This window comes from Phyllobacterium myrsinacearum (genome assembly GCF_014138285.1).
GTDB classification, from domain to species: domain Bacteria; phylum Pseudomonadota; class Alphaproteobacteria; order Rhizobiales; family Rhizobiaceae; genus Phyllobacterium; species Phyllobacterium myrsinacearum_A.
The window spans coordinates 459,602-517,272 of record NZ_JACGXN010000003.1 but is presented as its reverse complement, the minus strand read 5'-3'; the positions used below and the strand labels follow the sequence as shown (position 1 = coordinate 517,272).

The following is a 57,671-nucleotide window of genomic DNA, read 5'->3' as shown; positions in this document are numbered from 1 at the left end:
CAAAATTGTACCGACCTTCACCGTTAACCCGACAATCGTTTGGCCGATGTAGGTCAGGCGTAAAAAACACTTTCAGCTTTTCCGCACTTCAGTCAGGTATTGCTTTATTTCTTCACACTGCTGATCGGTCAGCACACGCTTTGGAATGGCGCGGTATTTCCGGGCAGATTCAAAAACGATGATGACCTTGGCGTTTTCAGCCCATTTCAGGAAGGTTTTCCATGGAATGAACCGGTCTTCGTCCTCGAGATGAATGCCCAAGCCTTCCTTTGACCATGTGTATTCAAACGGGACTTGATAGGCCGGAACGTGTTTCAGTATTCTCCGGATGTTATGCGAGCCCAAAGTCCATATGACAAGTAATGGAAAAGCGAGCGGGAGGATCGACAACCCGACGATGCTTGATGTCAGGTAGGGCGCAGTGTCTATTGTCCACTCTGTGATCCAGAAGGAGAGGGCGACCAAAAGGAAAAGCGTAAGGATACAAAGCACTGCAAACCGCTTCAGAAGACCAGGAGCAAGCAAATTCGTCCGCGCGTACAAACGCAGGGCCTGAATCATATCCTGTTCCGATAAAGTGAAATTTGCAGTGTGATTGTCGTTCATATGTTTCTTTTAGCGCTTTTGATTTCCAATTTCGTGCAAACGCAGCCGGCTCTGTTGTCCTATAGATGCGATATTATCAATCATATTCCGAAGTATGGCCCAAGATATAAAGGCAACGGTCGGTCGGTGATCTCTAGTGACCATTTCGTTCGAGCCAATTGATTACCATCGTTGGGAAGCCAATGAGGTTGCCGCCCACCAACTGCATGAAGCCGCCACTGTCGTCCCTTGCAATTGCTGCTTGGCATAGAGCTCGGGCCTCTTCGAAGCGTCCCATGAGGCACTGCATAGTTATGTGGCTGGCGAAATATCCATTTCCCTTGGTGCGCAGAAAGTCGAGATAGGCTTCAGAATCCGCAGTCAGCAACGGTAGATTCATTTGGGCGTCCGCCCAAGCTATGACCTTCGCGGCAATTGTTTCTGCTGACCTGTCACCCTCATCAATCCCTTCTTCGGCTACGGTAGGCGCGCCGCACACCCACGCACCGAAAGCTCTAAAGGATAGTGGCGATTTGGCGTTCTCGGGCGTGCCTGCGATATCCCAAAATACAGGATCAAGCGCCATCGGCTTGATGCGTGCGGCTACTGTGGTCTTGCGCTCCGAACCTGAAATAGTTGCCTGAACCTCGATGAACCAGCCTTTATGATCCTTGAAAAGACTGTCGCGAGCGACGCGCCATTTGGATGAACGTGCCGAGGTTTTCAGTATTGCGGCTGTCGTCTTGGCGAGCACCTTGCGCTCTTTCCGTTCTTCCCGGGTCAGCTTCGCCATTGTCTATCCGAATTATCCCATCACCGATCACTTGAAGTTCTCATTCGGGCCACGTTGAACCCTGATCCAGACAGCATCATGGTTCGACTGCACAAAGAGCAATTGTTTCGTTTATAAAAACGCCAGTAATTATTGAACAACTTCTACTTCGTTTGTGCTTTATCTGCATTGTACCCTGCAATTGTAGCGGGGTGATCAATCAGCTCGGCCAACATCATGGAAAGGCGGTCGTTCTGCGATTGCAGGTAGATCTTTAGGGATGTTCCGCATTCTGCGCGAAAATTCCTGTCAAAACACGGTGGCTCGGGCAGCTTTCCCGGATCAAAAGGCACAGATCCCGTATGCCAATAAAAGGTGACGCTCTTGTCATGGGATGTAAGTTGTTTCCGGTCCACATGTTCCGGCTCCCCGTATTCCTGAATCAGGGCATCTACCGTCGCTTTGAACGTAGGAAGAGCCGAAGCTGAATACAAAAACTCAGGATTTGTCAGCTCTCGCCGGATCCGGGTCAATTTGTTACCACTGGCAGGGCTGGAGAAGGTCATCTTCACATTATCGGCTGGGAGCACACTGCTTGCCCCCGGGATACCGTACGTGATGTCCCATTTGAATGTCGTTCCATCCGGAAGGCCCCCTTCAGTCCATGGGTTTGGCTGGTATCTGGAATCGCCCTTTAGAATGGCAGTTTCTGCAGCGTCTGGGGTTAGCCCCAGCGGTACGCCTACCATGCTGCTCAGTCTGGATTCCCCGGCATCCGCCTCGCTGAAGGTGAGGTTTAAACCAAGGATCAGCAAGGGAGCAGCGAAGATTCTTAAGTCACTCGAAAATTTAGTCATTCTCATTGCAGAATACTTTGTAAATTGCTGGCCGGACAGATTACAAGGATACTAACAGGATGTAGTGGTAAATTTCCATTGCAGTCCGGCGTCAATTTGAAATCTGATGCAGAAGACTTGGTTCATACGCGTTGCAGTGCTTCTCATATTGCTTCTGTTCTAAGCACCTGCAAAAGTACAATCCGTTATTGAGATCGCAGGAAAATCGATCCCGGTCGATTTTGAAACAGTGGATATATCCGGATCATCGGATCTGTCGAACATAGAACCGTTGGCTCGGCTCACGAAGGTAGGGGAATCTACTACGTTTCGATAGAAATCAACAGGTGTCATCTTCTTGGCCCGCCCATTGCTCGGGAGGGTATTTGGTTAAGCAACTAGCGACGATAGTGGGAATTTGGAAACGTCAGCCTCCACCCATTGCTGACCTTGTGACGTGTCGCAAAACCGGATTTTTTGCGACGCTGGGAAGATCAAACACGAAACTGTCACTTTAAATCTGTGCCGGGAACGATTGGGGCAATGGCATGAGCAAGATTCTTATCCTCGCATTTTTGTCACTGCTTGCCTTATTCGCAGTCAATGCGGCAGCACAGGAGAAAGCAATGAAACGTGTCGAAACGCCGGAGTTCTCCGTCGAGGTCAGTCCGATGTTCGAGACAGTGCGGATATTTGGCGGTTCCATCGGGCTCAAGCGAGAGCCTGAGACAACATTTTCGCCGCAAATAAGTGTGTTTGCAACCGATGCGGAAAAGGGCCAGTCGCCCGAGGATTGGCTGACCAATGTGTTGAAAGACAGTGGTCCTATCGTTGAGCGCAAGCCGGTCACCTTCGCCGGAATGACCGGTGAAATAACCAAAATCAAAGATCGTCTCAAGGATTACGAAACGGGTGAAGAAAACGACTGGTATAGATTGCGGGTATTGCTGGTCAGTTCCGATGGCTCCTCCTGGTATCATGGGATGGCCATGGCCAGCGCAGATGACTTGCTGACAATCGAGGCGGACTTCACGCGATTGCTGAATTCTATCAGTATCAAACTGGGCGGCGACGCCGCCAAAAAGAGCCGCGAAAGCGACGAAGCAAATATGGACGCTCTCATTCAGCAGCTGCGCGCGAAAATGGAGCAAGAGAGCGCAGGGCGTGAGGAGCGGGAAAGAGCGGCGAAGGCGGCCCAAGTGAAAGCGCCCGTCGAGGATATCGAGACGCGCTTCGACAAGGCGATCGCATCGGCCGGCTTGACCGGCAAGCGTGATGTTCTGCGCAAGATAGCCGTGCCCACGCTGTCCTTGACGGAAATAAGTGAAGCCGGGGCTGGGCAAACAGGCGTCAGCCGTGTCGGCGGCGGGCCGGATCTGCCCGAAGGCATAGACTGGCCGCGTGACGATAGCGGCTTCTATCTCAATTTCCTGGCGCAGATCGATCTTGCCAAATTGCCCGCAGTCTATGAGGACTTGCCCAACGACGGACTGCTCTCCTTCTTCACTGGCACCGACTACACCGATTGGAAGGTAATTCATACGCAGGCTGGCGCGAAACTGGTGACACGCGAACTGCCGGCAGATGCGGAGGATACAACGATTTCCGCGATGCGGATGGTAGTATGGGACAGCCAAAAGAAGCGGTTTGTCGCCGATGGAACGAGCGAGGACGGGCTGTCGGTCGAAACGGACGACAAAGGCCGCATGACCTTCAAGCGCGAAGGCAAGCCGATAACTGTGTTTGCCTCAGAATATGAAATCAGCCAATCGCAACAGCTGTTGCGCTTCGAACCGTCGCTCAGCGTGCCCTATGGTCTTGCTGGCAACAATCGCCCGCAAGCTTACATTGACGCAGGGCTCGAAGATCCTTCCGACTTCTGGCAGGCGGTGGACAAAGGCTTCGTCGTTGGCGACGGACCACAGCACCAGATGTTCGGCGTCACTGGTATCCGCAATTTGGCAAGTATCCAGAAACTGGCCGCAGATTACGCCATCAAGAAGGGTTGGGCGGATATTGCGAAAGCCGAAGACTGGTTCATTTTGATCAAGCTGGCGTCGGGCGGCGAAGCCAATTTCAGTTTCTCTGACCATGGCGACTACATCTTCATGGTCAACCGCAAGGATGCCGCGACGGGCGATTTCTCGCGTGTGTATGCTTTCGTGGAGTCTGGCTGACCAATGCCCAACTTACATTGAGGAGCGGGGATATTTGCAACAGACCGTCCTCCTCCTTTCGAGTTTAGGATGCAGTTAGGTATTGTCACATAAACGTGGCGTCAGTATTTCTGGGCTAGAAGGCGTGGCATGATCCAGCTTGCCGTCAGTTACAAACGTCACCGTTTCCCACCGCAGATCATCGCCCATGTGGTCTGGATGTATTACAGGTTTCCATTGAGCTTGCGCCTCGTTGAGGAAATGCTACTGGAGCGCGGGATCACGGTCTCTTATGAAACGATCCGGCGCTGGGCAATAAAGTTCGGGCCAAACTATGCCCGGCGCCTTCATCGCAAGCAGCCAAGCCGGACTGACGTCTGGTACCTCGACGAGATGGTGATCACCATCGCAGGCAGGAAGTGCTGGTTGTGGCGGGCTGTTGATCAGGAAGGTTATGTGCTCGACGAGATTGTCCAGAACCGTCGTAACACCAAGGCTGCCAAGAGATTGCTGATGCGTCTTCTGATGAAGCAGGGCATGGTGCGAGGCGTATTATCACCGACAAGCTCCGCTCCTATGCAGCAGGGAAGCGGCAGATCATGCCAACCCTCGAACACCGTTTCCACAAAGGATTGAACAACCGGGCGGAGAATTCACACCTGCCGCTACGAAAACGTGAGCGGATAAAGCAGGGCTTCCGATCTCAAGGAGGCCTGCAACGCTTCGTCGCGATCTTCTCAGCTCTCAGAAATCTCTTCGTCCCACCTCGGTCCAGCCGCTCAGCAAATGCCATCCGCCACCATCGTCTCAATGCGATGGCGCAGTGGAACATTGCGACGATTGCGACTGCCTGAAACAGGCCATAGAGGTAAACGCAACTTCACCAGCGTTTATGTGACAATACCCACCGAGGGGATGCTGACTAATTCAATCAGTTCATTGACGAAGCGTTCCTGCTCGGCGTCCAGGTATCTGTTCCAAGCCATATCTGCTCCATCAACATCGGGTGGCATTTCGCAATAGCATTGAGGTGACAATGCCACGATAACAACTTATCCATTTGGTTCTGTTCAGAAAACGCGACCATTCAGAGATCCATCCCCGGCGATATAATTATTCGAAAGGTGGCTGTCGGCGAGGTTCGCTGTCCATCGCTTGTCACGTTAAGAATGTTTGCCTGTTGAAGGCGTACATGTCCTTAAATGTGCAATATTCAGGCGCACCCAAATATATGATCGGGCTCTTCTGCGCTATGTCGTTTACCCATCGCTTCCATTCGATTTCAAATGCTTTTGCTTCTTCGGTATCAAAGCGCCGTATTTGGTAACCCAGCGTGGTATGGAAACCATATGTTTCCTGACCCGGCGCAGATATTCCCAGATGTTTGGATAACCGGGCACGCACTGTTCGGATTTTGGCGTTCTCTGCATCATCAAGTGGTACCAGCTTAAGTGTCGCCGCAGACTTGAACGTGGTTAATTGAGTGGGATCAATCTTCATGCGGAAGGGCAGTTCGCAATCGAGTTTGAATGTTCTTAACTTATCAAGGACGATCTGGTCGCAGACTTCCATAGCGGCATCCAACGGCACTCCTTCTGGCCATAATCCTGGGGTGCGATCCTTCTGGTTGGCACCTTCAAAAACCGTCATATGATAACTGGACGGTGGCAGAAGGGTGATCTTGCGCATAAAATCGAAAGTCTGGGCTTCCCGATATACGTCAAGAAGTGAACCGAAATATCCTGCATGCTCTCCCTGTTGCGGCACATGGCAGATAATGGTGTTCCCCGCAAAAGACTTTACGCTGCCATCCGCGTTGAATTTGTTTCCCACAGCAGAGGTGTACTCCGGCTTTGTCGTCGTGTCGGCACTCGCGTAGTCTGACAGTAGAACGCCGGTCGATGAAACCGCTATGGTCTTCAGAAAATCCCGTCGCTGAATAATCATTCTTGTTCCTGTTTGATATTGCTGTGGGTCAGTTCGTACCGGAAATTGACACGCTCTATTTCAGCAGTTTGATGAGCACGGGATCCTCCGTATTCTGCATTGGCGTTTTACCTGCCGTGTTGATTTGCTTCCGGTCAGCCCCATGCTCAAGCAATGTTTTAACGACTGCAACATCCTTGTTATAGACGACCGCAAGGTGGAGAGGCGTGTCACCTGTGATCGTGCTGCGCTCATTCACCCTGGCACCATTGGCGAGGAGCAACTCGATCATTTCTCGTGTGCCTGACGTAGCGGCCAGATGTATGGGATAGTAACCTTCTTCATCAACGCTGTTGATGTTGGCACCGCAAGCCAGCATGGCTTTTGTCTTGTCCACGTCATGTTGCGTGATGGTGTTGGCGAAGATCGTCGACTTAAAGCCTTTCACGTAATTGTCGTTTGGACTCAATCGTACGCAAGGATCGGTATTTAATTGGTTGAGCTGGTATTTTGCTCCAGCGTGTCCCTGTTTGGCTGCCTTGCCATACCATCTTGCAGCTTCCGTCTTGTCCTGTTTGACGACCTCTCCATCTCGATAAATGTCACCAAGTAATAGCTGGGCCTCCAGCTCGCCATTCTCGCCAGCTTTACGGTACCAGTAAATCGCCTTCGCATTGTCCTGTGCAACACCCTCGCCATTGCTATACATGACGCCAATACTGAACTGCGAATAGGCGTCGCCGCTTTTGGCCAATGGCTTCCAATATTTCAGGGCAGTTCGATAGTCCCGTTTTACATATGCGTCATAGCCCGGATCAGCCCACGCGCTGATTGAAAAGCTGCACATCGCCAAGCAGGTGAATAAGGTGAGGAAATGTCGCATGGTGGTTCGATTTTTTGTCACACTCATGATTGAATCGGAGCCTCTATTCATCCCGGTCAAATTGTATGCCGAAGCTCTAAATTCCAACCCAACTCGGTTTACAATCAAATGGTTCCCGCGGGCACATTGACCGTGCCCCCGATGTCATACTCTTGAGCAATTTCCCGCCAGACAGCCGATGGCGGGGAACGGAAGAGATAAGCGATTGCCAATGGAATTCATCTCGCCGCACAAACAATTCGCAATCATTATTTCAACTGGAGCGAAACGATCCATTTGCGCAACACCGACAGCGGGATAGGGCTTTTGACCGTTGTTCAATTGCCGACCTGTTTTATTCAACTGCTCAGTACATTTCCGGAACATACATTTCAGGCGGGACCGGAACACGACTGTAGTCGGCACTGCGTTCGCGTTCCGGCAGTTCGATCACTGGTTTGGGAACATCCGAATATGGAATTTGCCTTAACAGATGCGCAATGCAATTGAGGCGCGCCTTCCGCTTGTCTACTGCTTCCACCACCCACCACGGTGTTTCGTCTGTGTGCGTACGAGCGAGCATTTCCTCTTTTGCCTTCGTGTAATCTTCCCAATGTATTCGGCTTTCAAGATCCATCGGCGAGAGTTTCCATTGCTTCAGCGGATCGTGAATACGCATGTTGAAACGAAACTCTTGCTCTTCGTCCGTGATCGAGAACCAGTATTTGATGAGAATGATACCGGATCGCACAAGCATGCGCTCAAATTCAGGAACGGAACGGAAGAAGTCCTCAAGCTCTTCAGGTGAGCAGAAACCCATGACCCGTTCGACACCGGCCCGGTTGTACCAGCTGCGGTCAAACAGTACGATTTCACCTGCGGTGGGCAAGTGCTGAACGTAGCGTTGGAAATACCACTGATGGCGCTCGCGTTCCGATGGAGCGGGCAGAGCGACCACGCGGCAAACGCGGGGGTTGAGCCGCTGTGTCACGCGTTTGATGACACCGCCTTTGCCGGCGGAATCCCGTCCTTCGAAGATGACAATCACTTTGAGTTTTTGATGTTGCACCCAATCCTGCAGCTTCACGAGTTCATGCTGAAGTCTGAAAAGCTCCCGGAAGTAGATTTTACGATCAAGGACCTGTGTGGTTGATCCCTCCACGCCTTCCACGACCAGTTGGTCAAGCCGGTCTTCTTCCATCTGCAGTTCCAGTTCCTCATCAAAGCTGTCGGCTATTTCTGCTTTGATCCGGTCCAGTTGATCCTGATTGTTTTCGGACATTTTCTAATACCCTCTGTGATTATGATGAGAGAACCAAATGTTCACGACATGGCGATGACCATGAAATTGTTCGTGCTCCCATGCTTGAGACTATATAGCGCAAACGAGGTCGCTGTTGTGAAAGGGTATGGTTCCACGCGTTTGGAATTGCGATAAACAGGATATTGCAACATTCATGCGGGCGATTGACGAAGTTCAAGCTAAAATTACCCTACACAACCAGCAAAATCGCCCCTGCATTCGGAGGAATGCAGGGGCAGGTGTAAAGCGCGGTCAAACGCTTTTAAAACGGTAACGCGCCAGTGATCACGGACCGGATCTTAGAAGTTGCGTTGCAGCCGCAAGCGGCCCTCGACCGGGTCGCCACGACTGTCATCGTAGCTTGTATAGGTAACTTCGGGAATAATGTCGAAGCCGGGGACCAGCTTGTAGCGAACATTCAGAGCAGCTGAAACGTTGCCGTATTCTTCATAGGCAACCTGACCATTCAAAGTGGCCTTGTCCGACAGTTTTGCGGAAAGACCCGCCCAAATGGCGTAGTCACCTTCCCAGTTGGCGTAGTAATTATTCACGCCTGCGGATTTGTCCCAGTCGGACTGGTAGCCGCCCATGAGGAACGCCGAAACGGTGTCGGTGAATTTTACGTCGATTCTTACCTTGCCGGCCCAGACCTCATCAAGAGCGTCGTAGCCGACAATGCCGGACAGCGAACCCCAGCCTTGTTCAAACTTGAGGCCCCCGAGAATATGGGGCGTGTAATCGTCAATGAGGTAGCTCTTCGTGCGGCCCTGATCGTTGTAGCCGAAATCACTGGTGCTGCCTTGCTCAAGGCCGAGCATTGCCGAAAATCCATTGCCGCCTTTGAACGTGTAACTGATCTGGTTCGTAGCGGTGTCCTTGTCGGGTCCATAGGCAATGACATTGTCATTGATGTAATACCCGCATCGGAAAGCTCATCTTCAAGATCGTCAAAATGGCCGCCATCGAGTACGGCAAACAACGGCCTTGGCAAAGTATCAAGTCCTGCCCGAAACCTTTGCGTCACGGTCTCGCCATCGGGCAGATCGAGCACCGGCGTTTCCATTACAACCTCATACGCGCGCAAATGGGGTTAACGATTGGGATGCATTTTTCAGGCACGACGCGCCTTTACCGGGTCCACCGCTTTTGAAATTGATCCTATTGCCCTCAATGTCGATTTTGAGCGCGTAAAACTTGATGCCCTTTTTGGTGATACTGATATAGCCGCCCGGTGCCGACAGCCTGATCTCGTCATCGGCATAGATTTCCCAAACCTTTGCTTCACCATGGAATTTGTTGCCTGTGACAAGATTATAGAGTTCGCCAACCTCTGTCTTGATCGTCTTGCCGACCACGGTGTTCTGTTCTTTGCCGATGTGGGTAAAATGCGTCTGTCCGACGTTGGTGACCTTGCTGACGCGAACAATTTGATATTCTGGCCTGTGCCATTTAGTCCACGGGAAGATGACGATATCTTCGTCAACAATCATAGTTTGCGACAGAGCCAGTTCAGGGACCGTCCAATTAAAGCGCTCATTAGGCTGCCGGGTTCTGTTGCCACGCGGCTCTTAAAAATAGTCATTGCAGTTATGGCTATTCCCTTTACTCGAGGCAGAACGCTTGTACCGATAACTTCTAATATTGGGAGCGTGATTGGCCTCTTCGAAGGCAGTGCCGGCCGAAAATCCGCACATTCCCAGCAGACTACTGGCACATGAGAGTTCACGGCAATCTGGACGATGGTCATACGCAAAGTCGGGGCATCGTTGCAGCCTTGAGACCGTTGATGGTAGGGTCAGTTCAATAAATTCTGACCCTAAGTTGCATGTTCGCCACTTCAAAGCATGCGGGAGAGAACGTCTGTTTCGCCTCTTTTGTCCTGCAGCCTGTGTTTTACGGCGCCTGCCACATGCAGGAAAATACAGGCCAGCATGAGATAGGCTGCATATTTATGAAGTGCCTGGAACAGGACGAATGCAGTGTCGTTTTTCGGTAAAATCTCCGGAATATGCGAGACAAAGAAAAAAGGTACGCCGTCACTTTGTGCGAAGCTGCTGGATAGGGAATATCCCAATAATGGCACAAGTAAAGTCAACGTCATCAAAAGCCGGTGAACCGCTTGCGAGAGCCATTTTTCCCAGCGTGTCAACATGTCAGGAGGGCGCGGCAAGGCGGCGGCGTAGCGCCAGCGCAGAGCCAAGTGTACGAGTGCTAACAGCCAGACCAGTACACCAAATTGCTTGTGATTGGGATACAAAAACGAAGCTATGTTCATGTCGCTTTCTGAAAGCCTTGTCATGTACCACCCCGTAGCTATCAAACACAGAACCAGAAAAGCGCGTAACCAGTGAAGTATCCTGATTGACGGCGGATATTTTTCTGCCGCGGCGCGTCGGCGCGTCATATCATTCATAGCGGCGTCCTTTCTGCGAAAGACAAGTAGCATGCAGGTGATAGTCCTTTTGACTGAACTTTATCGTTCGCTCGGTGGTTATTCTCAGTGGCGCTAAAGTGCAATTTCAATCGTTGTCGGACCCTGCAGAACAAGCACACGGCAAAATCCATCAGGGTTTGTCACACAAAGCTAACTTTTCGCGTGTGGAGATACTGCAAAGGTTGCATGGAGACCGTATCGAGCAACGTTTGGGAAATTTCGAATCAAAGGCCATAAAATACTTTGATTGGCGCAGCTGTTTATGGCTGCTCGTCCAAGACCCCCTCTCCTTAGTATTTGCACACAATCTCTACATATCCGCGACCGGTTACAGTCAAACGATGAGCAGACATTGCGCTTGCAGCGTGAAGTCTCATGAATCCGTCCAGGGTTGGCGAAACTTGCACGGTCTCCAGTTCTCTCGCTCCCGAGCGTTTTCCAATGCTACGGTTTCTGTGTCGTGATTGTGCTGTGTAGATGCTTGAAACCGGGCAAACGTATGCAAAGATCTGAGGCGATAATCTGATTATCCCTTCATCAAAATTGATGGTCGCATGGGCGAGGCGAAACAGCCGCCAACGCACGAGCTTAGTGGATATGGCAAATGACGATGAACGAATTTGAAGTTGATGATCTCTCGTATGATCATCTGGCAGCTAAACATGTTTCACTTCGCCGAGTACTTGGCTTATTCAAAGCCTATGCCGGGCGGTTGGCTTTGGTGTTGGTGCTCATCCTGCTGTCATCAGTGGCAGGCATTGCGGCACCCTTCCTGCTTCGTTCCATCATCGATAATGCGCTTCCCACAGGCAATCTCAACCTATTGATGCTATTGGCCGGTGGCCTGATCGTCCTTGCTTGCTTTGGTACGGTGTTGGGCGTCCTGCAGGTGCTTATTACGTCAAAGGTCGGCCAATCGATCATGCATGACCTGCGCGTGAAGGTTTATGTCCATCTCCAACGCCTATCGTTGAGTTTCTTTGCCACTACCGGAACGGGCGAGGTTCAATCCCGCATTGCGAGTGATATTGGCGGACTGCAAGCGCTCGTTACCCACACAGCGAGTCAGCTTGCACGCAATATTAGCGTCGTTCTGATGACCATGATCGCAATGTTGGCACTCGAATGGCGATTGGCACTGTTTTCCTTTATCGTCTTGCCAATCGCAATCTGGATCAGCCATCGCGTTGGAGAACTGCGCGAGAAACTGACGTATGAGCAACAGTCACGAATTGCCGATATGGCCTCGACAGTACAAGAGTCTATGTCTATTTCGGGCATTATTCTTACGCGAACCATGGGACGTACTGATCACTTGAAGCGCCGGTTTATTCGCACGTCAGAAGGCGTGGCGGAGCTTGAAGTGCGCACTCACACCGTCGGCCAATGGCAGTGGGGCATTATTGATGTTTTGCTTCAAGCGCTGCCAGCTCTTACGCTCCTGTGCGGTGGCTTCCTGATGAGTGAGGGGGTGACTGCGGTGACCATTGGTACACTTGTTGCGATGATCGCCTTACAGGAACAGTTACTTTGGCCCTTGGAAGAAGTTCTTGAATCCGCTGTTCACATTAAAACGACACGCGCCTTGTTTGCTCGCATTTTCGAATATCTGGATCGAACGGTTGAGCTTCAGGAGATTTCCGATCCGGTTGTTCTCGATCACACAAAAATTCGAGGGGACGTCCGGTTGGGCAAGGTTTTCTTCTCCTATGACAATACGCTGGCACCCGCGATCAATGGTATCTCGATTGATATCCCTGCTGGATCCCACACAGCTATTGTAGGGGCCACGGGCTCGGGAAAGACAACACTCGGCTATTTGCTGGCCAGGCTATACGATGTGGATTCGGGATCAGTTTCCTACGACAATATTGATGTTCGGGAACTGAGCTTTCAATCATTGACGGAAATTCTCGGTGTGGTTACACAGGAGCCATACCTATTCAATGCCACAATCGCGGATAATCTGCGCTTCGCAAGCCTAACAGCTACAGATGAAGAGTTGATTGCGGCAGCCAAAGTTGCGCAAATACACGAAATGATCATCACGCTGCCGGATGGCTATCAAACAATGGTAGGTGAACGCGGATATCGCTTTTCCGGTGGTGAGAAACAACGCCTTGCGCTAGCGCGAACTATCCTGCGCAAGCCCCGTGTACTGCTACTGGATGAGGCGACGAGTGCGCTTGATCCTGCCACCGAGCGTGCGATGTCCCATGCGCTCACAACGTTAGCAAAACAATGCACAACCATCACGATTGCACATCGGCTTTCGACGGTTCGGCATGCGGATCAGATCGTTGTGATGGACAAGGGCCATGTAGTCGAGCGTGGCACACATGAAGAATTGCTCGCTCTAAAGGGTGTGTATGCCAATTTGGCGCGATCTATTCAATGAAACACGCAGAGATCGGTCAGCAAGTATGTAGCCAAGGACACGCGGATTTCAGATGATTGGATGAGTTATCTGCATTAGGACCCCAAATATGGCCTGCTGACTGCTCAGCTCAATCTCCACATGATGATCATGCTGCCTCGAAATTCAGATCATAGGAAAGCATCGAAGCTGGAACCAAAGTGGTTCCCTTAATTAAATGAGCACGTTCAAGGTTCGGTGTCTGAAGGCGGTGAATGATCTGATGTCACCTGAAAATGAACGATGATTTGTCGATCCTCCGGCATCAAACCTAAAATGCAGTCTTCGATAAAACTATTCGGCAATCATTAACGGGGAAGCGATTGGATATGCGAGTCCTTACACAATTCGTCAGGGATTGTAACGATCTCGAAATTACAGTCTTGACCCTAATCTTGTCGGTGAGTGTCGTGGCCATCGCTTATGCGATCGGGCGGCAATATGATAAAAATTGATAATGAAGACCCTCAGCGGTCTCAGATCACGGGTCATTGGTCTACGATACAATTGATGATCGCAAGAACCCGCACAATGGTGTCTATGCGAAATTCCATCAGGAATATGCCGGTGTTGGCGGCGATGCCAACTTCCTGAAGACCACTTTCAAAGGCAGCTACTACAAGACGCTGTTCCAGGAAATGGACATTGTCGGTCTCGTGGGTGTCCATGTCGGCCACATAGAGGGATTTGGTAACGGATTAAGGGTGTTTGATCTGTTCAAAAACAATCAAGATACGATCCGCCGCTTCAAATATGCCGGTATTGGTCCGCGCGATGGCACAGTTAAAGACGCTAACGGCAGCTTCCTCGGAGGCACAACTCATTTCAATGTAATTGTTGAAACACAATTCCCGCTGCCGGTATTCCTGAGAGCCTGGGTATTCGCGGCGCACTGTTTGCCGATGCCGCGACGCTTTATGGCAACGAACTCAAGGATGGAGACGGTAGGCGGTGCGTATCCGACGATGGCATGGAATGACGTGCGTCAGTTGGCGTGAGTATCATGTGAGCATCGCCGTTCGGTCCGCTTCGCTTCGACTACGCTTTCCCGGTCAAGAAAGTTGAAGGCGATCAGGTGCAGAACTTCAACTTCGGCATGTCGAGTAAATTTTGATCCTTGGTTGTTTGACGGATCATTGGTGCCTTTCCTGAGAAGGGAAAGGCACCAAATTTTGCGTTGTTTTATTCTATGCATAAACTCCACGGAAAATGGACGGTTCAATCAGAAGATAGTTCCCATGGTAACGGGAGCTGTGCTTATGTCCCTGGTTCAAAACCAACCTGTCTATGCGAATTCGGGCGGGGGCTGGTGGATAATTTGCCAAGCCCGCGTATTGTTGCGGCGATATTTAGCCACCGGTTTCGTGATCCTTGTTCTTTATGGGCCTTGCATTGCGGGCTTATCAATCTTATGCATCCATACATTGACGGCGGAGCAAAATCGGTGCGTCCGGATAGCGTCAACCGTTTCAGCGGGTGATTTTTGCACCACAACGCACGAGCCCGTGGCGCTTAGATAGCGATCTAATGATGCCGCGAGAATGTCACGGAAACGCGTTAAACTCAATTATTCCGCTTCGGTTGAGAAGGACGCGCATCATCGCGACAGCGCCGATTGCGGTTGAAATCTGTCAGCGTATAAGTGTGGCATAGATACATTGGCGCCAACCGGAGTCCTGCGCTCGTGACGCTTGGTCCCTTAGCTCAAACAGGAACCTGTGACAGGGCTATTGTGAACGCACGTAGCCGAACGTGAGGATACCCGTCTTCAAAAAACAGCTAAAATTCAAGTTCAATCTAATGGTTCTCAACCAACCGCCTGCATCGGGATAGGCAGCCATATCTCAATAGATGTGCCACCGTTTTCACGATCAACAACATTGGCATCTCCACCGTGGCCCCGCGCGATTGCCTGCACGACAGACAGTCCCAGTCCAGTACCCCCGCTGGCGCGGGCACGCGAGTCATCCGCCCGCCAGAAACGCTCGAAGACACGCTTTTCGGCTCCCGCTGGCAAACCTGGTCCATTGTCCGAGCATCGAAGAAGGACGCGATCCTTGGTTTTTCGGGTTTGAATCGTCACTGTGCTTTTGGGGGCGTAACGGCGCACATTGTCCAGAATCGCAAACAGCACCTGACGAATTCTCGCCCTGTCGGCAAACGTTACCGCGTGGCCCAAGTCGCGTTTGATGGTAATACCTGCATCGGCGAGAGACTGCTCTACCGTGGTTGCGACGGCTTCGGCCTCCTCGGCGAGATCGATTTCATCCAGTTTCAGTTCTAAACGGCCGGCATTGGACAGGCCCAAAACTCGTAAGTCTTCAACAATGAGCGCGAGATCTTCGACGTGGGAGAGCAGACTGCCATAGAGTTCAGAGGTTGGTTTGAACAGGCCATCAGAGAGGCCTTGAAGGCGACCTCGCAAAATTGTGAGTGGCGTACGCAATTCATGGGCAATCGCAGAATTCGAATATTGGAGTTCAGCTTCTGCGCTCTCCAGACGCATGGCCATGGCGTTAAAGTCGATGATCAAGCTGGCGGCTTCACCGAAGGGTGTCTGTATGATCTCGGCACGAGCGGAAAAGTCACCATTGGCAATGGAACTAACGGCTCTCGCTATGGATTTGAGCGGGCGGAGAATGTTCTGCGCAAGTCGCCAACCCACCATGGCCGCAGCCGATAGGCCGGTAGCAAGGATCAGACCAAGGGCGACGAAGTCGCTGGGGGTCCATTTGTCTGTCTCGGGAGCGTTCGGAAAAATCCAATCAAGCAGGTACCAATATAGAATCATGCCAAAGAACATCACGGCAAATGCCAGGAGTGTCAGGGCACTTAACGCGATGACCATTTGTGTATTCAAACTTTTAGCCATGGTGGTCAGCCAGTTTGTAGCCCACGCCTCGAACGCCCGATAACAACTGGTCAGCTCCGGCGAGGGCAAGTTTGCGACGCAGATTGCTTATATGGCTGTCGACGGTTCGCTCCAGTGCCTCGCCTTCCGGCAGGCAAGCATCCACAAGCTCGGAACGTTCGAAGACGCGATTGGGCGACCGGGCCATGTAACTGAGCAGCCTGAATTCGGTTCGCGTCAGATCCAGGACGACCTGGCCGCCCGGTTGATCGATCGAGGCCAGATATGCAGTTGGATCTACGGTCAAAACACCTATACGCATTGGTTGTTGAGCGTTTCGACCACTCGTTCTGCGCAGTACCGCCTTGGCTCGCGCAACCACTTCCATAGGATTATACGGTTTTACAACATAATCATCTGCACCCATCCGAAGCGCCTGAAGTTTATCGAGGTCTTCAGCCAAAGCGGTAGCCATAATCACCGGTGTGTCCCCGCGCCGGCGTATGGCAGCTAAGATTTCGTACCCGTCCTGACCGGGAAGTTTAACGTCGAGAACAATCAGATCGGGCTTTAGACGCTGGTGATGGGTCAGGCCAATCGTTCCGTCGCTGGCCGAGATCGTCCTGAACCCTTCCCGGTCGAAGTAGACCTCAAGAATCTCTGCAATTTCTGGTTCATCCTCAATTATGAGGACCAGTGCGTTCTCCATTATTTTTCTCCTGAATGGGCTAGGCGGTATAGAAAGTCCCACAGGGGGAAACGTCAAGGATGAAAGAGGCGCTCCACATAAGCTCCACACAACCTGCGCAGTGCCTGAAATACCAAACGTGAGTCTGGTTACAAATAATCAGGTTCAAAGTTGGCTGCGTATCATGAAATTACCAAAACTATTTTGGCGGAGAGCTGTTGGTATTGTTCTCATCGCGGGAGCTGCCTATGTCATTGCCGCGATGACGGGAATGCTTGGCGGGAAACCACAAATTTCTGTTTTAACGGCGCCGATCACAGTGGGTTCGATCGAGGAAACAGTTCTTGCCAATGGCGTTCTCGAACCCGCCCGTATGGTGAATGTTGGTGCGCAGGTCAGTGGTAAAATCAACGCGTTGCATGTTGAACTTGGGCAGAAGGTTAAGAACGGGGATCTGATTGCCGAGATCGATCCATTGCCACAAAAGAATGCGCTTCGTATCGCAGAAGCGACGTTCGCGAAAGTTACCGCGCAGCATAAGGCGCGCACTATTCAATTGCGACAGGCCGAAGCAGTCTATCTCCGGCAAGTTAAGCTCGTAAGGCAAAATGCTGTTGCCGAGTTGAAGTCGGAGGCTGCTGAATCGGAATATAAAGCCTTGGAAGCTGACGTTGCAGCGCTCGCGGCACAGATCGACCAGGCTGGCATCGAGGTGGAGAACGCGCAAGTCAATCTTGGCTATACGCGTATTGCAGCTCCAATCGACGGTGTGGTTATTGCCGTGGTGACGAAGCAGGGACAGACACTTAATTCCACTCAGAGCGTACCAACCATTGTTGTCTTGGCTCAACTTGATGTTATGCGGTTGAAGGTTCAGATATCGGAAGCGGATATCGGAAGGGTTAAAACCGGCCAAAGGGCATGGTTCAAGATATTGGGAGATCAGCAAACCCGATTAGAGGCAGTGCTAGGGCAGATTGAACCAGCGCCCGTGTCGATGTCGACCGAAGCTGGTCTGCAGGCTTCGGCGAATGCCCAGGCAAATACTGCGATCTATTATAATGGTCTGTTTGATGTGCCGAATCCTGCAGGCCGTCTGCGTCCTCTCATGACGGCTCAAGTCGATATCGTGCTTGGGGAGAAAGTCGATGTTCCCTTGATCCCTTGGTCAGCACTATCGGAGCAGGAGGTTGACGGTCGTTATCGTGTACGCGTTAAGACCGCCGACGGAAAATTATTATGGCGCATTGTAACTGTTGGGATATCCAACAAGGTGCAAGTTCAGCTGGTAAGTGGACTCTCGGCGGGTGACGAGGTGGTTATACGGGCCGATGGCCCGTTGTCGGACCCGATGGCGGGAGCATCCATATGACTGCACTTATTGAACTGAAGAACGTTACTCGTTTTCACCGATTGGGTGATGAAACCATCGTAGCCCTGAACTCGGTTGATTTGACGATCAACTCCGGTGAGATGGTGGCCATCATTGGTGCGAGCGGCTCTGGCAAATCAACGCTCATGAATATTCTTGGCTGTCTCGATCAACCGAATTCAGGAAGCTACCGTGTAGACGGACAGGAGACGGCAAAACTCTCTCTTGATAAGCTGGCAAGTCTCCGACGCGAGCATTTTGGTTTTATCTTTCAACGCTATCATCTTATGGCAGATCTGAGCGCGGCAGGAAACGTCGAGATACCGGCAATCTATGCCGGGATCGATCCGGCTGTTCGCCGTGAACGATCCCACGCGCTTCTGGGCAAACTTGGGCTCGGCGATCGCATTCAGAATCGTCCCAGCCAACTTTCCGGCGGGCAACAGCAACGCGTGTCAATCGCCCGCGCGCTCATGAACGGAGGGCACGTCATCCTCGCCGATGAGCCGACCGGAGCACTCGACAGCAAGAGCGGCGAAACGGTTTTGCGGATCCTGCGGGAGCTTCATCGCGATGGGCATACCGTGATTATTGTCACTCATGATGCAAAGATTGCGGAACATGCGGACCGAATAATAGAGATATTTGATGGGCGTATTATCGCCGATAAACGCAACGCAGGAGCGGACACTTCCACAACAGACATTAAAAAATCGGGCGCCAGCACAAATGCGGCCCCTAGCCTTTGGTACAGAGTTAAGGAAGCCGTAGCCATGGCGTACCGTGCACTCACGGCACATCCTATCCGAACTCTGCTCACAATGCTGGGTATAATTATCGGGGTTGCCGCTGTCGTCGTAGTCGTTGGATTGGGGGAAGGGTCCAAGCAAAAAGTTCTAAATCAGGTCAATGATCTTGGAGCGAGCACAATCGGTGTCTATCCTGGCAGTGACTGGGGTGATGAGCGCGCAAGTCGTATTCGTACACTTTTACCGGAAGATGCCGATGCTCTGAGTGCCCAACCTTATGTGGATAGTGTATCCCCTGTGATTTCAACGTCTACCACAGTGCGCATGGATAACGTCTTGCTAAACACAGAGGTCAATGGTGTTGGGGAAAGCTATTTCCAGGTCAACAATCTGAAGCTGGGCCGCGGGCGGTTCTTTGACAATCGCGATATTGAGAGCAGATTGCAAGTTGCACTCATCGATGACAACACCAAACGCCGTCTTTTCCGTGAAGGTGTGGATCCAATCGGGAAAGTCATCATGGTGCAAAAACTTCCCCTAGTGATAACAGGTGTTCTCGCACCGCGCCGGAGTAGTGACGGTAGTCGTAGTTTACAGATTTATATTCCCTACACCGCTATGCTGAGCCGGTTAAGTGGTCAAGCGTCCAGTCTCACTGGCCTCACAATTCGGGTATCAGATCGCATCGATACACGTTTTGCGGAAGGGGCCATTGTCAACTTATTGACGCGCCGCCACGGTCTGAAAGATTTTTTCATTTTCAACAGCGATCAGCTTCGCAAGACATTCGAAAATACTTCTCGGTCTATGTCGATGCTTATCACGTCAGTAGCTGCAATCGCTCTTGTCGTAGGTGGTATTGGAGTAATGAATATAATGCTCGTAACAGTCACAGAACGCATAAAGGAAATCGGCTTGCGTATGGCTGTTGGCGCACGGCGTATGGATATAATGTTGCAGTTTCAGCTTGAGGCGGTTGTGATCTGTATTGTGGGTGCAGTTTTTGGCTTATGTCTCGCGCTGGCAATAGGCGCCGCGATGGGCTCTGCGGAAGGAGACTACCCAATGATCTTCACAAGCGCTTCGATAATCGTCGCCACTGCCTCAGCTATCGCCGTTGGGTTGGTGTTTGGCTATCTGCCCGCTCGCAGTGCTGCACAACTAACACCTGTGGATGCACTTACACGTGAGTAGAGAGATGCGCGTGCGTGGGCAATTTCGTACTCGCATCAGCACCGGCAGGAGCCTGCCCGTTGCGGATGCTGCTCGGGATTGCAAGTCCAAGCCTGCCGCATAGATCGCTTGTACGTTCCGTTCGCTTTCTTGTGAGGTCTTCTGTGCCTCAACGCGAGCTGTCCAGTTTATTTGAAGCCAGTTGCGATTGTTCTTTTCAGTTGAGCTCGTAGGATCAAGCCAATCGTTAAAGCAGGTTGTCCTACTTGCCGACAAATCGACCAATGGCGAGCTGTATAATCTTACGGTCTGGGCTTGAAGCGAATTACTACGCGCTGTCCAATGAGGAAGGGTGACTTGGACTGGATATTGATAATGCACTCGGCTGTACGGATATCGACACGATCACCAGGCGTGTCACGGGATTTGGGTTGTTCAAGAACCTGTTGGATACTTTTGACCCGGCCCGGAACTGAAATGATGTCATCATTTTCTGAAATAATGTCGACATACATGTCGGGTTCGACCAATTTGACAAATTGCTCCTGAATCTCGGCACGAACGATAATCGGAGCCTCGGGCAAAAGTGTGAAAAGCTCGCTGGCACCTTGGGTGGACACAACCTCACCAATCCACGCGGACAGGCGGATGATACGCGCCGCAACGGGTGCACGTACAAGCCGCATTTCAACTTCGAGCCGGCTGTTGTCCACACGGCTTTCTGCTGCCGCCAATATGGCTTCGGCAATTACCACTTCGGATTTCAGACCAGCCAACTGGGCTTCGGCTTCGTCCAGGGCCTGGGCGGAAATAGCATTTCCTGCCGCTGCCCGGCGAAATCTTGCTACCTGCCGTGTCTGCGCGTTCAGCTTTGCTTGCAATGCATCGAGCTGCCCTTTGGTCTGGCGCAGTTCTGCTTCGGAGGTACGGACGGCGATGAGCTCGCGGCGATTGTCTAGAGTTGCAAGAATATCGCCGCGTTCAATCCGCTGTCCTTCCTTCACCCGCACCTGCTCAATCATCCCGTCACGCGGTGTTGACAACCGCAGCAAGCCACCTTCCACATCCACAATGCCGCGCGCGGCGGCAATAATATTGGGCTTGGCTGACGTGATTTCCGCCTGATGGGTCTCCGTCGCGTTTGACGTGCTCCAAAGCAGCAGACCGGCACCGGCGAGGGCTGTCAGAACGACGGTATACTGCACGGTAGATCGGCTAAACATAGTCATGGTTTGTATTTCCTGTGGCGTTTGTACCGGCGTTGGGACGCCAGTCACGAAGAATGCGGCCATCTTCCATCTGCAGGACGCGATCCGCGTGAGCAATAAGGCGAGGGTCGTGCGAGACGCAAAGAACCGTTGCCCGCGTGCGTCTCGCGATCGCATGCAGTATCTCAATGACGATTTGACCGTTCACACTGTCGAGCGCGCTCGTCGGCTCGTCGGCAAAAAGTATGGCGGGGTTTTTGACAATGGCACGGGCAATGGCAACGCGCTGCTTTTCGCCACCGGACAGTTCGGCGGGGTGCAGGTGACGCCGGGTACTGAGCCCAACCTGATCCAGCGCCCGTTCTACCCTCTCAGCGGTCTCATCAGCGGCAACCCCGAGATAATCCAATGGTACAGCGACCTGCTCCACGGCGGATAATGCAGGAAACAGATTGAAGCCTTGGAAGACGAACCCGCAGTGATGCAGACGAAACGAGTCCCGTTCGGCATCGCTCGCGGCGACCAAATCGGTTTCAAGGGTTCTGATCGTGCCTGCGTCCGGAATCGTCAGGCCACTTAAGGTAGCAAGTAGTGTGCTCTTACCGCATCCGGAAGGCCCTATAATCAGCGTCAGTTCACCGGGAAAAATATCGATGGACACATTATGCAGGGCAATCGTGCGAATTTGCTTGATAACAAATGCCTTACTGATACCGCTTGCGGAAATTGTTGGCTGCATGTCGATCACCGGAGTAAAGTTGCAGGATCAGCGTGCTGAAGACGCCGCAAGGCGAAGAGGCCGGCAGCAAACGCCACGGCAAGCACGACTGTGGATGCTGCCAGGATTATGCTTGTCCGCAATTCAAAGGGTACGCTGTAGATGCGGGCTATTAGCGCGGCGGCCGTGCTGAAAACGGCACCCACAAGCAGGCCGAGAACCCCGACCCAGGCAGCCTGTTCGATCACAATAGCGCGCAGTCCCTTGAACGATACGCCAAGTGCGCGCAACGTTGCATACTGCGGGATGGATCCGGCCACGGCGGCCATCAGTGTCTGGCTGGTGACAAGCGCGCCGACGAGCATGGCGATGATCGTCGCAAAGATAAAGGCGATACCCGCGCCGGATTCCAGTAGCCAATACTTTATCGACATTCCAGCGAGTTCCGGAGCGGACCAGACGTGAAAGCGCGGGATTCCGCCCGGGTTGTTCAAACGCTCGCGAATGGCATCTTCTGGTCCGAATTTTGTCACGGTATAAAGGTAATAGGTCACATTATCCGTTGCCCCAAGAGCGTTGTCCAAGGATCGGGCAGTGTCGATAGATGTAATAATGTTCACACCGCCAAGACCCCTCAACCCTTCAATCATGCCAACAATACGAATGCGGCGTCCGTTGATCTCAGCCGTATCACCGACATCGACAGCTAGCTTGTGCCTGTCGGTCGCATCCATCAGGGCTGTTCCAGATTGCTGGAGCAGATCCCGCATTGATGCGGGAACGACCAAGGAGAGACCGACGCTGCGGGGGCGGGCGTCGATGCCAACAATATTGATGCTTGTGCCGCCTCTGCGGGCGCCGCGCCAGTCGCCGGAGCCCAGCAAGAAGCGTTCGACATGGGAAATATTTGATTCCATGTAGAGACTGGTTGCGATGCCGGCGCTGATTGGCCGCCCGAGGTCCACACTTTGCGTACCAGGAAAACCCACCCAGTATTGTGCACTGGACTGGGTAACGTAAAGCGCATTGGAGCCGATGATGCCGAGAAGCAAAGCGCCCTGAACGATCATGAGAACACCGGAAAATCCCACGGCAACAATCGCGGGAAGAAACCGGCGCCATTCATGGATGAGCGTTTTGCGTGCTATCGAAACTGACACCCAGCTACCCCTTCTGTTGAGGAGCGGCGCCGCCGTCAGGTGTGCTGGTGGTCAGCGGCGAAGCTCCACCAATGGCCTTATAGAATATGATCAGAGCGAGGGCTTCGGCCTCCCGTGCGTCGGCCAGTTGCTTGCGCAGCGCCAAGACCCGCAGCTCTGAGCCAATCGACTTGGATCGATCGTTCAGACCCTCCCGTTCGAGAACCGTGGTTTCCAAGCGTATTTTTTGTACGGACGCCAAAGCCACATTCAACTGCTTCACAGTGGCATGAACCGACGACCACGCCCGCAGCGCAGACGATGCTTCTTCGTAGGCAACTATGACGCTCTGACGGTAAGCCGCGACGGCTTCATCGAACAGAGCCTGCCGTGCTGCAACAACGGCGCGTCGCCGTCCCTGATCAAAAACCGGAATTTGAATCGAGGGGCCGCCCATAATTCCGAAGAGCGAGCCATTGGACGGACCACCAACGCCGACAATGCCGCTCAACCGCAGTTTTGGGTAAAGGTCAGCCTGAGCAATTCCGATATCGGCGGCCGCGCTCACGGTTGCAAGTTCTGCCCGCCGGACATCCGGCCGCGCGCGCAAAAGGTCTGCCGGACGGCCTGTGATATGACTTAGCCTGGCGGCGGGTTGGGGTTTTGCGTGCCGCAGCGAGACATCGATCTGGGTTGTCCCTAAAAGAGTGGCGATCTGCTGCAGTGTAATGTCGATCTGGGTCTGAAATCTGGCTTGCTCTGTCTTTGCCTCGCCGAGGTTCATCCGGGACTCTTCTATTTGCGACGTGGTGGCGAGGCCAGAACGAAATTTGACCGCGGCAAGCTGTCCATCACGCTGAATCAGTGTGAGTGAGGAGCGCGCGATGGCCTCACGTTCCTGCAGCGAACGCAGATGCATGTAAGCACTTGCAATCTCTGCGGTTACAGCAATGCGCGCTGCTTCGACATCTTCAGCGGCCATATCGGCTGACGCCTTGGCTGCCCGCTGCGTATTCTCGGTCAATCCGAACATGCCCATTTCCCAGCCCACTTCAAGGTTGAGCTGTATCGGACGGCGCAGCAACTCCTGCGATTTGACGGAATCTGTTCCGGCGTTGGCGGCGCCTGAGATGTCGGCCGTGGGCATGAAAAGCGTTCTTGATGTCCGTGCCATCATGCGTGCCGCGATAAGCTGCTGTTTTGCCTGAAGAATGGTAAGGTTCTGTCCAAGCGAACGCACGATGAGGCCGCTCAGGACGGGATCGCCGAAGACCTGCCACCAATCGCGCATATCTCGCTGCCCGGCTGCAGGCATCCTTGCGGCAGACGAGTAGCTCGCCGGCAGGCTGGGCGCGGAAAGCGCCAGGCCCGCCACGTCATTCTGGCACGCGGCAAGCGTTGCCGCACCGGCGAGGGCGCAGATGGTCTTCATGCGCACACGGCGAAGGAGCAATGAGGCAAGGGGCAATGTCAAATCTCACGCATTCGACCTTGGACCCCGCACCCGATAATTGAGGCACATCCATGGTCGTGGAAGCCGCGGGAACATTCACTTTTCCCAATCGCGCTAGTTACTTTATTTGCGGGCATTGCTTCTCACATCCAACTCTACGGACATTATTTGATGCGCATTGCGGGAACATGATGGATGGGCTGCTTACAGCTATTCTGGATTTTAGATATCCAGTTATGCGAGCGCTGTCTTATTCACAAACGCGAAGCCGCTGGCGATGATATTCGCTATAATAATCGCTCCACACTCTGCGCCAAGTCGTGTAGCAGTTTGGCTCCTCACGAACGGTCAAGTGGCGTGACGACCCGGCATTTGCAATCATCGCACCGGCAGCTATCCCGCCGAAAATCCCAAGTGCGGCAGCTGTGCCTGTATCAAACTGCGAACCACGATCATCGCTATAACTCTCATAAACACTACCATCACTGTCTTGGAAGTATTCGTATTCTCCAGCGTAAGATTGAGTGGCTGCTGCAATCATTGGCAACGCAACAAGCGATGTGAACAGCATACGAACAGACATTTGGGTTTCCTTCTCTTTCTTGGAAGAATACCTTTGGGCTGACGATATCTATATTGAATTGAGATAGCGTGGAGGTTGTGTTGAGACTGCCTTGTGGATGAAGGCAAAGCAGTTCGTTGTGGTGCACGTGTCGCGAAAGAAGTCGCCGCCTTATCGCGATATAACCCGAAGTTTAAACATCAGAACTGCGCAAACGTCCGGTATGCAATCGAATCCAAAAAGGTAGTGATCATTGTTACGGAGTGCGCAACGCGATCACAGGATAATTCGATTCTGTGCACTGATCGCCTTATGCCTTCTGATCGGGCATGAGCTTTTTCACACTCCCCAGATCAGTAAACGCACAGACTTGCCGATATGGCACGCGCGCGATGACGTTTGCACGGGGAGTGTGACGACGCTGATTGCGAAAACTCTGATGAGCACTTGGCGATTTTTTTCCGTAATCGGATTTCGCGAAAACTGGCTCTTATCGGCATTTACAAAAGAAGATTTGCGCAGCCGTTCGCGGCACGTACAATCGATCGTTTTTTCGTTACTTCCAAATTTGAATATACAGCACAGGTACCGTTGCGTGGCTTTCATTCCAGCTTCGACGTGAGCCTCGAACATCGTGTGCAAACCGGGTGCCGGCCGAAATCCCCAACCACACAATCGAGCGCTGCTGCCCGGGGCGATACTTATCAAGTGGGGCCGTTGATTTGCGTGGGTTGAGTGTGGGGGCGGAAACCCGGATGCGATCGTCACCGCTATCCTGTTCACCCGAAAGCAGATCAAGTGCTTCGGACGCTATTTAATCGAATGGCATCCTCAGCGTCGTAAACGGTGTAGGCAAATGGCTGACAATTGGAATGTCATTGTATCCCACCCGTGAAACATCACCGGGCACAGTCAGACCGAGCTTCTTTTCGCACGCGATCAACAAAGATGTCTGGTACGAGTGGAATTACAGGCAACAAAAGCCGATTGCTGAATAGGAAGAACACCCCTACCTCACCACGCCAGACAGCCCGGCAATCAATCAGAATTGACATGCCTGTTTTCCAAAATGGCGAGGAACATGTGCACGTCTATCAGCCAACTTTGCTGTTCCGGCTTGTAGGTCGGATGAATCTTCCGTGGCAGCACGAGCTGCAGTTTCTTTGTTTGCATTTCATCAGTCTGGTTTTCCGAAATGCCAGGTTCCAGTGTCAACAAATGCTTGTTCTCGATCCGCGCGGCTTCCGACAAGACCTGTCTCCAGCGATCCTTGAGCGTCGACTTCGATCCGAGCATGAAGAGGCGCTCGGCCGGATACGCCGGATCGCGATATTCGATCTGTCCCGGAAACAGGAAGTCCGGTTTGTTGCGGTTTTCTGTCTCGACACCGCGGGCATAGCGAATGCCATGCGCGATGAAGATTGTCTCGAGATGATTTTCAAGGGCGGATCCGGCGCGGGACTTTCGCCGGTTCTGCACGCTCAACGAAAAGCTGAGGAAGCCGTCAACATCAGCATTGTCAACGGAGCCGAAACCATTGCTGATCCTCTCGGCAACAATGCGTCGCTCGAGCCGGCGGAACAGCTGCTCCTCGCGGTCAATCCAGGCAACAAGCGCAGCGTCCGGATCGTCTTTGGCAGAAACCTCGGGGAGGGATGATCGTGCGAGCTCGGAAAAGATCCGGGTTGTCGGAAATACCAGCCCGAATTTCTCGATCAGGGTATCGAGTGTATTGGCTTCCGGCTCGGCTGGCTCGATGCCGAGTTCATCAAGAATATAGCGGGCTGTAAAATCCAGCTCCGTATCATGCGATCCCTCGATCTGTTGGAACGTGAACTGAAATTCGGGCTGATCCTCCAGACCGAAGAGCCAAAGGAGTTGGTTCTGGATTGTACTGTCGGCAGGGGTGATGATGACCATGGCAGACCCGTCACGGCAGACTGCTAGAAAGAAAACATCGCCCTGTTTCATCAGTTCGGTGATTTCGTTTTCATAATAGTAGAGACGGTACTCGGTGCGGGTCGGGTGCCTGCGTCGTGCGTCGTACCAGGTGAGACTGCCCTCGACGGTAATAGCCTCCTGCTCCTGTCCCAGCCAGATGAAGCGGGCAGGGATGTTCTTGCGATCATCGTCGCCGAAGAGACGGCGCAACTCTATTGTCCCGTTGAATTCATGCTGATGCGACTGGGCAGGGGTGGTTTCGACGGCACTGAGCCGCTTGACGACGATGCCTTCAAAGTAGTCAGACAGCTGTCCCCGGCGCATTTATTCTTTCCCCCTGATTTCAAGATGCGGCAGGTCCGACGTCAGCCACGCCGCGCAGCTTTCCAGTACGTCGGCAAGCGGGCGCCGCGTTCTGCCCTTGAGCGCACACTCCCAGACGACTGCCTGCCTCCATCCGGCGCCCGCAAGCGCCGCCGTTGCGAGTTCATCTCTCCTGCGATTGCCTTCGATCTTCGGCAGCCAGAACTCCGGCCTCGTCGACGGGACTTTGAACAGATGGCAGTCATGACCATGCCAGAAACAGCCATTGGCAAAGATAACGGCGCGATGGCGCGGAAACACGAGGTCCGGGGAGCCCGGCAGCTTGCGGTCATGCAGCCGGAAACGAAATCCGGCTGCATGCAATCCCTGCCGCAAAAGCATTTCCGGGCGTGTGTTCTTTCCCCTGATGCCCGCCATCATCCGGCTTCTGACGTCGGGGGTGACAGTGTCAGGCATTGACAGCAGCGGGCACGCGTTCCGGTCTTGTCACGACCGGAACATCATAGGCAACTTCGGGCAATGCCTCTGCGCGCCGGATGGCCGTTTCAATATGTCGCTGCATTGCCTGCGCGATGAATTCAACGACGGGTACCACGACAGCATTGCCGAACTGGCGATAGGCCTGCGTATCGGAAACGCTGATGCGGAAGCGCCGGTCACCACGGTCAAATCCCATGAGCCGGGCACATTCAAGCGGTGTCAGGCGGCGGGGGCGCTTGCCTGGCTGGTCGATCAGGACTTCGGAACCGTCCTTGTAATACCTCGCCGAAAGGGTGCGGGCCACATCGTCCGGACCAAACAGGCTGAAGCCGAAGCCGTTGCCCTTTGCCTGATGCTTGGCCTTGTACTGCTGCAGGTATTCCCACAGGCGAGGGGTGAGCGTGTATTTCGGATCGACCTCGTCATGTGGCTGCAGGATGCTGCTGAGTTTCGGACCTGACTTTGCATCCGGTATTTTCAGATTTGCAAAATCAAAGGTCGTTGGATCGCGGAAGCCGACGATGAATATCCGCTCGCGCTTTTGCGGAACCCATGGCTCCGAGCTGATGACCCGGTACTGCACTTTGTAGCCGAGCTCGTTTTCAAGCACGTTGATGATGGTGGCGAACGTGCGTCCCTTGTCGTGGCGCTGCAGGTTCTTGACATTCTCCAGCACAAAGGCTGCCGGGCGGTGATGGGCAATGATCTGCGCCGTATCGAAAAACAGGGTCCCTTGCGTATCGCAGAGAAAACCATGGGGGCGGCCAAGCGCATTCTTCTTTGAAACCCCGGCGATAGAGAACGGCTGGCAGGGAAATCCGGCGAGAAGCACATCATGTTCCGGTATCCTGTCCGGGTGCTCGGAAAATTCGCGAATATCTCCGCCGATTGGATGATTGTCACGGAAGTTCAGCCCGTAGGTCTTCTGGCTGTTCGGATCCCACTCAGACGTAAAGGCACAATGTCCGCCGATACTCTCGAACCCGAGCCGCAGTCCGCCGATGCCGGCAAAGAGATCGATGAACCGAAATCTTGCACTGTTTGCATGCGGAGCACGCTCTTCTGCCTTGTCCCTGAGCGTGCGAAGTGCAAGCTTGCTGGGCTGGCACTCGCCGCTTTCGTATCGGTAGATCATTCGCGGAGAGACTTCGAGCAGTTCTGCTGCTTCATCCAGTGTCAGAGCTGCCTGTTCCCGGATTCTTGCAAATTCCGGGCGATCTTCGTTTCGCATCTCAACTCCGAATCATCACTGTGTCATTTTATGACACGCTGACACAAAGCTTCCCGCCTTACAATCTGTTCCTTGTATGTTCCGGCGCGATCCGGTCATCTCAATCACCTCGAATGCATGTCACAAGATCGTCTGAAGGAACTCGCAGGCAAGAATCATTATATCTGAGTCCAAGGGGGGATTTCGGCCGATATCTTTCCGTCGGCGCAAGCCAATTTTCTATGAAATCCAGCGGACCCACATTACCCATCACCGCTTACAATTGGCGACATCATGGCGCGTGGCATCTTCGGGCGTGTGTCGATGCGATCATTAAGCGCCATCATTGGCGCTGGCCGCTCTTTCCAGTCTATCCAGATGTTCGGCACAAATGGTCTTGACCAGATCATGCAGGATCGAGGCACGTGCGGCGAGCCAGGAGAGCGCTTCCTCGCTGATATCGTACTGATGGGAATAGCGTGCCTTCACATAGGCCTCGTTGAGAGTGTTGTACCAGGCAGTGAAGCGTTGCTGGTCGCGTGGCCATGCTTCCACCAGACGATGGTCCTTGTCTTCCGCCAGACCGCGCAGGAATTTCAGATTGTGGGATGGTGGACTGTAATTGGTCAGCGTGAGAAGCAGAGCAGAATACATGTGCTCAACGGCTTGATGAAGCATGAAGGCTGTACCGTTTGTGTCGTGCTTCTGCAATCTGAAGATCGCGGACTCAACAAACGTATCGACCATTCTAAAACGGGCAACTGAGTGCTTTTCTGCTATCTCAAAGGCTTGCTGTGGCGACATTGGTTTTGGCTCGGCAAGCGGCCGGTTGTCCATTTCGTAAAGGACGATGCCCTGACGCCGGATATCGGCGAAGAAATACTGGCCGTTGCTCAGGAAATTGTTGACCTCGCGTGCACCGTGAACAATGAGGCCAACGGGTGTCCTGACGCCCTTGTCCCACATCAGCCGGTCGGTGGCCTTGTCCCAGAGTTCCGGTGCGGTGAGCTCCCGGGTGTTGACGATGACGAGAATGTCATAGTCGGAGCGATAGCCCTTTGTGGTATGCGGCTCATCCACCCATGTGCCGCGCGCATAGGAGCCGAACAGGATGATCTTGAATATCCGCCCGCGCTTTTTAACCTCCGCCGATACACCGGCCATATCGGCAAATGCCTCGTGGATGATCTCCAGTACCCGGGCAAGTTCGCGTTGTTTTTGCGGCGGCAGATGGTCGAGGCTGGAATTCATCGGTCTTGTCTCTGTCGTCTTTCATTGCGCATTGAAGAGTCCCTTAAACTCACGATCAGCATAATAGGCAAGTTTTGCCGCAATGACAGGGCGTTGTCCGGCAAGAAACAGCAGCTCAACGTGTGCAGGCAGATTGTTCAACCCTCAATTTTGCGGCAAAGGCTATGCGACGGAAGCTGTTACGACCGTGATGAATTTAGGTTGCACCGATTTTGGATTCCACCCGGATATTGCCCGGCTCGATGCGGCTGACAAAGGCTCTGTCGGGGTTGTCGAGCAACCGGGGTTGCGCCGCGAGGCACACCTTATTCAAAATGACCGCTTCAATGATGTGTGGGGCGATGAGTATGTCTATGTCGCCCTGGCGAGCGAATGGCCGGGAATGTTTGGTCGGATGGTTCGCGCATAGCGGTATCCTGCTATGGCAAGTAAACACTACCGACAGCCCACCGGCGGCATGCAGACTTTCCAACAGCCATGCAAATGGTATGACTGCAAAATAGTGGGGCGAGTCGCGCCTGGACTCACGACGGAAAACTCAGGCATCCGTCCTATAACGGTCTGCGGGAATTTCAGGACAATGCAGCCGTCTATAAGATGCCGTGAACCGAACATCTGCTTTGAGGAGTGAATACAGAAATGGCAACGTTCCTGCGCGTGTTCTGGAGTATCCTCTGGCGTTTGTTTGTTGTCCTCGTGGCAAATGGCGCGCTTACATACCTGATCGGTGTGCTGGACCATATGTGGCTGGAGGGTACGGCCAGTTCAGCCAGGGTCCGCCGTGGGCTGTCGTTCCTGCCGGCAGCAATTATCTTTATGGTGCTGGCAGAGCAGACGAGAGGCACCCGAAACATCCTGTTTGAACAGCGTTCGCATATGACAAGCGTACAATGGCGTCAGATCTATTTTGCTCTTTCAGGATGTGCCTTCCTCGTCGTGCTGCTCTGCTCGGTTTCAATGATGATTTTCAGCATCGATATATGGCTTGCTGTTCAAAGACTGCTGCCACTTCCTGTGTTTTTTCTCTTTTGCATCGTGTTGGCTGCAAGGCAGGCCAACGCCGGATTGAACATTTCGAAAATAACAGGAGCGTGATCATTACGCTGCGGACCAGCCAATTCACGATGCCCACGAGAATGACCTGATATGAGGGAGACACCCCTTGAGTTCCATAAATCCCGCTAGCTGATTTTCGGCTTAGAAGGTGGATGTGGTGTATGCGAGTAAGAGCTTATGTTGCTAAAGACGACAACGGAATCCTGCAAATCCAGTCAGACTGATTCAACGATCTCGCGTCGCCTGATCATAATCGCTCCGATGAGAGCTGTGACAACAAATACGACGGCGGCCGTTCCGAAGGCCCAGGCATAGCCTTGCACCACGTCGTTCTGCGTTGCTGCCACCGACATCAGTGCAGAGAGGCCGATCGTCGGTCCAAGCTCCATTGTTGTGTTCATGACGCCGCCAGCAAGCCCGCCTTGATGCTCGGGAACGTTCATCGTCGCCAGGACAGCCGAGCCGGAGAACACCTGGGCAATACCGATCGCAAGGAGAATTTGGCCCGGCAGCAGGATGGACACATAGGCTGCATCACGGCCCATCAGGGCTAGCAAGGCAAGTCCGGCCGCCGAGATCAGAAAACCGATGATTGTCACAGGTGTCGCGCCGATACGCCCTACAAGACCGGCCGCAATCTGATTGCTCGCGATCAGGCACACGACGAAGGGCAGGAAGGACACCGCTGTCATGAGCGAAGACCAGCCAACGACGCGCTGCAGGTAAAGAGACAGCACAAATTCGATCAGGACGGAGCCAGCGGCCGCGAGCAGCATTCCGGTCAAACCGACCAGCCGGCGAGAGTCCGTGATGAACCTGGGCGGAAGCAGCGGATCGCGTGCCTTGCGTTCGACCAGGAAGAACACAATCAGCAAGAGGATGCCGGCGGCAAGGGGCCAGCGGACCATGTCGGAAGACCATGGATGCTCCTCACTCGCGATCAGGCCGACGCTGCTCGCAACAATACCGGCGGTGGCAAGGAGGGCGCCTCCGAGATCGAGGCCGGGTCGATGTGCGTGCTGATCGAAATGGTCGCTTGGTATGATCCTGCACGCGGCGACCAGCCCGACAACGGAAACGATCACCGGTATGACAAACATCCAGCGCCACGAGATCCAGGTCGTAATGATGCCCGATGCGACGAAACCGACCACCGCCCCAAGCACGGAGACACCACCCCACGTTGCCATGGCGCGACCGAAGGCTGCTGGATCGGGAAACAGAATCCGAAGGATCGCCATGGCGGCTGGTGCCGTCATGGCACCGCCGATGCCCTGTGCGAATCTCATGCCGACCAGCACCCTGAAATCCGGCGCTGCCGCCGCGATCAATGACGCGCCGCCAAAGAGGATGAGACCAAGAACGAACATGCGCCGTCCGCCATAGCGGTCCGCGAGGCGCCCGCCGAACAAAAGCAGGCCGCTGAACGGCAGGCCATAAGCGACTTGCAGCAACAGGACATCGGCTGAACCGAGGGCAAACTCACCCGCGATTTTTGGCAGTGGAATCATGATGAGCGCTATCGTGAAGATCAGCGTCGCCTGAACGAACGCCAGGATCTTAAAGGCAGGCGATGGCCTGGCCAAAGCGCTCGCGCCGTCTGCTGGGAGTGTCGAGGTCATTCCAGGGTCTCCGTGATATTTTCGAGGCGCATGGCTCCTGCACGCGTTCGAGGTGAGCGCATGGGATGACGGCGGACTTTCGTCCGGTGAGCCTTACCGAGTGGTGATGGTGGGGTTAACTCGCGGCGACGACGGTTCAACCGCTTTCGTAGTTCATGGCGTCACCGATCTGCGCACAGTGTTGCCGCCAGCATTCTTCTGCCTCCCCGCGCAGGCGCTGAACGGTTTGTGCTTCCGCTCGCTGCTCCCCCCAGGCCGTGCCCGGTGCCTCGCCCTCCGTCGGCATCTGCGTAATCCGCCGCCCCTGTCTGAATACTGTAAGAGAGTTGGAGGGCAGGCGTTGCCAACCCTTCTGATCTGTCAGGGGATAAGATGCGATCAGCGTGGCCGCAAACGGTGCTTCGCCGGCCCATTCGGTGCGCTCCAAGGTATGTAGCACTGTATGAGCGTGGACGAACACATGCTCGCCATCGCTCATGATGAAGTTGAACAGGCCGAGATTGTTGACGACTGATATCTGACGTACGAGACACGCGACCAGACGGTCTATGTCGATCGGAGCATCGCCTTTCGGTAGACCCGGGCGCACTCCTTCCAGAAGACTACAGAAGGCCCGTTCCGAAGGACTTTCGCCGATGGGGCGAAAGAACCCCAACTCCAGATCGGTATGCTCGAGCAAGGCGCCGTCATGCGCTAGCACCCAGGACCGCCCGCCCAGCTCACGCTCGAACGGTTGGATATCGGCGACGGTCACGCTTCTTCGCACGCCCTCTGCCCTGTTGAGGTGCGAGATGGCAACCCGGGTATGAAAGGCGTTTCCTCGAAACGGAGAGTGAAGGGCGGTTTGCGCAAAGGGGCGCGTTTCCTTGAAGATTCGGGCCGCTTTACCGTCGAAGACGGCAACCCCCCATCCGTCGAGATATCCATGAACGTCTTGGCCACGGGGCTTCAAGAGAGCGAAGTCAATTTCGGGATCGATTTCCTCGCTCGCGCTGAATCCAAACAATCCGCTCATGAGCAGCCCTCCATACCGACACGGTCATTAAGTCCAACTATCATTCAATCATTATCTTGAATAATAGTATGTTGGCGGGAATTGGTCAAGACCGCATCAATCGATGCGGTCGGCCGAGGAGCGCGATGGGACAAACCGCTCGGGAATCAACCGGTCTGGCCTGTTTGGTTCAAGCGTCTTCGACGCGCACCTGGATCGCCGCTGACGCGACGCGACCCAGTCAAACCGATGGGATTGAGTTTAGGCGGCGGCCTGTTCGACCTGAAGATCGGCGGCTTTCCAGTCCGGGAAGCCGGACGCGAGCCGGCGCACGCGAAAGCCCCTGGCTTCCAACATCTCGGCCGCCGTGGTGGAAAGGACGCAATACGGCCCTCGGCAATAGGCAACAATCTCGTGGCTGGAAGGCAGCTCCGTCAGCCGCTGTTCCAATTCATCCGCCGGGATGTTCAGCGCGCCCGGCAGATGGCCGAGGGCATATTCCTCCGAGGATCGGACGTCGAGCAGCGTCACGCTGCCTGCCGCCAGACGTTCAAGCAAATCTTCGCGTGAGATGGAATCAAGCCGGCCGTTGGAATTAATCGGATCGGAGACAAGGTCACGGATCTCCGCGCGGGTATGCTCGGCATAGGCGCGTAGGGATGCCAGAACCGTTTCGATCGGACCGTTTCCAAGCCGATAGAGTACGCGCTTGCCCTCGCGGCGGGTTTCGACGAAGCCAGCCCGCCGCAGGAGTTGCAGGTGTTGCGACGTGTTGGCGATCGTGAGGCCGGTGAGATCGGCGAGCCGCTCTACCGGCCGCTCCCCTTGTGCGATGTGTTCCAGGAGCATCAGTCGATGCGCATGGCCGAGCGTGCGGGCGATCTCGGCCAGTTCGGAGAAGAGCAGTGTGTGAGCGTCGTTTTTCATCATTGACAGAATACTATAATCAGATAATCATTCAAGCAACTTATTGATTGATCTGCGTGTTGCAAGCAGTAAAAGGTGGCACGTTGCGACGGAGATGACCGGTGGACAATGAGGTGTTGAAAGGCGTCATCGCAACTGTGTTGCTTGGGGTTGGCGCGACCTTCGTCATGGATGTGTGGGCGCTCCTGCAAAACCAATGGCTTGGCATCCCGTCCCTGGAGTATCGGCTGGTGGGTCGCTGGATCGGCCATTTCCCAAAGGGGCGGCTCATCCATGACAGTATCGGCGGGGCGGAACCGGTGCCTGGTGAGGTGGCGGTGGGTTGGGCCGTGCATTACGCAATTGGCATCGTGTTCGCCGGAATTCTGGTCTGGGCTTGGGGCTTAGGATGGTTATACCGGCCCTCGATCGCCCCGGCGTTGATCGTCGGTATCGGCAGCATTGTTGCACCGTTCTTCATCATGCAGCCAGGTCTTGGCGCGGGCGTCGCTGCCTCGCGGACACCCAAGCCATGGCTCTCCAGGTTTCGCAGCTTCGTCGCCCATACGTCCTTTGCGATCGGGCTTTATCTTTCGGGGCTGGTGCTTTCGCTGTTCATGAACCTGGCTCAATTCTAGGGGCAGCGGCATGGCGAACCCGCCTCCCATGATAGAGCTTTGCCATCTGCGCTACTTCATTGCCGCATCCGAATACGGCGGTTTCCGCAAAGCTGGCGCGTCTGTCTTTAACCGCCACAATTGCGCCGTCTGCCTGACGCTCGCTACCTGATGCAGAAGTATCTCTTCCGACCCATTTTACCAACATTGGGACAAAAGATCTGAATGCCTTGTCGGATTAGGTCGGGCTCGATCGTCTTTGAGAGGATAATCAGCGAAAGCGAACCACACCTGTATTCCACTATGGAGAAGAAGACGTGCTAATTATTGCTGGACATTTCAAAGTTCCGTCTCCTCAGCGACAGACTTTCGTCGATGCACATGCAGATCTGGTTAAACGGGCACGTGCCTATCCAGGCTGCCTCGACCTGTCCATCAGCGAAGATCCTCTCGACCCGTCGCGTGTCAACATGGTTGAACTCTGGGAATCCGAGGCCGTGTTGGAGGCTTGGAGGAAGATCTCAAACCCGCCAAAGACAGGTATCAAACTCGAGGACGAAAACGTGCAAAAGCATCTTATCAGTCGCTCAGGGCCTCCCTTTTGAGGTGAGAAAGTCGAGCCCACGAGCTCGAGATCAGCCGCCTCAGAATCGCGAGACGGCTTGCCATCACTCCCGGAGTGGGCTTGCGGCTCCGGTTCCAGGCGATAATGCAAGGCATACATGACATCGGGCATTCCAGATCAGTTGGCCTGGCCGAGCAGACTGTATCTTCCGATGACATTATTGGTGGGATGAAGGGAATGCTATTCGCGGTGAAGGCTTTTTGGGATCCGCCTCAGCCAAAGCGTCGCGGAACTCCTGCAGACTGTGCAAAAACTCTGAGTGTTGAATTTCCTTAGGACATGATATCGAAATCATGCGCGTGCCGCGACACTGTTCTATCGTCAGCGCAATGGGCTTCCGTGAGGAAACAATTTCTTCCAGACTCGATGGCGCGTTTCCGCGCAGTCTGTCTGGATTTCGCACAGTCAGGACGCCCGTCGACTTCTGAACGTCGAGACATGCTTTCTGCTTGCGCACCGGGGACTACAAAAACGCCTCGCTCCCTTTTTTGAAGTGTCGATGAACAAGTCCCGACAGGGATCAGCCTCGCAGGCGCGAAGACGGTCAAAGCCTAGACGCTCCACCACTTGCCCCAGAGCAATCGCTACAACAGATCGCACGTTTTCCGCGACTTTATGCGAAACGACCGGGAACAACAGAAGTGAGAGTTTATCATCAGCCTCAAGAACGCGTAACTCCGGTGTCACGCCACTCAGCAGGAGGTTAAGATGTTTCAGCGCTTCGGCATCTGACGGTGCAAGAAATACAGCCCTTACCTGCTCTCTGACAGCATGAACTTCCGCCAGGTCATCATCTGCTATCGAACGCTCGACAGGCATAGCAGCGCTTTCAAGAAACCGCCTCAGATCGCCAGTGGTTGCCATCCGCTCCGGTTCGGACAGGGCGACATCGTAGGTGTTGGCCAGCAACTCCGGCAAGCCTTTATAGGTATGGGGTTTTGCGTAATCCCTTTTATCCATTTTGGACGTTACTTTTCCGTTCGCGTGTGTAATCTTTATTCAGTGGTATAGAGATTACATCGGAAAGGCAACTTATGACCACTCACAAGCCGGTCCTAAAGGATCGACAATCACAGGCAGCGGTGGCCATGTCGATTGTGCAGACCGTCCTGGCCGATCTAAAACAAGTTTCGCGGGAAGTGCGGATTCTGCTCGTGGGGCAATTTCTCATGAATGCCTCGAACTTCACCGCCTTTCCGTTGATGGCTGTCTATATGGCAGAGCATTTGGGGTTCTCTGCAGCGCAGATCGGCACTGTCTTGACGTTACACCTCGCCAGCGGCCGCGTCCTGCCGATTGTCACAGGACCTCTGTCCGATCGTTACGGATTCCGGTCGTTCATGGTCGCAGGACTGGCATTGAGGGCGGTGGGCTTCTTCGGATTCGGCTTTTCCACCGGCCCCATCGCGATTACTATCGCCACACTTACGATAGGGTTGGGAACAGCATTTTATGAATCGGCCGTCTATGGCGTTTTCGGACGCCAACCTCAGCAGATCGTGGCACGTGTCTTTGTGCTCAACAACCTGTCTCTTAATCTCGGAGTGATCATCGGCCCAATGTTCGGAGCGGCGCTGCTCGTATTCAACCCGGTCTATCCGTTTCAGGCAAGCGCGGTGCTATTCGCGGTCCTGGCTCTATGGAGTATTCGATTAGGTTATCTGGACTGCCTCTATGTCAGCCGTTCTTCTCTAACAGGGAGTTGGCGGTCGGTTACAACCAACACCGTTTTCCTGTTCTTCCTTGCAGCCACTTTTGCATGGTGGTTCCTGTTTTCGCAGCTTTTTATTCTGTTCCCCCTTCTAGCTAGCAAACTCGCAGGCTCGGACCTTGGGGCCAGCGCGGTCTTTACGACGAATGGCATTGCCGGATTGCTTTTCGTGGGGCTTTCGCTAATCGCTTTCAAATGGGTTTCCGAACGATGCATGCTCTTGGCGTGCTATGTTGCGCTGATCGCGATTTATGGAATGGCGGGATGGCGCGACGGTCTTGGGTGGCTCTTGTTCATCGTGGCAGCCTATACCTTGGTCGAAACCCTCATTCTGCCTGCGATTGAATCGATCACGGCGGAACTCGCCGAGGATGGGAAGCAGGCCACCTCTTTCGGCGCGCTAGGCCTCGCCTGGGGAGCGGGCGGCAGTCTCGGAAACTACGCCGGAAGTTGGCTTGCCATGGAAAATGTTGAGCCTTTCTTTATATGGGGCACCCTTGCAGGAGTGGCGGGGTTGGGCTTCCTCCTTACGCTTACGTTCGTCAGTATGTCGCGGAAATCTTACAGACCACCTGAAAACTCCGCCGAGGATTCCGAATTTTAAAACGGCATGGCAGAATTGGCCATGGCACATTTATCGGGGATTGATTGCTCCCGGATGCTACTGCTACCTGAGGCGGTGGACCTTATGCCGGGCCGGACAATCCGGTTCGTTTCATCGAGGCCTTCGTGGATGGGCTCGATTTGCAAGTGGAAAATCTTGGGGGTGAGTTCACATCCCGAAGGACAGCAGGGCTTGATTGCAACAGGTTCTTCTGGCAAATGACCCGCGCTTGTGGGAAAGCAAGCATGGGACCCGGTAAACGTCTACCTTTGATAGCAGTCGCTGCCGGGTCTTACTTGACAAGGCTTATAGGCTGCGCGACTTTTGGTTCGTTGTAAGTCCAGAGAGCTCACAGCAATGAGGCTCGGCGTTCCCCAATACCCTGCGCCGGGCCTCATTTCTTACTGCATCCTATTTCTTGGTGATCGCGTTCAGCTCCGACGCCTTGATTGCGGCAATAATCATTCCACTGGTTGTCGAGGGTAAGGAGCGATTTGCAGCATCAATCATCTCATTGGTAGGATGCATCAACACTTCGCGGATCGTTTCAATGGCGGTACAAGCATCATCTTCGTAGTTCTTGCGTACGAACAACGGCAAATTATCCCAGTCAGCAGCCTTCCCATGGCGTCGCTTGAATAGTTCTTTTGCCACTTTATTCACCAACGCCGAATATTCTTCTCCCTGCTGTTCAAACATATTACCCCTCTATTTTTTATAATTTTTCCTCATAGAAGAGGATTCTTCCGGAAAGTGCTACATCTGTTTATACAAGATGATATTTGTTCCGGACCGAGTAGTTCAGTTCATCGATGAAACAATCTTGCCGCTCACTCGACTGAGTTTGCCTGTGTGACACCGTGGGCTGCACCGGCAAAGCAGGATTCGAGCGGTTGAGCTCTTTATCAAGCTCGGCAAACGTGTCAATGCCACCATTCATCAGCTGGGTTACCCAACCAAGAATGCCTCGAAGAGCTGGCACCGCGAATACGAGCAGCGCCTGGATTTGCCTGTGGGGTATGAGAAAAGCGTCCATCCGCAAGACGGATGGCGCCATATGATTGCAACGCGTAAGAAGCAACGAGGGAAAGCCTTCTTGATTCGCAGGAGTTTACATCGCGCCCAAGCTCTCAGTCAGCCATAACAACATGGGCAAAGCAGGATGAGATTTCTTTGTTTGCACCAAGTCGGCGAGCCCATTTTATCAAAACTGGTTTGTCGCCGTCATCGGCGATGCCACCCCATACATCAACAAAGACCGATGCCCCGGACGAGTTATCAAAGAAGAAGTATCCAGGATCGGCGATGGGCGTCGACGCATAGATCACCGTCCACGTACCGGATTGGAGAAAAGCATCAACTTCGACTTTTGCAGGTTTCACTTTTCCCTGAAGGCTCTTGGCAATGAGTGCGGCATAATCGTTTTTTCTTTGCTTGGTAAGCGTTTGATCAACACCGGCACAAGAATCTGCAGCCGCAGCGGACTCGCTGAACGACAGACTTCCGGCCATTATTCCGGCGGCGACGACGCAGAATATTGATTTCATAGACAGTCCCTTATTGAATGCCAGATTCGTGACGAAAACCGTATTCCATTTTTGTTTCGACGACAAAGTCTAACCGCCTTTATTTGCATTGTCGGCTTCCGTTTTGGTTCGCCTTGAGGGTTAAAACAGCACTGCGTAATGTCTCAGTGTGAAAATGATCAACGAGGCCAAGGCAAGCATTGCAAGCACGGTATGCCAACGTTGGCTCCTGGTGATAAATGCGACGATGCAGATCGAGACAATCAAAGCCGTTTGAAGCTTGTATTCGATACCAAGTTTGGTCAGGTGGTCTCCGCCCTTCAAAAGGGTGTCGATAAGGTCAGTAAGGTACAGCACAATCAGCAGACCAAAGAACCAAAGCCTGCGGGACAGGAAATAGTCCCTGTATCCTGTATATTCCTCCATACTGTCTGGATAAAGCAGGGTGCATAACAAGAAATATAGGCTCGAGTAGAATATGACGAACAGATATTCTTTGAAGGTCCATACGGAAATCTCTCGCAGATCGAACTCGAACCACCAAAATCTCGCTACCGAGAACAGCATAAAGCCGACCCAGAGGAGATGTGCGTAATAAACCGACAGTTTTTTCGGGTGTTGAATGAACCGTGCCGTTCCTGTCAGCAGTCTTGATACGCATAGACCCAGAACAATCCCCATGATTGTTCTGATATGGGCGAAGGCCTCCGGTGACGGCGCAGTAGACAATAAATGTTCGTTCATGAGGAAGCCTTGGTGATCCGATTCTGCTGGTATTAGACAGGCACCAACGAGGAGCACCTTCGCGTATATCAGCAGCGATATGCTTCGTTTCCCTTAATGGGGCAAGAACAAGAGCTGTTCCCCCAGACACGCTCTCATGACCGTCATGGTGGTAAGATCGCATAAAACTGCAGCACCGATTTTACATCGATGTCGTAAAACCTCAACCTGACAGGTGTGCCGCGATCCGCTCGACGCCTCCTATGGCACCAGTCCGAGCCAACCCATGAGATGTCTTGGCGTCTGGAAGCGAGTGAGGTCGCCAATCTCGGTGACGAGCGTAGCCGCTATCACCAGGCCGATGCCACGTAGTGCTTGTAGAGCCTTAACGAGCGGCGCTGGCGACCAGCCTTCCATCGCTTCCTGAAGCATGTGGTCCAGGCGATCACACCTGGCCTGTGCCTTCTCAATGCGCCGGACGCCTTCACCGACGACGAACTGCTGATGAGGGGAGCCAAAAGCTTGCTCGCCCAACCATCGCCAATGCAGCCGTGTCCAGTTCGTCTTTCCGGGAAACTTGCGCCCATGCCGTAGCAGAAACCCAAGCAGCATCTGCCTGGCCGCCACCAGATCGCCTTTCGCCTGACGCCGTGCTCTGACCAGATCGCGCATCGCCTCATGGCTCTCATCCGGGACCCAGATGGCCGTCAGCTCTCCCGCACGCAGCGACCGAGCAAGCGCAACGGCGTCTCGCCGATCATTCTTGATCCGGTCGCCGCGTTTCTTCGGCATCATCGATGGAGCGATGACATCGCACGATGCACCGGGTTGTCGAAGTTGCCGGTAGATTTCGTACCCGCATCCGCCGGCTTCATAGCAGAAATGCAGTTCGACACCCGAGCCGGAAAGCCGATCGAAAAGGCGTCGGATGGCTTCGCGTGCGTTGGGGATCGTTCCATAGAACCTAACTTCGCCGTCGCGGGTTGCGTCGGCAATTGCCACCGCAACAGTTTCCTTGTGAACGTCAAGGCCAATGAATTTCGTCTGCGTCATGGTCACTCTCCTGGTTGGTGGCATGGACAGCTCCTATGCTACCAACCTCCCTCCACAACCGGGAGGGAATGACGGTTATTGGGTCTAAGCTAATATCTCAATATATACAGTATGTTGACCACTCTCGTTTAAAAATCTTGGGTGCCATTCAAGGCTTTAAAATGTCGTCAGCAATTGTGAAAATGAGCTTTCTGACGTTCAAAAACCATCAAATATCGTTTTCAGGCGCAACGCGTTTGCATTTGTTCCGCGCTATCGTGTCCAGGGGAACAGTTCTTGTTCTCCCCCATATTGATTGCCCCAGATGCGCTACAGATCTTAGTCGCGGGCTGAAGGAACAACAACCCAAGGCGGAATTTCCTGAAATCGCTTCCTCGGGCCCGATGGTGCGAATGGAACAAGTTGTCCGATCCGGAATTTAACTGAAAATGGGGAAATTCCATGACAGTGCAACAAACATTGGCTTTTGTGGTCATCGCTCTGATGATGGCGGCTTTTCTGTGGGGAAAGTTGCGTTACGATATTGTTGCAATGTGTTCGCTCCTTGTCGCGGTCTTGGTCGGTATCGTTCCGTATAACAAGGCTTTTAATGGGTTTAGTGATGAGATTGTCATTATTGTGGGAAGTGCCCTCGTTGTCAGTGCTGGCGTCGCGCGTACGGGTTTAATGGAAGCTGCCGTACAGCGCTTTTTCCCTTCCTTAACGTCCGTCAGGGCGCAACTTGTGGTGCTTGTTGTGGTCGTTACTGTCCTCTCCGCATTCGTCAAGAATATCGGAGCCCTGGCAATTATGATGCCGATCGCATTTCAGTTTGCGCGCAAATCGAACGTATCTCCTTCTGTTTTTCTGATGCCCATGGCGTTTGGAGCTCTGCTCGGCGGGTTGATGACGCAGATTGGTACATCGCCCAACATTGTTGTGTCGCGCGTGCGGGAGGAGATGGTTGGTCAGAGTTTCAGCATGTTCGACTTTACGCCTGTTGGGGCAACCCTTGCGGCAGTGGGTATACTCTATCTCGTGCTGTTTTATTGGCTGGTTCCCGTACGCACGCGAGAGGACCTGTCGGCTGATGAAGCGATCGAGATACGCAACTACGTGTCGGAGGCCATTGTTCCAGACGGTGCCTCGGCGATTGGCAAGACTGTAGTTGAAATTATGAAGGCTGCCGACAAGGGTGCCCGCATCACATCGATCGTCCGGGGCGAACGTCGGATTACACCGCTCCCGGATTCAATTGTTGTCGAGGGTGATGTCCTTATTCTGGAAGGTGATCCGAAGGCACTCGATGCAATCGTCAGCACTAGCAAACTGGTTCTGTCAAAAGACCGGATTCCTTCGGAAGGTCAAAGCTCGGCCGAGACGGAAGCCATCGAGGCAGTCATAACCGATACATCTCCATTGATCGGGCTATCAGCAGCCGAAATGTCGCTTTTTCACCGGTACGACGTCAATCTGTTGGCTGTCAGCCGGCAGGGCGAGCGCATTCAGGATCGACTGGGAGAGATCAGGTTTCAGCTTGGCGACGTGATCGTGTTGCAGGGAAAAGACAATCTTCTTCCAAATCTTGTGCGGGAACTGGGTTGTCTGCCTCTTGCCAAACGGACCATTCTGCTTGGGAGTGTGCGCCGCGGGCTTGTCCCGCTTTTCATATTGTTGATCGCAATTGGTACCACTGCTTTTGGACTTCTTCCAGTTTCGATCGCTTTCTTTGCTGCGGCAGTTGCAATGGTTCTTTTCAAAGCTATCCCGATCCGCGATCTATACTCCGCCATCGATGGCCCAATCCTCGTCATGCTGGCTGCGCTAATACCGGTGAGTGACGCATTGCGAACCACGGGTGGTACAGATGTCATCGCCCATCTCTTGACGGCCTACGCTCACCAGCTTCCATCGTACGCGGCACTTGGCGTTATTCTCCTTGCTGCTATGGCGGTCACGCCCTTTCTCAACAATGCTGCCACTGTGCTGGTTATGGCGCCTATCGCTTCCAGTTTTGCCGTGGGGCTTGGATACCGGCCCGAGGCCTTTCTGATGGCGGTGGCTATCGGTGCCGGTTGCGATTTTCTGACGCCGATCGGACATCAATGCAATACGCTAGTAATGGGACCTGGCGGTTATCGCTTTAGTGATTATCCCCGGCTGGGCTTTCCACTGTCATTGATTGTCGCACTGACAGCAGTGCCCACATTAATGTGGGTGTGGCCGCTCCGGTAACAGCTCACTGTTTGTCTTCAGCAAAAAGCAGCCTGTCGGCCAAACTTGGCACCGGCGCAACGAGCACGGAAGAAGAACCGGAGATGTATGACACAAAATATCGCGAAACGATCCGCCGCTGCATAAATTCAAGCAGGATCGGCGCCCATCACCAAGCCTTCTATATCGTGCTTTTGAGTGATCGGAACGAGGGTTTCAACTACTCGGCAAACCAGATGCTTCCTGGCGATGGCCGGCAGTTTATCATACCAATCCTGTGTAACCATCATGTCGTGCAGTTCGGCGTGACCTGCTCCGGGCGCATCCACACCTAAGACCATGACCGGCCGCGCAATAGGGGACCTGTGTTCTGTTCCTCGATGCATTGTCAGTGCAGACCGGCAGGAAATGTCGCCACGGCAGGGATATTTTCGCGCGGCGCGATCCTGAAACCTTTGCCAAAGGGACTTATCCGGAAACATTTCATGCTTCCAGGCCCGGCCGTCGTCAAATTGTGTGCCGGGGGCGATTTCGAAAGGCCCCATATCCTCAGTGACGTCGACGCCTGTCAGATTAAATGCAAGGGAAGTAATTTTGCGATTGTCATACGTATCTGCAGGTGACGGAAAATCCCGATGCCACGGCTGGTACTTGGCCCCCTGGAATGGAACATCCAGGCCGATCTCCACAATCTGAAAGTCAGGACCAAGCACATCAGTGCAGATTCCCACGACCCAGGGATGGGTAATCAGATCAACGAATCCCCGAAAGGCTTGCGGATGAAGTTCGACATACCAACGCCGTGGACCGCGACCGACCGCACCGCCCGGCCTTTGAATAGCCTCCCAGAATGCTGTCATCATGTCCTCACGCATGGCATCAGCCCATTGCGCTGTAAATGCGCCTTTCAGGCCAACAATGCCGTCGATGTTCAATGTGTCGACGTTCGCCGCGATATCAAAAGTCTGCGTCATTTGTTCCTCCTCCTTGTGATGCGGCAAATCTACTGGTAACAATAAATATTAGTCAAGCTAATAATTATTAGGTCAAGGTGAATCGGTGACAGAAAAGCGGCAGACTTCCCGGGTGACGATGGCCGACGTGGCGAAAGCAGCGGGCTGCTCGCAGGCAACTGTTTCCCTCGTGCTTAACGAGGTCATGGAAATCAAAATATCGCAGGAGTTGAGGGCACGCGTTCTGGCGTCAGCTCGTAAACTTGGCTATGGCCAGGCAGGCCCGATAAAGCGGTCTGCGCTCGAGGGTATCCGAGGATCATCGATTGGGTTCATCGTGAACCAGCTTACTACGACCCCGGAAGCGATCAATGCCATAGAAGGAGCAAGGCAAGCCTCCTGGGAACATAACGTGACACTTCTCATTGCGCAAACGCTTGATCGGCCCGATCACGAGGAGATGGCAGTTGAGAGGCTTTTGCGAGCAGGTGTGGACGGCGTCATTTACATGTCTATTTTCACGCGCCGCGTTGATATGAACCCGATATTCAAGAGGCTTTCTGTACCACTCGTGCTGCTCAATTGTTACACGACAGACGGCGAGTTTCCTGCTGTGGTACCGGATGAAGTCGAAGGAGGGCGGCGGGCAACAGCCACCTTGCTTGAGCTTGGACATCAGCGTGTCGCGACGGTCACTGGCGAAATGTACATGGACGCAGCCCAGGCGCGCCTGGTGGGTTACAACAAAGCCCATGCTGAGGCGAAAATCGAAACCAATCCTGACTACGTCACTGGTGGAAACTGGACGCCCTCTTCGGGATATGATGCTACCCGGAAACTTATGTCACTCAAGTATCCTCCAACAGCGATATTCTGTCAGAACGACAAGATGGCTTTAGGCTGCCTTAACGCACTTTTTGACTTGGGGTTAAGAGTGCCGGAGGACGTTTCCATTATCGGATACGACGACGATGAGATTTGCCGTCACATTCGGCCGCAGCTATCGAGCGTCGACCTGCCGCATCGCACAATGGGCGCGTGGGCGGTGGCAGAACTGTTTCGCCATAAGCAACGGGTCCCTCATTATGAAGTGACCAAAATCGATTGCGCGTTCATTGCCCGCTCATCGTCCACGCTTCCCCCGCCCCTGTTCACCACAGATAACCTCTAATCCGCTATGCATCGCCAGCATGCGACTGCAATCGTGACGTGGTGAACAGGATTAGTTGCCTATATTGTCTGGATCAGAATCCAGCGTAGCCGCCCACCCGGTGCGACCGAGCCTTGATTTCGAACGATTTATCCGTAACCTCGGCCGAGCCCGACCGCTTTCCAACTGTCGATAGCGCACAGCCGGCTGTCAGATTTCCACCCCGTCTTGGAAATTGCAGTAACCTAAGCAGACCGGCGACTGTAACGGCCGAAATGCGGGCGCACACCGGCCGAGGTCGGCACTGTCGTTAGGCCGAGACAGTCAAGTGCAAGTGCGCCTTTGTTGTCTATTCGACCTCGCGAAATGGGGCTGTGACGGCACCGGCGAGTTCGCCGGGATGGCACGCATTAAAGACCCCCTCCATCCGCCAGCATGTAATCCGCCACGCTGTAGCAATGGCTCGCCTGATAGGCGTTCCGCCCCCGGTTCATGTGCGTCAGGTTGAACGTACGAATGGCGCGCACCATGCGGTTGCTCGTGAGGAATTTGCGGATCGAGACAGAACCGTGCACATTGATGCCGAAAATGTCTGCACCACGCGGGAAGAAATAACTGACGTGCTCTGGCATCGCGACGCTTTGCTCGAGCAAGGGTTCATCCACCCGGCCCGGCGTGGCCGAACGATCCGTCGTGAAATCCGAAAGATGCACGATGAATCTGGCACGGATATCTTCGTCGTGGGCATAGAGCGTGAAAAGCTCCATCCAGCTCGCATTGACGCGGACGAGCGGCTTGTCTGAGGTCGACGGCAGACAGGAAACCGACCAGTAATAGCGCTCGGTCTTGCGCGGGATCGGAATGCAGTTTGGACCGTACAGCCCGAGAATCTCCAGTACCTCTCCTGCTTGCGGGCGACCAAGCAGCTTCTCAAATCGAGCCATATATTTGAAGCGCTGTTCAAGGGACTCCAGGCGATCGCCCGTGTCCGGCAAGTCGATCTTGCCCTCTATCCAATCGCGCTGCTGCTCAATATCAAGGAATTGCCGCAGGCCGGTGGTTCCAGGCCGAGAGGTTGCTATCATATCAGAAGCCCTGCGAAATTCGTGTGTTCATCATCGACCGACTCTTGTGCTCTCGCTCAGAAGTTTGCGAGTCTGAGCATCGGGCCCAATACGCCTCCGAATGATACCGCGCAGATGGTGAATTTGGAACGTCTGCGCGACCACGAGGTGAAAGTCGCATATTTGTTCGCCGTTTTGACAACGGCTCAAGTCTGGTGTTGCCAGTGCTGTCGAGCGGGCGCTTCCTTCGATCTACCTGACGGTCGCAACGGAGCGTGAAGCAGTCGTCGTCGTTTGACCACTTTCATTTCTGTTCTCACCAAATCGTATAACCATTCGGAACTAGAGTGAATATTTAGCTAGTCTGCAATGCACACTCTGTTCGAGACATACTATCGGAGAGACAAGTTTCCGTTGTGATCAAGCATGTTTTTCGACCCACATGCGATCGGCTTTGACGAGCGCATTGGCGGTGACGAGAAGCTTGCGCATAACCGCGACTATGGCGATTTTGGCGGGCTTGCCCGATGCAATGAGGTGCTGATACTTTTCCCTGAGGTCGGGGTTAAAGCGGGCCTCAACGAGAGCGGGCATGTAGAGTGCGCGTCTAACATTGGCCCTTCCGCCCTGAATGAAACTTCTGCCTTTCCACTGTCCTGATTGGCGGGCGACGGGAGCGAGACCCGCCAGGGATGCGGCCTGTTTATTATCAAGTGATCCGAGCTCTGGCATAGTGGCGACCAACTGGTTGGCAGTGCGTGGGCCGAGACCAGCTATGCTGGAGATAATCTCATGCCGGCGGGCAAGTTGCGGATCGGCCGCAATGCTTGCTGCAAGTTCGACATCGAGAGCGGTTATATGCTGATCTATCTGATTAAGGCGTTGCTTGTGCTGACGCTTTAGAAGCGGAATCGTCAGGTTTTTCTCCTGGTTTTTGAGCGCGGTTCTGTCACGCATCAGACCATCGCGAGCGCTGATCAGTTCGGCCAACCTTGCCTGTTCAAGGTTTATAGCCGGCTGCATGGTGCTAGCCATGCGGGCCAACATCACTGCATCGATCCGGTCGGTCTTGGCCAGGGTTCCAGCTGCTTGGGCGAAGCGCCGCGCACGAGCTGGATTGAGCTTGACGCAAGGCAGATCAGCCAGAGCTTGCTCGAGTTCCCGGTGGTAAGCACCAGTCGCCTCATATGCCACGCGCTCGACGGACCATTGTCCCAGCCATGCAATTAAGGCTTTATGGCCGCTGGCAGTATTGGCAAACTGCCGGTTTCTGCCTGCAGGATAGGCATGAGCATCGAGTGTTGCTTTTGAGATATCGATGCCGATGGTTTGTGATAGGGTGTCGCTCATCTTTTCCGCTATCCTATTCTTGTCATCCGGGCCCCGAAGCCCCGGTTTCCGTTCAGGCCTGATGGAAAAGAAAGGGGTGATCACACTAATCGACGGTCCTCAACGACCGAGACAACTTCGATCCATCCCCTTCCGTCCGATCCGGGATGGCCATCCCGGATCGGACATCTCTTACTGGACCAAACGGACTGGAAAGTCATAAGACAAGGCTAGACTCATTTACCTTTTTCGCGTGAAATGTTCACATGGCAAAAGTACCGCGTCGGTCATCTGCCAAGCCTCTTCTCAGGGACATTAAGCGTCCACTATGATTTGGAACAGTTCTTGTCGCCGCCCCATGAATTTACAGACTTAATTCCGGTCGTACATCATGCGGTCGCAACAATATCTCGGCTTTTTGGCTTCTCCGAACGCTCTTACTGCGTGGCCGTTACTACTTGCCCTAGTTCAGCCAATTCTCGACCCGCAGCGTCCGGATGCGCGTGAACTCTCCCGTATTGGCCGTCACCAGAACAGCTCCTTGTGCATAGGCATGAGCCGCTATGAAAAGGTCATTAGGGCCGATCGGCTTTCCAGCGGCTTCCAGCTCAGCACGGATGCTTCCGTATTGAGCGTCAGCGGGCACGTCAAACGCGAGTACCTGCAGGCTGCCAATGATTGCCTCGATCTGAGCAAGCAGTCTCGGTGATCCCTTCTTGGCACAACCGTAACGTAGTTCTGCGGCGGTGATGATACTTATGCAGATTGCGTCTGGCCCAACTTCCGCAATGCGCCTGGTGACAGCACCGTGCGGGTTACGGGCCAACTCGGAAACGATGTTGGTGTCAAGCATGTAGAGGTTCTTCAAAGGACGATATCCCTAAGCGGCAACAGGGTATCGTCAATATCTGGAAACTGATCTTCCGGCGCGAGCGGCTCCAGCTTTGCGAGAACTTCCAGCAGGTTCTCCCGGTGTACCGGCTCAAGGATGAGCCGATCGCCTTCCCTGCGAATCATCACCCGGTCACCGGGAAGCTCGAAGTCGGCAGGGATACGCACGGCTTGGCTCTTGTTGTTGCGAAAAAGCTTGGCTTCACGTGGAGGCTCTTGCTCAAAGTGTTGTGGCATCCCGATCTCCTTTGCATATACATTAACATATACACTGAGGGTGGACCTATTTCAAGGTGCCCTTATAGGGTCTCATTCATGCACTATGCGGGCGCCAAGCCTGCGCCCGTTGGTAGAACCCCTATCGCGTGCAGCACTCGTAAGTAGCGGGTAGCTTTTTCCAATGCACTGGCGCGCTCCTTATACGCAGGTTGGAAAACATGCGAGGTGAGTTCAGCGTGAACGCACTCGCCTCACAAACTTGACCATCAGAAATTGCTCCGTATCACTCTGTATCCCGAGCGCTAAGATACTCAATGTAACGCAATCCATTGGATAGTTATTTCACTACAAGCTTTCGTGGGTATTGTAGACATCTGCGCTACAATCGAAATCGGTGAAAATCGGCCCTTATGGGCATTTTCAAACGAAGCTTTTCAAAGCATCTGCGGCACGTACAACCAATCTATTTTTCATGACTTCCGAAGTTATACAAAGGTGGTACGCCCCTGTTTAGACAGTACGTTTCTTTAGGGGTTCATAGCTCTCCCGCTAGAAACTGAGCTTGGCCGTGTCCAAAACTCCAATCAACGTCTTGGTTAGCAATCTCGGCGCTAACACTCTGTTAACCACAGAAATTGGGGAAGAACCGTTTGGGCCGACGCGTGCGTAAGATTGACAATCTAAAACTGCAAAATCGTACAAGTTTCTTGAAAATTTGCTGCTATCAGCTCCGCTTTTTCCCTGTCAATTTTCGCGTCCGGATTGAGCAGGTGAGAGGAGAAACACCTGCCATATCCTTGGAAATAAGGATTTTGGGAGGAATACCAATGCTAGTTAAGTCTTATTATGCTGCGCTTTTGGGCGGCGCCACTCTGCTCATTTTTGCAAATTCTGCCAATGCGCAAATCTGCTCCAGCACTGTACGGGTTCTGGCACAGCCACGCGACAGTCTCACCCTGCTTGAAAGTTACAAGGATGAATTCAAGAAGCTTTCGGGCGCATCATTCGAATTTGATTATCTGAATGAGAACGACCGCCGTGCCAAATCCCGGGCGGAAGCAGCGACGACGGGCAAGTACAATGTCTATTACATTGACGAAGCCAATGTCGCACTCTTTGCGGAATCAAAATGGATCGTGCCGCTGCTCGATTACTATCCCTCAGATGTCAACTTTGACGATTTCGATGCGGGGCGCAAAAAGGTTGCCAGCTACAATGGTGTTGCATATTTCGCACCGGTCCAAGGTGGCGGTGATCTGCTCTACTATCGCAAGGACGTTCTGCAAGCAGCCGGAATGACACCGCCCAAGACATTGGAGGAATACGAAGCGGCGCTTGCCAAGCTGAATGATCCGGCCAAGGGGTTTTATGGCACCGCCTTGCGCGGCGGTCGCGGGTCGGGCGCTAATGTCTGGCGCTGGATGACCTATTTCAAGGCGTTCGGCGGACAATGGTTTGTCGATGGCAAACCCGCATTCAACTCTGATGCCGCCATGAAGGCCACGGAGACCTATCTGCGGCTCTTCAAATATTCAGCGCCCGGCACGCAGACAGGGAGTTGGACGGAAGTCACTGAAGCATTCAACTCCGGCAACGTGGCTATGATCATAGAGTCGAGCCCGCTGGCGGGACAGACGGAAGATCCGAAGCAATCGTCCGTTGCGGGCAAGGTGGGCTATACTGTTCCACCGCGTCCGTTGGTTGGCGGCGGCTACGGCCACGGCCTCGCCATTGGGGCAAAGGCCAATGCGGATGAGGCGGCAAGGAAGTGCGCAGGCACCTTCATCGCCTGGGCGACATCCAAGCAAAATGAAGAGCGGCGGCTGGAGCAGGGCATTTTCGGCGATATCAACCGCACCAGTGTCATCAATAGCGATGCATTCAAAAAGAAATACGGCGCGGAAATAGGCAGCGCGCTGAATGAAACAGCGCAGTACACGGATGTCAATTTCTGGGTCAACGCCGACTGGCCTGATCTTGGTGATCGCTGGGGTATTATCCTGGAAGAGCTGATCACCGGCACGCGCACCGACATCAAGGGTGGTCTTGATGAGCTTGAAGCCTACGCCAACAAGCTGATCGCCCGCCGCTGAAACACGGCGACGTCCCCCCGCCGTGCTGTCTGGGGCTTTGCATCATCACCCGTGTGAAGCCCCAGGCCCTCCAACCAATTGTTTAAATATTGGATTGCCGGAATGAAACGGAAAACAAGTCTTCCCGCGGTTTTTCTCATACCGCCCTTGATCGTGCTCGCCATATTGGCGTTTGTGCCGACTATCGCTGCGGTGAACATCGCCTTGCAAAACCGGGAATTGAGTTTCCCGAACAGCAGCTATGTCTGGTTGTCCAACTTCATCGATCTGTTCGGTGACCGGCGTTTCATCAATGCCATATGGATATCGGTGATCTGGGAAGTGGTAACGGTCACTGCCACCATGCTGGTTGCAGTGTTGTTGGCGATCTTCCTCTTCGAGAGAGCGTCACCGCGCATGCAAAACCTCATTTCCATCCTGTTCATTATTCCGGTGATGCTGCCGCGTGTATCGGCGGCATTCGTATGGAAATTCATGTTCAATCCGCTGTTTGGCCTGATCAATTATCCCATCAAACTGCTGACGGGCGCACCCATTGATTTTCTGTCTCTGCCTGCAACCGCGCTGGCATCGGTTGCGGTTGTCGATGTGTGGCAGTGGGGACTGTTCTTTTCAGTGATCATTCTGAAACTGCTTCAAACGCTGCCGCCGCAGCCGTTTGAAGCAGCGCGGCTTGACAATGCAAAAACCTGGGAAGTGCATTTTTATATCGGCATTCCCATGCTTGGCGCGCCGCTGATCAGTCTCGTCTTCGTCAAGATGGTCGAGTCACTGCGAGCTTTCGACCTTATCTATGTCATGACCCGCGGTGGTCCGGGCATCGCGACGGAAACGCTCGACATGTACGCCTTTTCGCAAGGCTTCGTCGAAGCCGGCAAGATCTCCTATGCCTCCAGCATGGCTGTGCTGATGATGGTGGCCACGATCATTGCTTTCACCGTTCTGTGGAAATGGGTGCGCAAATGGCAGTAAAGTCAAAATCACCGGTATCGAAGCTCGTGCTCGCCGGCCTCGTTATCATCGCCGTTTTCCCGATTTTCTGGGTATTCCTGAACTCGTTCAAGCAGTTGGTCGATATTGTTTCGACGACGCCCAAGTTTTTCTTCACACCAACGCTCGATAATTACATCTATGTGTTGGGACGTGAAAACGTCCAGCACGGGCTGATCAATTCGATTGTCATTGCGGGCTCGTCAGTCTTGATCGGGGCAGCGCTTGGCATTCCTGCGGCCTATGCGGTTGCGCGTTATCCCAACCGCTTTTCAGACGACATCCAGTTCTTTGTCCTGTCACTGCGTTTCCTGCCGCCTGTGGCGGTTGCAATACCGCTTATCGCCATCTGGCTGGATTTGGGACTTTACGACACCCGAACAGCATTGATTATCACCTATACGCTTCTCACCATGTCAACGATCATCTGGCTTTCCATTCCGGCTTTCAGCCGGGTGCCAAGGGAGATCGAAGAAGCAGCAATTGTCGATGGCTACGGTCCCTATGCCGTATTCTTCAAAGTAGCTCTTCCCGTGGCCGCAAAGTCGTTGATCGGTGCAGTGATCTTCAGCTTCATTCTGGTATGGAATGAATTTCTCATCGCGCTGATGCTCACCACATCCGATGCCAAGACCCTGCCGATCATTGCTTCGGAATTCACCCTGCTTGGACGCAATGTGCCATGGGGCATTCTCAATGCTTCGGTCATTGTCCTCTCCTTGCCACCCCTGATTTTTGTTGGCGTCATGAGCGGGTTCATCAATTCAGCACTCAAGAAAAAGGACTAAGGGGCATGAAGGCTCTTGTTCTGGAAAAGACCCGTCATTTATCGCTGCGCGATATCGAACTTCCGCTCGATCTGAGGCCGGATGATGTGAAGATTGCCATTGAAACCGTTGGTATTTGTGGAAGCGATGTGCATTATTACACTCACGGCCGTATCGGACCCTACGTGGTGGAACAGCCGATGGTGCTGGGGCATGAAGCATCCGGTGTTGTCGTGGAAACCGGCACGAATGTACGTCATCTCAAGCCGGGTGACCGGGTGTGCGTGGAACCTGGAATAGCCAATGACAAGTCGCGGGCGACACGGCTCGGCCTGTACAACCTTGATCCGGAGGTGGTGTTCTGGGCCACGCCGCCCGTGCATGGCTGCCTCACGCCACTCGTTATTCACCCCGCCAATCTGACGTTCAAACTGCCGGATAATGTCAGCTTCGCCGAAGGTGCGATGATCGAGCCTTTTGCCGTTGGCATGCAGGCGGTGACCAAAGCGCGGGTGACGCCCGGGGATGTTGCCCTGGTCATCGGTGCAGGGCCAATCGGCATCATGGTTGCGCTCGCCGCTCTTGCAGGCGGATGTAGCACCGTCATCATTTCCGATATCCAGGACCAAAAGCTGGCAATTGCTGCCTCCTACGACGGTATTGTTGCAATCAACAGCCGTGAGGACGATCTGGGTGCCTTTGTTGGCCTCTGTACGGACAAGTGGGGCGTCGATATCGTCTTTGAGGCAAGCGGCCACCCGAGTGCATTCAACGGTATTTTTGAGTTCATTCGCCCGGGAGGAACGGCAGTTTTTGTCGGCATGCCGGTGGAACCGGTTAGCCTTGATATTGTATCGGCGCAATTGAGAGAAGTGCGTATCGAGACCGTGTTCCGCTATGCCAATGTCTATGATCGCGCGCTGGCGCTCGTCGCCTCAGGCAAAGTGGATCTGAAGCCGCTCATCACCGAAACCTACGCATTCGGGGACAGCGTGCAAGCATTCGAACGGGCGGCAGAAGGACGTCCGCGCGACATAAAACTGCAGATACGTCTCGGGAAGGATGCACGCTGATGGCTGCGATCGTTTGCAAGGAAATAACCAAGCGCTACGGCAATCATCAGGTCGTGCACAAATTTGATCTTTCGGTACGGGAAAACGAGTTCGTGGTATTCCTCGGGCCTTCCGGTTGCGGAAAATCCACCATCCTGCGCATGCTGGCCGGATTGGAGGAAATTTCCGACGGTGAGTTGACCATCGCCGGCAAGGTTGTGAATGATCTGCCGCCGCGTGATCGCGACATCGCCATGGTGTTTCAGAACTACGCGCTTTATCCGCATATGACTGTTTTCGACAATATTGCGTTTGGTCTTAAACGTCTGAAGGTTGCCAAAGCGGAAATCGCCCGCCGGGTGAGGGACGTCGCTTCAATGCTTGGTCTCGAAACTTATCTCGAGCGCAAACCCGCAGCCCTGTCGGGTGGTCAGCAGCAACGGGTGGCTATCGCCCGCGCCATGATCAAGACACCTGCAGTTTTTCTGTTCGACGAACCGCTGTCCAATCTTGATGCCAAGTTGCGCAACCATATGCGTGTGGAAATTGCCCGTTTGCATCAATCCCTGAAGACGACGACTGTCTACGTAACGCATGATCAGCTGGAGGCGATGACGCTGGCGGACCGTATCGTGCTTCTGAAAGACGGGCGCATCGAACAACTCGGTACCCCGAAGGAAATCTATGAGAATCCGCGCACCAAATTTGTTGCCAGTTTCATTGGGACGCCCTCGATGAATTTCATCGATATGGTTGTTTCATCGCAGGGCGGGAATTTCGTTCTGACGAGTGGCGAAACGCGGCTGGTCGTGCAAAAGGTCCGGTACGATCTGCAGGCCGGACAAACTGTCACTGTGGGTATCCGGCCAGCACATCTCGAACCTGCTGGCGAAAACCGCGATAACAATATCATTGCAGGTGTCGTCGATCTCATCGAGTATCTGGGGAATGAGACGCTGGTCAATTTTGCTCTCGGGACAGTGGAAATCGGTGCGCTGCTGGATGCCGGTACGTCTCCGCAAATCAAGCAGTCTTGCCGGTTGACGGTCAATGAAAAGCATATTCATATCTTTGACCGGGAGAGCGAGCTGTCATTGATCTGCAAGCCGTCCTAATAGGTCAGATGAGGGAGAAGCGGGTGTGATCGGAGCTGCAAAAAGTGCTGAGCTGGAACACATCCTTTGTGATCCTGGACAATCATTCCGCTGGTTTACGCATGATTATCCCTATCGGCTTGCCTGTTGGAACTATCATCCGGAATATGAAATCCACCTCATCACGCAATCAAGCGGGACGGCATTTGTCGGCGACTATATCGGTGATTTCCAGCCCGGCAATCTGTGCCTTGTCGGTTCCAATCTTCCACACGAATGGGTTAGTACAAATTTCGGCAATGAAATCCTGTCTGGGCGCGATATCGTCCTGCAGTTCGATCCGCAAATCTTTGCACAGGCAGCAGGCATCATGCCTGAGATGGCTGCCCCACGCTTGCTTCTGGAGCAGGCTTTACGGGGCTTGCAGTTTTACGGCAGTGCCGAAGAGCAGGGCATTGATCTGATGCGGCGGATAGGTGAAGTGCAGGGTTTGCAGCGCTTGGCACTCTTCTTCGAACTGATCTCGCTGATGGCCGAAACTGACGAGAAAATCGTTCTCTCCAGCCATGATTATGCCCCCAATCTCGATGCCAGCAGCGCTGCCATCATGCAGCGCGTCACAGCCTATATTCTCGGCAATATCAATGACGATGTGCGAATGTCGATTGCGGCAGATCTCGCAGAAATGACACCGTCAACCTTTTCACGTTATTTCAAGAAAACCACGGGCAAAAATTTTATCGATTATGTTCACAAACTGCGTATTGGCAGGGCCTGCAACATGATCAATGAGCAAAGTGAGCCGATCACGTCGATCTGTTTCAACGTCGGTTACAAGAATATATCCAACTTTAACCGGCATTTTAAACGGGAATGCGGCCTGACACCGTCCAGCTACAGAAAGTTGGCAGGTGGCTCGCGGGCGAACAGTATTTAAACTCGCCGAACGTATTCATATGGCTTCATCTAGAGCAATCGGGATGGCGTCGATTGGGGAGAGGGCCGGCCGGTTCCATGAAAATCCGTACTGTGAACACGTTGTGGCGCCTCAAAGTTAAAGTGTCCTGTTTCTGCAAAGTAGAAACGTCTCTGGTGTCACCTTCTCGTTGATTGCAAAGAGATCCGGGTGTCGCATTGTACTTAACCGTAAGAATGCGGCATTGGATCAACGTTGTTGTAGTTAAACATCAGACTTATCGGTCAAGAATCTCAGATCTGCTGCAAAATGGAGACTGGTTCATCTGTGTTAAACCTCTGAACTTAAACATTAAATGGATAATTCAACTTTATCGACGGGTCGCCGCGTGAATGGGAATATGATAGAACAGAAATCACAATTTAAGTACACTACGAGTCTAAAAATCTCAGTTTAACTAGAGCATCTCATTTTAACTACAACGCTAACGTGTTGAAATGACGTCAAAAGACCTCAAATGCTGTCTCATGGTAAAGCGCAGTGCGACACTCCGCCGTTTCGGTAGCTGGCGATTCTGACGAAAATTATTCAACCCACTTTGATGGGTTGAATAACTTAAAAAAATGCATTAATTGATCCATTAAAAGGGTCAATTAATGCGCCTCACGCTCCAAATCCATTTTAATGGTGAGTGGCATCACGCCGCGACGCTAGAACTCAAGGACGACGTGGCCGGCTTCCAGGGCGCGTCCATCACCGATTACGATCTCGACTATTTCGTCACTGTGGCATCGGCGGAGTTTGCGGCCGGAAAGACGGTCCGCGACCATCGCGCCTTGTCAGTCCGTTATCCCGTTGATCTCGAAAATCGATATAGCCGCAACTGGCCTCCGTTCCTCTTGGATCTTATGCCCCAGGGACATGCAAGGCGAAAGCTTGCCGACCACCTCGGGCTCGCTGAAGGCTCTCGCGCTTCCGATCTCCCGCTGCTTCTGCGATCGGCGACGGGCGGCATAGGCAATATCCGGATCAAAGAAGCGGAAGAGGCCGAAACGGAACGGCTGCGTGGTGTACAGCGCCAAGGGGTTACAGAAGCGGAAATCCTTGAGCGGTC

General features: G+C 53.4%; 52 protein-coding genes and 4 pseudogenes (1 of these 56 cut by a window edge). 22 read left to right on the top strand and 34 right to left on the bottom strand.

Annotated elements, in window-relative coordinates; genetic code table 11:
• Positions 1-72: 72 nt before the first annotated feature.
• The 3 genes from FHW16_RS14730 to FHW16_RS14720 form a co-directional block, all read right to left on the bottom strand.
• The gene (locus tag FHW16_RS14730) at positions 73-561 is read right to left on the bottom strand and encodes a YcxB family protein (RefSeq protein WP_210278130.1); all 489 of its coding nucleotides are present in this window, start codon (positions 559-561) and stop codon (positions 73-75) included.
• A 178-nt stretch (positions 562-739) separates the two neighbouring features.
• Positions 740-1,378 (bottom strand): hypothetical protein, encoded by a 639-nt coding sequence (locus FHW16_RS14725; RefSeq protein WP_182549935.1) that lies wholly within the window; start codon positions 1,376-1,378, stop codon positions 740-742.
• Between the two features lie 143 nt (positions 1,379-1,521).
• Positions 1,522-2,214 carry a hypothetical protein gene (locus tag FHW16_RS14720; protein WP_182549934.1) on the bottom strand — a complete coding sequence of 231 codons (693 nt, stop codon included), beginning with the start codon at positions 2,212-2,214 and terminating at the stop codon, positions 1,522-1,524.
• 527 nt (positions 2,215-2,741) lie between these two features.
• On the opposite strand from FHW16_RS14720, the gene FHW16_RS14715 reads away from it, so the two are divergent.
• A complete protein-coding gene (locus FHW16_RS14715) occupies positions 2,742-4,370 on the top strand; it encodes a DUF1963 domain-containing protein (RefSeq protein ID WP_182549933.1) in 1,629 nt (542 codons plus the stop codon).
• 129 nt (positions 4,371-4,499) lie between these two features.
• Positions 4,500-5,203: pseudogene (locus FHW16_RS14710) on the top strand (IS6 family transposase).
• 304 nt (positions 5,204-5,507) lie between these two features.
• Here the strand turns inward: FHW16_RS14710 and FHW16_RS14705 are convergent.
• From FHW16_RS14705 to FHW16_RS14690, 4 genes are all read right to left on the bottom strand, one after another.
• Positions 5,508-6,296, bottom strand: a complete 789-nt coding sequence (locus FHW16_RS14705) for a DUF1868 domain-containing protein (protein ID WP_182549932.1) — start codon at positions 6,294-6,296, stop codon at positions 5,508-5,510.
• Positions 6,297-6,351: 55 nt separating this feature from the next.
• Positions 6,352-7,185, bottom strand: coding sequence for a tetratricopeptide repeat protein (locus FHW16_RS14700; RefSeq protein ID WP_182549931.1), 834 nt, complete (start codon positions 7,183-7,185; stop codon positions 6,352-6,354).
• A 319-nt stretch (positions 7,186-7,504) separates the two neighbouring features.
• Positions 7,505-8,419, bottom strand: a complete 915-nt coding sequence (gene ppk2 / locus FHW16_RS14695) for a polyphosphate kinase 2 (RefSeq protein WP_182549930.1) — start codon at positions 8,417-8,419, stop codon at positions 7,505-7,507.
• Between the two features lie 320 nt (positions 8,420-8,739).
• Positions 8,740-9,336: a porin gene (locus tag FHW16_RS14690; RefSeq protein ID WP_348643895.1), complete on the bottom strand. Its 597-nt coding sequence runs from the start codon at positions 9,334-9,336 to the stop codon at positions 8,740-8,742.
• A 201-nt stretch (positions 9,337-9,537) separates the two neighbouring features.
• Between FHW16_RS14690 and FHW16_RS14685 the strand changes: the two genes are divergently transcribed.
• A complete protein-coding gene (locus FHW16_RS14685; RefSeq protein ID WP_182549929.1) occupies positions 9,538-10,158 on the top strand; it encodes a hypothetical protein in 621 nt (206 codons plus the stop codon).
• Between the two features lie 119 nt (positions 10,159-10,277).
• Here the strand turns inward: FHW16_RS14685 and FHW16_RS14680 are convergent, their stop codons facing one another.
• Positions 10,278-10,853, bottom strand: a complete 576-nt coding sequence (locus FHW16_RS14680; protein ID WP_182549928.1) for a cytochrome b — start codon at positions 10,851-10,853, stop codon at positions 10,278-10,280.
• A 625-nt stretch (positions 10,854-11,478) separates the two neighbouring features.
• On the opposite strand from FHW16_RS14680, the gene FHW16_RS14675 reads away from it, so the two are divergent.
• Together FHW16_RS14675 and FHW16_RS14670 are read left to right on the top strand one after the other, a co-directional pair.
• On the top strand, positions 11,479-13,272 hold the full coding sequence (locus FHW16_RS14675; RefSeq protein ID WP_182549927.1) for an ABC transporter ATP-binding protein: 1,794 nt from the start codon (positions 11,479-11,481) through the stop codon (positions 13,270-13,272).
• 506 nt (positions 13,273-13,778) lie between these two features.
• Positions 13,779-14,404, top strand: a pseudogene (locus tag FHW16_RS14670) (BamA/TamA family outer membrane protein); the annotation flags it as partial.
• 693 nt (positions 14,405-15,097) lie between these two features.
• On the opposite strand, the gene FHW16_RS14665 reads toward FHW16_RS14670, so the two are convergent.
• Positions 15,098-16,231 carry an ATP-binding protein gene (locus FHW16_RS14665; RefSeq protein WP_246711765.1) on the bottom strand — a complete coding sequence of 378 codons (1,134 nt, stop codon included), beginning with the start codon at positions 16,229-16,231 and terminating at the stop codon, positions 15,098-15,100.
• Positions 16,155-16,850: a response regulator gene (locus tag FHW16_RS14660; RefSeq protein WP_182549926.1), complete on the bottom strand. Its 696-nt coding sequence runs from the start codon at positions 16,848-16,850 to the stop codon at positions 16,155-16,157. The genes FHW16_RS14665 and FHW16_RS14660 overlap by 77 nt, the downstream gene beginning before the upstream one ends.
• 163 nt (positions 16,851-17,013) lie before the next feature.
• Here FHW16_RS14660 and FHW16_RS14655 point away from each other — a divergent pair, with 163 nt between their 5' ends.
• Both FHW16_RS14655 and FHW16_RS14650 read left to right on the top strand, forming a co-directional pair.
• The gene (locus FHW16_RS14655; protein WP_182549925.1) at positions 17,014-18,201 is read left to right on the top strand and encodes an efflux RND transporter periplasmic adaptor subunit; all 1,188 of its coding nucleotides are present in this window, start codon (positions 17,014-17,016) and stop codon (positions 18,199-18,201) included.
• Positions 18,198-20,144 carry a MacB family efflux pump subunit gene (locus tag FHW16_RS14650; RefSeq protein ID WP_182549924.1) on the top strand — a complete coding sequence of 649 codons (1,947 nt, stop codon included), beginning with the start codon at positions 18,198-18,200 and terminating at the stop codon, positions 20,142-20,144. The genes FHW16_RS14655 and FHW16_RS14650 overlap by 4 nt, the downstream gene beginning before the upstream one ends.
• Positions 20,145-20,425: 281 nt before the next feature.
• Here FHW16_RS14650 and FHW16_RS14645 read toward each other — a convergent pair whose 3' ends face one another.
• From FHW16_RS14645 to FHW16_RS28885, 11 genes and pseudogenes are all read right to left on the bottom strand, one after another.
• Positions 20,426-21,352 (bottom strand): HlyD family secretion protein, encoded by a 927-nt coding sequence (locus FHW16_RS14645; protein ID WP_182549923.1) that lies wholly within the window; start codon positions 21,350-21,352, stop codon positions 20,426-20,428.
• On the bottom strand, positions 21,339-22,070 hold the full coding sequence (locus FHW16_RS14640; protein ID WP_182549922.1) for an ABC transporter ATP-binding protein: 732 nt from the start codon (positions 22,068-22,070) through the stop codon (positions 21,339-21,341). The genes FHW16_RS14645 and FHW16_RS14640 overlap by 14 nt, the downstream gene beginning before the upstream one ends.
• 5 nt (positions 22,071-22,075) lie before the next feature.
• Complete coding sequence (locus FHW16_RS14635) at positions 22,076-23,209, bottom strand: FtsX-like permease family protein (RefSeq protein WP_182549921.1); 1,134 nt, start codon at positions 23,207-23,209, stop codon at positions 22,076-22,078.
• A 4-nt stretch (positions 23,210-23,213) separates the two neighbouring features.
• Entirely contained in the window at positions 23,214-24,662 is a 1,449-nt protein-coding gene (locus FHW16_RS14630; RefSeq protein ID WP_182549920.1) for a TolC family protein, read from the bottom strand.
• 229 nt (positions 24,663-24,891) lie between these two features.
• Positions 24,892-25,224, bottom strand: a complete 333-nt coding sequence (locus FHW16_RS14625) for a hypothetical protein (RefSeq protein ID WP_182549919.1) — start codon at positions 25,222-25,224, stop codon at positions 24,892-24,894.
• A 685-nt stretch (positions 25,225-25,909) separates the two neighbouring features.
• A pseudogene (locus FHW16_RS28890) lies at positions 25,910-26,128 on the bottom strand (substrate-binding domain-containing protein); the annotation flags it as partial.
• Between the two features lie 113 nt (positions 26,129-26,241).
• Complete coding sequence (locus FHW16_RS14620; protein WP_182549918.1) at positions 26,242-27,468, bottom strand: type II restriction endonuclease; 1,227 nt, start codon at positions 27,466-27,468, stop codon at positions 26,242-26,244.
• Complete coding sequence (locus FHW16_RS14615; RefSeq protein ID WP_182549917.1) at positions 27,469-27,924, bottom strand: very short patch repair endonuclease; 456 nt, start codon at positions 27,922-27,924, stop codon at positions 27,469-27,471.
• On the bottom strand, positions 27,917-29,179 hold the full coding sequence (gene dcm, locus FHW16_RS14610; protein ID WP_182549916.1) for a DNA (cytosine-5-)-methyltransferase: 1,263 nt from the start codon (positions 29,177-29,179) through the stop codon (positions 27,917-27,919). Before dcm ends, FHW16_RS14615 begins: the two co-directional genes overlap by 8 nt.
• Positions 29,180-29,491: 312 nt before the next feature.
• Positions 29,492-30,409 carry a nucleotidyltransferase and HEPN domain-containing protein gene (locus tag FHW16_RS14605; protein ID WP_182549915.1) on the bottom strand — a complete coding sequence of 306 codons (918 nt, stop codon included), beginning with the start codon at positions 30,407-30,409 and terminating at the stop codon, positions 29,492-29,494.
• Between the two features lie 21 nt (positions 30,410-30,430).
• Positions 30,431-30,532: pseudogene (locus FHW16_RS28885) on the bottom strand (type IV secretory system conjugative DNA transfer family protein); the annotation flags it as partial.
• Here FHW16_RS28885 and FHW16_RS14600 point away from each other — a divergent pair.
• Positions 30,492-30,818, top strand: coding sequence for a GNAT family N-acetyltransferase (locus tag FHW16_RS14600; RefSeq protein ID WP_432652029.1), 327 nt, complete (start codon positions 30,492-30,494; stop codon positions 30,816-30,818). The pseudogene FHW16_RS28885 and the gene FHW16_RS14600 overlap by 41 nt on opposite strands.
• Before the next feature lie 230 nt (positions 30,819-31,048).
• Positions 31,049-31,504, top strand: coding sequence for a hypothetical protein (locus FHW16_RS14595; RefSeq protein ID WP_182549913.1), 456 nt, complete (start codon positions 31,049-31,051; stop codon positions 31,502-31,504).
• Between the two features lie 176 nt (positions 31,505-31,680).
• Here FHW16_RS14595 and FHW16_RS14590 read toward each other — a convergent pair whose 3' ends face one another.
• The 3 genes from FHW16_RS14590 to FHW16_RS14580 form a co-directional block, all read right to left on the bottom strand.
• Positions 31,681-33,087, bottom strand: coding sequence for an MFS transporter (locus tag FHW16_RS14590; protein ID WP_182549912.1), 1,407 nt, complete (start codon positions 33,085-33,087; stop codon positions 31,681-31,683).
• A 136-nt stretch (positions 33,088-33,223) separates the two neighbouring features.
• Positions 33,224-34,102 carry a class II glutamine amidotransferase gene (locus FHW16_RS14585; RefSeq protein ID WP_182549911.1) on the bottom strand — a complete coding sequence of 293 codons (879 nt, stop codon included), beginning with the start codon at positions 34,100-34,102 and terminating at the stop codon, positions 33,224-33,226.
• 240 nt (positions 34,103-34,342) lie between these two features.
• A complete protein-coding gene (locus tag FHW16_RS14580) occupies positions 34,343-35,011 on the bottom strand; it encodes an ArsR/SmtB family transcription factor (RefSeq protein WP_182549910.1) in 669 nt (222 codons plus the stop codon).
• A gap of 98 nt (positions 35,012-35,109) precedes the next feature.
• Between FHW16_RS14580 and FHW16_RS14575 the strand changes: the two genes are divergently transcribed.
• The 3 genes from FHW16_RS14575 (at position 35,110) to FHW16_RS29290 (ending at position 36,209) form a co-directional block, all read left to right on the top strand.
• Positions 35,110-35,625 carry a DUF2938 domain-containing protein gene (locus FHW16_RS14575; protein ID WP_348643891.1) on the top strand — a complete coding sequence of 172 codons (516 nt, stop codon included), beginning with the start codon at positions 35,110-35,112 and terminating at the stop codon, positions 35,623-35,625.
• A 10-nt stretch (positions 35,626-35,635) separates the two neighbouring features.
• Positions 35,636-35,776, top strand: coding sequence for a hypothetical protein (locus FHW16_RS14570; protein ID WP_182549909.1), 141 nt, complete (start codon positions 35,636-35,638; stop codon positions 35,774-35,776).
• A gap of 145 nt (positions 35,777-35,921) precedes the next feature.
• Positions 35,922-36,209, top strand: coding sequence for an antibiotic biosynthesis monooxygenase family protein (locus tag FHW16_RS29290; protein ID WP_182549908.1), 288 nt, complete (start codon positions 35,922-35,924; stop codon positions 36,207-36,209).
• A 425-nt stretch (positions 36,210-36,634) separates the two neighbouring features.
• On the opposite strand, the gene FHW16_RS14560 is transcribed toward FHW16_RS29290, so the two are convergent.
• Positions 36,635-37,189: a CGNR zinc finger domain-containing protein gene (locus FHW16_RS14560; protein ID WP_182549907.1), complete on the bottom strand. Its 555-nt coding sequence runs from the start codon at positions 37,187-37,189 to the stop codon at positions 36,635-36,637.
• Between the two features lie 74 nt (positions 37,190-37,263).
• On the opposite strand from FHW16_RS14560, the gene FHW16_RS14555 reads away from it, so the two are divergent.
• On the top strand, positions 37,264-38,544 hold the full coding sequence (locus tag FHW16_RS14555) for an MFS transporter (protein WP_182549906.1): 1,281 nt from the start codon (positions 37,264-37,266) through the stop codon (positions 38,542-38,544).
• 411 nt (positions 38,545-38,955) lie between these two features.
• On the opposite strand, the gene FHW16_RS14550 is transcribed toward FHW16_RS14555, so the two are convergent.
• From FHW16_RS14550 to FHW16_RS14535, 4 genes are all read right to left on the bottom strand, one after another.
• Complete coding sequence (locus FHW16_RS14550; RefSeq protein ID WP_182549905.1) at positions 38,956-39,243, bottom strand: hypothetical protein; 288 nt, start codon at positions 39,241-39,243, stop codon at positions 38,956-38,958.
• A gap of 431 nt (positions 39,244-39,674) precedes the next feature.
• Positions 39,675-40,091: a hypothetical protein gene (locus FHW16_RS14545; protein WP_182549904.1), complete on the bottom strand. Its 417-nt coding sequence runs from the start codon at positions 40,089-40,091 to the stop codon at positions 39,675-39,677.
• Positions 40,092-40,211: 120 nt separating this feature from the next.
• Positions 40,212-40,814 carry a hypothetical protein gene (locus FHW16_RS14540; protein ID WP_182549903.1) on the bottom strand — a complete coding sequence of 201 codons (603 nt, stop codon included), beginning with the start codon at positions 40,812-40,814 and terminating at the stop codon, positions 40,212-40,214.
• A gap of 240 nt (positions 40,815-41,054) precedes the next feature.
• Positions 41,055-41,846, bottom strand: coding sequence for an IS110 family transposase (locus FHW16_RS14535; protein ID WP_182549902.1), 792 nt, complete (start codon positions 41,844-41,846; stop codon positions 41,055-41,057).
• Between the two features lie 441 nt (positions 41,847-42,287).
• On the opposite strand from FHW16_RS14535, the gene FHW16_RS14530 reads away from it, so the two are divergent.
• Entirely contained in the window at positions 42,288-44,060 is a 1,773-nt protein-coding gene (locus FHW16_RS14530) for an SLC13 family permease (RefSeq protein WP_182549901.1), read from the top strand.
• A 128-nt stretch (positions 44,061-44,188) separates the two neighbouring features.
• Here the strand turns inward: FHW16_RS14530 and FHW16_RS14525 are convergent, their stop codons facing one another.
• Positions 44,189-45,013, bottom strand: coding sequence for a phytanoyl-CoA dioxygenase family protein (locus FHW16_RS14525; protein ID WP_182549900.1), 825 nt, complete (start codon positions 45,011-45,013; stop codon positions 44,189-44,191).
• Positions 45,014-45,098: 85 nt separating this feature from the next.
• Here FHW16_RS14525 and FHW16_RS14520 point away from each other — a divergent pair, with 85 nt between their 5' ends.
• Positions 45,099-46,163 (top strand): LacI family DNA-binding transcriptional regulator, encoded by a 1,065-nt coding sequence (locus FHW16_RS14520; RefSeq protein WP_348643890.1) that lies wholly within the window; start codon positions 45,099-45,101, stop codon positions 46,161-46,163.
• Between the two features lie 389 nt (positions 46,164-46,552).
• Here the strand turns inward: FHW16_RS14520 and FHW16_RS14515 are convergent, their stop codons facing one another.
• From FHW16_RS14515 to FHW16_RS14500, 4 genes are all read right to left on the bottom strand, one after another.
• A complete protein-coding gene (locus tag FHW16_RS14515; protein WP_182549899.1) occupies positions 46,553-47,227 on the bottom strand; it encodes a hypothetical protein in 675 nt (224 codons plus the stop codon).
• Positions 47,228-47,626: 399 nt separating this feature from the next.
• Entirely contained in the window at positions 47,627-48,556 is a 930-nt protein-coding gene (locus tag FHW16_RS14510) for an IS110 family transposase (protein ID WP_182549898.1), read from the bottom strand.
• Positions 48,557-48,998: 442 nt separating this feature from the next.
• Positions 48,999-49,403 carry a type II toxin-antitoxin system VapC family toxin gene (locus tag FHW16_RS14505; protein WP_182549897.1) on the bottom strand — a complete coding sequence of 135 codons (405 nt, stop codon included), beginning with the start codon at positions 49,401-49,403 and terminating at the stop codon, positions 48,999-49,001.
• Positions 49,400-49,663, bottom strand: coding sequence for an antitoxin (locus FHW16_RS14500; protein ID WP_182549896.1), 264 nt, complete (start codon positions 49,661-49,663; stop codon positions 49,400-49,402). The genes FHW16_RS14505 and FHW16_RS14500 overlap by 4 nt, the downstream gene beginning before the upstream one ends.
• Before the next feature lie 809 nt (positions 49,664-50,472).
• Between FHW16_RS14500 and FHW16_RS14495 the strand changes: the two genes are divergently transcribed.
• The 7 genes from FHW16_RS14495 to FHW16_RS14465 form a co-directional block, all read left to right on the top strand.
• Positions 50,473-51,738 (top strand): ABC transporter substrate-binding protein, encoded by a 1,266-nt coding sequence (locus FHW16_RS14495; protein WP_182549895.1) that lies wholly within the window; start codon positions 50,473-50,475, stop codon positions 51,736-51,738.
• 102 nt (positions 51,739-51,840) lie between these two features.
• Entirely contained in the window at positions 51,841-52,710 is an 870-nt protein-coding gene (locus FHW16_RS14490; RefSeq protein WP_182549894.1) for a carbohydrate ABC transporter permease, read from the top strand.
• Positions 52,701-53,516: a carbohydrate ABC transporter permease gene (locus FHW16_RS14485; RefSeq protein WP_182549893.1), complete on the top strand. Its 816-nt coding sequence runs from the start codon at positions 52,701-52,703 to the stop codon at positions 53,514-53,516. Before FHW16_RS14490 ends, FHW16_RS14485 begins: the two co-directional genes overlap by 10 nt.
• A gap of 5 nt (positions 53,517-53,521) precedes the next feature.
• Positions 53,522-54,568: an NAD(P)-dependent alcohol dehydrogenase gene (locus tag FHW16_RS14480; RefSeq protein ID WP_182549892.1), complete on the top strand. Its 1,047-nt coding sequence runs from the start codon at positions 53,522-53,524 to the stop codon at positions 54,566-54,568.
• Positions 54,568-55,662, top strand: a complete 1,095-nt coding sequence (locus tag FHW16_RS14475) for an ABC transporter ATP-binding protein (RefSeq protein ID WP_182549891.1) — start codon at positions 54,568-54,570, stop codon at positions 55,660-55,662. The genes FHW16_RS14480 and FHW16_RS14475 overlap by 1 nt, the downstream gene beginning before the upstream one ends.
• A gap of 25 nt (positions 55,663-55,687) precedes the next feature.
• The gene (locus FHW16_RS14470) at positions 55,688-56,578 is read left to right on the top strand and encodes a helix-turn-helix domain-containing protein (RefSeq protein ID WP_182549890.1); all 891 of its coding nucleotides are present in this window, start codon (positions 55,688-55,690) and stop codon (positions 56,576-56,578) included.
• A 635-nt stretch (positions 56,579-57,213) separates the two neighbouring features.
• Positions 57,214-57,671 carry the beginning of a type II toxin-antitoxin system HipA family toxin gene (locus tag FHW16_RS14465; protein ID WP_182549889.1) on the top strand. Its footprint extends 865 nt past the window's final position, so only the first 458 of its 1,323 coding nucleotides appear in the window; its start codon is at positions 57,214-57,216; the stop codon falls past the right edge of the window.

Coding starts and splice junctions, on each gene's coding strand:
- FHW16_RS14605 (WP_182549915.1), bottom strand. CDS start 30,409: ATGAATTCCAGCCTCGACCATCTGCCGCCGCAAAAACAACGCGAACTT.
- FHW16_RS14545 (WP_182549904.1), bottom strand. CDS start 40,091: ATGAAATCAATATTCTGCGTCGTCGCCGCCGGAATAATGGCCGGAAGT.
- ppk2 (WP_182549930.1), bottom strand. CDS start 8,419: ATGTCCGAAAACAATCAGGATCAACTGGACCGGATCAAAGCAGAAATA.
- FHW16_RS14550 (WP_182549905.1), bottom strand. CDS start 39,243: ATGTTTGAACAGCAGGGAGAAGAATATTCGGCGTTGGTGAATAAAGTG.
- dcm (WP_182549916.1), bottom strand. CDS start 29,179: ATGCGAAACGAAGATCGCCCGGAATTTGCAAGAATCCGGGAACAGGCA.
- FHW16_RS14675 (WP_182549927.1), top strand. CDS start 11,479: ATGACGATGAACGAATTTGAAGTTGATGATCTCTCGTATGATCATCTG.
- FHW16_RS14475 (WP_182549891.1), top strand. CDS start 54,568: ATGGCTGCGATCGTTTGCAAGGAAATAACCAAGCGCTACGGCAATCAT.
- FHW16_RS14485 (WP_182549893.1), top strand. CDS start 52,701: ATGGCAGTAAAGTCAAAATCACCGGTATCGAAGCTCGTGCTCGCCGGC.
- FHW16_RS14720 (WP_182549934.1), bottom strand. CDS start 2,214: ATGACTAAATTTTCGAGTGACTTAAGAATCTTCGCTGCTCCCTTGCTG.
- FHW16_RS14535 (WP_182549902.1), bottom strand. CDS start 41,846: ATGACGCAGACGAAATTCATTGGCCTTGACGTTCACAAGGAAACTGTT.
- FHW16_RS14560 (WP_182549907.1), bottom strand. CDS start 37,189: ATGGATAAAAGGGATTACGCAAAACCCCATACCTATAAAGGCTTGCCG.
- FHW16_RS14600 (WP_432652029.1), top strand. CDS start 30,492: ATGACAGGGCGTTGTCCGGCAAGAAACAGCAGCTCAACGTGTGCAGGC.
- FHW16_RS14570 (WP_182549909.1), top strand. CDS start 35,636: ATGGCGAACCCGCCTCCCATGATAGAGCTTTGCCATCTGCGCTACTTC.
- FHW16_RS14525 (WP_182549900.1), bottom strand. CDS start 45,013: ATGACGCAGACTTTTGATATCGCGGCGAACGTCGACACATTGAACATC.
- FHW16_RS14655 (WP_182549925.1), top strand. CDS start 17,014: ATGAAATTACCAAAACTATTTTGGCGGAGAGCTGTTGGTATTGTTCTC.
- FHW16_RS14680 (WP_182549928.1), bottom strand. CDS start 10,853: ATGAATGATATGACGCGCCGACGCGCCGCGGCAGAAAAATATCCGCCG.
- FHW16_RS14640 (WP_182549922.1), bottom strand. CDS start 22,070: ATGCAGCCAACAATTTCCGCAAGCGGTATCAGTAAGGCATTTGTTATC.
- FHW16_RS14490 (WP_182549894.1), top strand. CDS start 51,841: ATGAAACGGAAAACAAGTCTTCCCGCGGTTTTTCTCATACCGCCCTTG.
- FHW16_RS14585 (WP_182549911.1), bottom strand. CDS start 34,102: ATGAGCGGATTGTTTGGATTCAGCGCGAGCGAGGAAATCGATCCCGAA.
- FHW16_RS14540 (WP_182549903.1), bottom strand. CDS start 40,814: ATGAACGAACATTTATTGTCTACTGCGCCGTCACCGGAGGCCTTCGCC.
- FHW16_RS14580 (WP_182549910.1), bottom strand. CDS start 35,011: ATGATGAAAAACGACGCTCACACACTGCTCTTCTCCGAACTGGCCGAG.
- FHW16_RS14510 (WP_182549898.1), bottom strand. CDS start 48,556: ATGAGCGACACCCTATCACAAACCATCGGCATCGATATCTCAAAAGCA.
- FHW16_RS14515 (WP_182549899.1), bottom strand. CDS start 47,227: ATGATAGCAACCTCTCGGCCTGGAACCACCGGCCTGCGGCAATTCCTT.
- FHW16_RS14625 (WP_182549919.1), bottom strand. CDS start 25,224: ATGTCTGTTCGTATGCTGTTCACATCGCTTGTTGCGTTGCCAATGATT.
- FHW16_RS14725 (WP_182549935.1), bottom strand. CDS start 1,378: ATGGCGAAGCTGACCCGGGAAGAACGGAAAGAGCGCAAGGTGCTCGCC.
- FHW16_RS14530 (WP_182549901.1), top strand. CDS start 42,288: ATGACAGTGCAACAAACATTGGCTTTTGTGGTCATCGCTCTGATGATG.
- FHW16_RS14495 (WP_182549895.1), top strand. CDS start 50,473: ATGCTAGTTAAGTCTTATTATGCTGCGCTTTTGGGCGGCGCCACTCTG.
- FHW16_RS14555 (WP_182549906.1), top strand. CDS start 37,264: ATGACCACTCACAAGCCGGTCCTAAAGGATCGACAATCACAGGCAGCG.
- FHW16_RS14590 (WP_182549912.1), bottom strand. CDS start 33,087: ATGACCTCGACACTCCCAGCAGACGGCGCGAGCGCTTTGGCCAGGCCA.
- FHW16_RS14705 (WP_182549932.1), bottom strand. CDS start 6,296: ATGATTATTCAGCGACGGGATTTTCTGAAGACCATAGCGGTTTCATCG.
- FHW16_RS14715 (WP_182549933.1), top strand. CDS start 2,742: ATGAGCAAGATTCTTATCCTCGCATTTTTGTCACTGCTTGCCTTATTC.
- FHW16_RS14615 (WP_182549917.1), bottom strand. CDS start 27,924: ATGCCTGACACTGTCACCCCCGACGTCAGAAGCCGGATGATGGCGGGC.
- FHW16_RS14730 (WP_210278130.1), bottom strand. CDS start 561: ATGATTCAGGCCCTGCGTTTGTACGCGCGGACGAATTTGCTTGCTCCT.
- FHW16_RS14500 (WP_182549896.1), bottom strand. CDS start 49,663: ATGCCACAACACTTTGAGCAAGAGCCTCCACGTGAAGCCAAGCTTTTT.
- FHW16_RS14700 (WP_182549931.1), bottom strand. CDS start 7,185: ATGAGTGTGACAAAAAATCGAACCACCATGCGACATTTCCTCACCTTA.
- FHW16_RS14660 (WP_182549926.1), bottom strand. CDS start 16,850: ATGGAGAACGCACTGGTCCTCATAATTGAGGATGAACCAGAAATTGCA.
- FHW16_RS14620 (WP_182549918.1), bottom strand. CDS start 27,468: ATGCGCCGGGGACAGCTGTCTGACTACTTTGAAGGCATCGTCGTCAAG.
- FHW16_RS14650 (WP_182549924.1), top strand. CDS start 18,198: ATGACTGCACTTATTGAACTGAAGAACGTTACTCGTTTTCACCGATTG.
- FHW16_RS14595 (WP_182549913.1), top strand. CDS start 31,049: ATGGCAACGTTCCTGCGCGTGTTCTGGAGTATCCTCTGGCGTTTGTTT.
- FHW16_RS14480 (WP_182549892.1), top strand. CDS start 53,522: ATGAAGGCTCTTGTTCTGGAAAAGACCCGTCATTTATCGCTGCGCGAT.
- FHW16_RS14645 (WP_182549923.1), bottom strand. CDS start 21,352: ATGACTATGTTTAGCCGATCTACCGTGCAGTATACCGTCGTTCTGACA.